The sequence below is a fragment of the Rhizobium sp. NZLR11 genome (assembly GCF_019685115.1).
In the GTDB taxonomy this organism is placed as follows: domain Bacteria; phylum Pseudomonadota; class Alphaproteobacteria; order Rhizobiales; family Rhizobiaceae; genus Rhizobium.
Genome location: NZ_JABDWD010000001.1, coordinates 283,675 through 339,700, shown reverse-complemented (window position 1 = coordinate 339,700; position 56,026 = coordinate 283,675). Strand labels below are relative to the sequence as shown.

Sequence of the window (56,026 nt, the reverse complement as noted above, 5' to 3'; positions counted from 1 at the left end):
TTCGACGGTCGCGAAGATGCGGTTGAGGAAATAACTGCCATCGGCAAGCACCTGCAATTGCCGGCCGCGATAACCGCCGGCATTGAGAAACTTCTCCGGATCCTGAAAATTATTGTGGAAGTTCGGATCCTTTGGGTTGTTGGCAACAGTCGGCGCAATGATCTCGCCATCCGGCAGCGCCGGACCGTCATGGATGGTGACGATGCCGATCAGGTCCTCGGCGTCGTGAATGACGACGGGCTCGAAGCCATTCCGCTCGCTAATCAGCGTCGACATGTCGGCAAACAGTCTTTGTTCCGACGCGTTCAGGTTGACGGCGTAGTTCGATTGTGCGGTCAGCACGATGAACTGCACGAGATTAATGGCATAGGTGCCTTCGCGCAGGATCTTGCGTTGTGGCCCCTTCTGGCCGCCCTTTGTGAGAAAGCCGCGCACATCCTGAAAATCACCGGCTTCGATATTCGAAGCAAGCGTCTGGGTCGGCGGCAACGGCTCGCCGTCACGGGCGAAGACATAGCCGATCTGGCCCTGCGGAATGGTTACGAGATTGGCGCGATGCATCGAATATTGGAACGGCATGAAGAAATGCAGGCCGCCGCGCACGACTTCCGGCTGGAAGCCGGCCTCACCGTAGAGCGCAATGAAGCCATTCTCAACGGAGCCGCGAAAACTCCATAGCTTTTCGAGAATGCCGAGCCTGTCGTTGGGGATATAGCGGATCACGCCGCTCCACCGGAACAGGATTGCCACCACGATGATCGGGACGGCGATTTCGATCGCCTTCCACCCCATCGGACCAAGATATTGCAGGTTTTCCATCTTTTCTCTCGTATGGGCGCACGGGTTCGTCCACCCGATGGCCGCCCGGTTGGTGTTGGTTGATAAGACGGGGAGATGGCGCGCCTATTTGCTCGAGGCACTACAGCGCCGCGCGTCTTTTCCGACGCGCAAAGGACGTTGTAGCACTTTGAATTGCTGCATAATTTTGTCCTTGGATCGATTCCGATCTAAGGAATTATGCAGTAAAGGTGCATCGAACGCTTGGGCTGCTCATTGTCTGGGAAAAATGACCTCGCGTCCCAAGTCCCCAATGAGGGGCGGCGTGGTCGTGAATGCTCTCACATCGGTGTCGCCTTGATAGACATGACGATGGACGACGTAATGATTGCGCCTATAGGTTTAAAGACGTCCAATGCGGAAATCGGATAAGTACTTCCGACGATTTTGGTATTTCGAGCATTCAATTCTTCTAAATTATACCTGGCTCTCGAAATCCACATAAATAAAGGGGCTTTTGGTTTCTTCGATAACTCAAGAAATCGAAATTCGGTTCCGGCTTCTCGATCCCCCGATCAGCGGCATGCGTCGCGCTTGGTCGCGCTCCAGACAGAGACCGTGCTGCCCTTGCTTGATGCGCTATGACCGATCCGCATTTGTAAAGGCGTCGAAGATCGCGCGATGTCCGGCATCGTTCCGATGGACCATATCGGCGGAGGTCAGGTCGCCATCGCCGTGCGCCTTCATGTTTTCGTAGACAGGTGCATAGAAGAGCGAGAAGCGTCGCGCCAGCTTGCGCACGACTTCGACATACCCTTCGAAACCCATGCGCGTCTGGCTCGTGAAGCCGGTGCTGCCGACTAAGAACCCGGCATCCGGGAGGTAGGGTGGGCTGCCGATCGCCAGCCGTTCCGCGTGCCCCGCCGCGATCAACTTTTCCAGCATCGTCGCGTAGTCGCGGCTGAAGTTTCGGACGTTCATTGTGTCGGGAGCGGCGGTATAACGGGCGTCGTTATAGCCGTACAAGATGAGGATCGCATCACGGTGCGGCGCATCCAGAAGCACTTTCTCGAAACGGCCGATGCCATTGTCCGGTCGCGGGTTTCCGTCCGCCAGCTGAGATCCTTGCAGCACGGTGCCGGGGATGGCGTGGTTGCGGATCGGGAGACAGTCGACTGCCTCGGCAAACAAAGCCGGCCAGGCAAGGTGCGGCTGGCTGGCGTTGAAGCCAGCGGTGATGCTGTCGCCAAACACGCGCATGCCGGAAATTCCAAGCGATCTCAAATGCTCTCCAAAACCCACCGATCTCCCCAAATTTTCGCGCTTGACAGCCGCCGTCCTCATCCTGTTAATACGTATTAGCTGCTAATACGTATTAACAGTCAAGAGTGGATCGGGAGAACACTGCGTGGCAAGTCCTAAGCGCTTGACTCAGCATGATATTGCCAAGCTTGCGGGCGTCAGTCAGGCAACCGTTTCGCTTGTGCTGAATGGCGCGCCGACCGCGCTTGCGCGTATCCCGCAGGAAACCCGCGAGCGCGTCCAACAGGTCATTCGCACGACTGGTTACGTTGCGGACCCGATCGCCCGACGGATGGCCAAAGGCCTCAACCGTATCCTCGGCGTCTTCACCTATGAACCGGCTTTCCCGAGCGAACAGGCAGACTTCTTCACGCCTTTCCTGCTCGGCATTGAGGAAGAGGCGCAGGCGCAGAACTACGACCTGTTGCTTCTGACCGGCGCCGGAGTCGGCAACGACCGCAAGATTTTTGCCGACGGCAACCGGTTGAGAATTGCCGACGGCTGCCTCGTGCTCGGCCGCGAATTCGACCGCGCGGAACTCAAGCGCCTGGTTTCCGGCGACTATCCCTTCGTGGCGATCGGCCGACGCGAGGACGCTGGCGGACCCGTTCCTTATGTTGGCGGCGACTACGCGACCGGCACCCGTGCGCTGGTCGAAAAGGCGAGGGCGCTCGGACATGAGAAGCTGGCCTATGTCGGCCCTAACGGATCGGCCGAATCCGTTGTCGACCGCTGGCACGGCTTTGCCGCGGCGGTTGCCGAGGGCGCCGAGTTGGTCTTGCATGTCGATGATGTCGGCAGGTCGGCCGGCGAAATTCTCGATACCATCCTTACCTGTGGCGCAACCGCCGTCTTCTTCGTCGAACTGGCGGACGCGGTGCGGGTCGAGGCGGTGGCCCGCGAGCGAGGGTTGTCGGTACCGGATGATTTTTCCGCTGTCGTGCTCGGCCGCCACGTGCGGGCCGGACGCAGCCATGTGCAGTTCACCTCCTTCAATATTCCTCGCGAAGAGATGGGGCGGCAGGCGACCGCCATGCTGGTGCGTCGCATCGAGGGGGCGATCCCGATTGAGCAAGTTCTTCTGACGTGTGAACCGGTCGAGGGCGAAACCCTCGGACCCGCAAAGAAACGGAATTGAGAACGTGAAAGAAATGCAAGCGGATATCCTGATTGTCGGCGGTGGTCTCGGTGGCGTGGCGGCTGCGCTTGGCGCCTGCCGGGCTGGCCGCAGTGTCATCATGACCGAGGAATTCGACTGGATCGGTGGTCAGTCGACCAGCCAGGGCGTGCCGTCGGACGAGCATAGCTGGGTCGAGCAGTTTGGCATCACTCGCTCGTATCGCAAGCTGCGCAACGGCATCCGCCAATATTACCGCGACAACTATCCGCTTACCGAAGGCGCGCGCGCCTGGGGCGACCTCAATCCCGGCGCCGGCTGGGTCAGCCGCATCTGCGCTGAACCGCGGGTCAGCCTGGCGGTGATGGAAGCCATGTTGATGCCCTATCGGGGTGCCGGCCGCCTGAAGTTGCTGCAGCCCTACCGTCCGGTCGGGGCCGATGTCGATGGTGATATGGTTCGTTCCGTCACCGTCCGTCACCGCGACACGGATCTGGAGATCACCATTTCCGCAGCTTATATCCTCGACGCCACCGAACTCGGCGACCTCTTGCCGATGACCGAGACGGAGTATGTGAAGGGTTTCGAGGCGCAATCCGACACCCGCGAACCGAGCGCGCCGCCTGAAGCCCAGCCGGATAACGTTCAAGCCGTGTCGGTCTGTTTCGCGGTCGATTGCGTGGATGGCGACCAGACGATCGACAAGCCGGAAAACTACGACTATTGGCGCGAATACCAGCCGCATTTCTGGGGCGGGCCGCTGCTCGGCTTCACCGCGCCGCATCCGCGCACGCTGGAATTCACGACACGCTCCTTCACGCCTAATGTTGACGATGATCCGCTGGCCGTCGATGCCGACCAGCGCAAGGGCGGTGGCGACGAAAACCTCTGGCTCTTTCGTCGCATCGCAGCCCGGCGCAACTTCCAGCCCGGTTTCTACCAGTCGGACATCTGCTTTGTGAACTGGCCGATGATCGACTACATGGACGGCACGATTATCGACGTATCGGAAGAGGAAAAAGCACAGCACCTGAAGTCGGCAGCCGACCTTTCCTATTCGGTCTTCTACTGGCTGCAGACGGAAGCGCCTCGTTTCGACGGCGGCCAGGGCTACCGCGGTCTCCGACTTCGCGGCGACATTGCCGGCACGGAACATGGTCTTGCCATGGCGCCCTATATCCGCGAAAGCCGCCGCATCAAGCCGGTCACTCGCATTGTAGAGCAGGACCTGTCTTATTCGGTGCGCGGCACAAAGGGCGCGGTCAACTACCGCGATAGCGTCGGCATCGGCATGTACCGCATCGACCTTCACCCCTCGACCGGCGGCGACAACTATATCGACGTGCCGTCCTGCCCGTTCGAGATCCCGCTTGGTTCACTCCTGCCGCAGCGAATGAAGAATCTCATTGCCGCCGGCAAGAACATCGGCACCACCCACATCACCAATGGCTGCTACCGCTTGCACCCTGTCGAATGGAACATCGGCGAAGCTGCCGGCATGCTGGCAGCCCATTGCCTGGAGAAGGGGCTTACGCCGCACCAGGTTCAGGAAAACGATGAGCAACTCCACGATTTCCAGCGGGAGCTTAGGCGCGAAGGCATCGAAATGCGCTGGCCGGACGTCTCGGCATACTGATTAACCCATCTTTGGAGGAGGAACGGGAATGAACTATCACAGGACCCTGAGATCGGCCGTCGCGGCATTGGCGCTCGCCGCGCCATTCGCATGGCATGGCATCGCCAATGCCGAAGATGCGATCAACCTGCGCATGACGATCTGGAGCGCCAACGAGGCGCATCTGAAGCTCTTCAACGAGATCGCCGCGGGCTTTTCCAAGGATCATCCGAATGTGAAGGTGACTTATGAGTCGCTGCCGTTCGACACCTACACGACCGCGCTGACCACCCAGATCGCCGGCGGCAATGCGCCTGATATGGCCTGGATTTTCGAGACCGCAGCCTACGACTTCGTCAACTCCGGCGCGCTTTACCCGCTTACCGATGTGTTGAAGGCGACCAAGGGCTACAATGCCGAAGAACTGATCCCCACGGCGGCCGAACGCTGGACCAAGGATGGCAAGCTTTACGCCTATCCATTTTCAACCTCGCCGTTTGCGATGTTCGTCAACAACGACGTCATCAAGGCGGCTGGCGCCAAGACGCCGGCCGAGATGATTGCCGCCGGGCAATGGACCTGGGATAACGTGATCGCCACGGCCTCGGCCGTCGGCCAAGGGGATAAGGTGCCGGGCAAGGGCGGCTTGATCGTGCGCGACTTCAATTACCAGATCTGGCAGAATCTCGCTTCGGTCTGGAACGGCTGGGGCGCTTCGCCCTGGAGCGCGGATGGCAAGACCTGCACGATCACCGAAAAACCCATGGTCGATGCGCTGACTTTCATCCACGACGCGATCTTCAAGAAGAAGGCGATCCCGGGTCCCGGCGAAAACGTCGATTTCTTTGCCGGCAATGCGGCGATGACCATCACTCAGATCAGCCGCGCCTCGCTCCTCCCGAAGGACAAGCCGTTCTCTTGGGATCTGGTGCCGCTGCCGAAGGGGCCGGCCGGCGAATATTCGCTGATCGGTCAGGCCGGCGTCGGCGTCATGCAGGCCGGCAAGAATGCCAACACCGCCGCCGAATTCGTCGCCTATATGACCAATCCGGAAAACTCGGCCAAACTCAGCCAGTTCTTCCCCTCGGCCCGCAAGTCGCTGCTGAACGCAGATGTGCTCAAGAAGACCAACCCGCTGCTCAGCCAGGAGCAGATCGGCAAGGTTGTCATCTCCGGCATCGCCACCGGCAAGGTCATTCCCGGTCATACCGGCTTTGCACAAATCCAGCAGGCGGTGCGCTCCGGGCTTGATGCCGTCTGGCGTCCGGATGCCGATATTCCCGGCACGCTCCAGAAGATCTGCGGCCAGATCGGCCCACTGCTGAAGCGCTAAGAGGTAAGGTGATGGCTGTCGCACGGGATCATATACGCTCGGAAGGCCGTGCCTCATCGCCCTTCTGGACGATCGGACGGCGCGACAGCCTCGCCGGTTTCCTTTTCATCGCCCCGCAGCTGATCGGCATCATTGGGTTCGTGCTGATCCCGCTCGGGCTTGTCTTCTGGTATTCGCTCCACGAGTGGAACGTGCTCGCCAATACCTTCACCTATACCGGCACGCAGAACTATCAGATGCTGATCGAGGACACGAACCTCCTCGAAGTGCTGGGCGCGACCGCGATCTTTTCTGCCGGGCTGGTGATCCTCAACATGGCGCTGGCGTTGCTGCTCGCGGTGCTTCTCAACCAGAAGCTCGCCGGCATCACCATCTTCCGCACGCTGTTCTTCTCGCCGGTCGTGGTGTCGCTGGTCGCGTGGACGATCGTCTGGGGTTTCCTTTTGCAGAAGAACGGCGGCATCAACGGCATGTTGCAGCTCGTCGGTATCGAAGGGCCGAACTGGCTGCGTGAGGAAACGACCGCGATGATCTCAGTGATCGTCGTGCAGGTTTTCAAGAATGTCGGCCTCAACATGATCCTGTTCCTGGCGGCCCTGCAGGGCGTGCCGAACGAACTCTACGAGGCCGCCCGCATCGACGGTGCGCCGCGCTTCAAGCAGTTCCGTCGCATCACCCTGCCGTTGATCAGCCCGACCATCCTCTTGACCTCGATCATCACCATCGTCGGGTCGCTGCAGGTTTTCGCGCAGATTGCCGTTCTGACCCAGGGTGGACCGGGAATATCGACGACGGTGCTGGTCTATTACCTCTATCAGCAGGCCTTCCAGTTCCATCTCTTCGGCTACGGCTCGACGCTGTCGATCTTGCTCTTCGTCATCGTCGCCGCCCTGACCTTTGCCCAATGGCAGATGCGCAAGAGGATTGTCTTCTATGAAAGCTGATCTCTCTCCGCGACTGAAAACGTTTGTCTACGGGCTGATGTGCGTGCTGCTAATCCCCTTCGTCTTCCCGACCTGGTGGATGGTGACATCCTCGGTGAAGCCGATCAGCGATATCTTCGCTTTTCCGCCGCGTCTCATCCCGGAGAGCTACGACTGGACGACCTACAGCAAGGTGTTCGAATTGCAGCCCTTCGTGACGCAATATTGGAACTCGGCCTATATCGCCGGGGTTGTGACGGTTGGCACCATGGTCGTCTCCTCGATGGCGGGCTACGCTTTCGCGCGCATCAGATTTCCCTTCGCCAACGCGATCTTCATGATCGTATTGCTCGGCCTTCTCATTCCGTCGGAAGTGACGATTGTGCCGCTCTTCCAGATGTTCCTGAAGGCGGGCATGGTAAACACCCACTGGCCGTTGATCCTCGTGCCGATCTTCGGAGCGCCGAGCGTTTTCGCCACCTTCGTGATGCGGCAGTTTTTCGTGACACTGCCGGCGGAGCTGGAGGAAGCGGCGCGCGTCGATGGCCTCGGCCGCTTCAAGATTTTTCGGAAGATCGCACTGCCGCTGGCAAGACCGGCGCTTGCATCGGTCGCGATATTCACCTTCCTGCATTCCTGGAACCTATTCCTCGAACCGATCGTGTTCCTCTCAAGTGCCGACAAGTTCACCCTGCCGCAGGCGCTTACCCAATACACCGACGCCTATGGCGGTCCCATGTGGAACATCCAGCTCGCCGCCGCGACGCTGACGGCGCTTCCCGTGCTCATCGTCTTCATCATCGCGCAGAAGCAATTCGTCGAAGGGCTCGCGCATACCGGCCTCAAGGGCTGAAGAACCCGGAAATCGAATGATGGCTGAAGTTACCCTTTCCCGCGTCCGAAAGAATTATGGTGCCTTGGGCATCATCCACGACGTCACCCTCGAAATCGAAGACGGCGAGTTCGTCGTGCTTGTCGGACCCTCCGGTTGCGGCAAGTCCACTTTGCTCCGGATGATCGCCGGGTTGGAGACGATCACCGCTGGCGACGTCCGCATCGGCCGGCGCGTGGTGAACGAGCTCGATCCAAAGGATCGCGACATCGCCATGGTCTTCCAGAATTATGCGCTCTATCCGCATATGACGGTCGCGACGAATATGGGGTTTTCGCTAGAGCATCGCGGCATCAAAAAGGCCGCGATCGAGGAGCGGGTGAATTGGGCGGCCGATATCCTTGGGCTGTCGCATCTGCTCGACCGTTATCCGCGCCAGCTTTCGGGCGGGCAACGGCAGCGCGTCGCCATGGGCCGAGCGATCGTCCGCGATCCGCAGGTGTTTCTGTTCGACGAGCCGCTGTCGAACCTCGATGCCAAGCTGCGCGTCGTGATGCGCGGCGAAATCAGGAGCCTGCACCAGAAACTCAAAACCACGACCATCTACGTCACCCACGACCAGGTGGAGGCGATGACCATGGCCGACAAGATCGTCGTGCTCAACGGCGGCCGGGTTGAGCAGATCGGCGCGCCGCTCGATCTCTACGACCGGCCGGCCAACCAGTTCGTCGCGGGTTTCATCGGGTCGCCGGCCATGAATTTCCTGACCGGCACAATCACCTCGGGCGGTTTCGCGGCACCGGGTATCCTGCTGCCGCTGCCGGAGGCGGCCGAGGAATTCAGGGGCCGCAACGCGGTTTACGGCATTCGTCCCGAACATTTCGCCCTCGACGAGCAGGGCGTGCCCGCGGAAATCATCCTGGTCGAGCCGATGGGTTCGGAAACGCATGTGACGGTGAAACTCGGCGATACGACGGTCACCTGCGTTTTCCGCGAGCGCGTGTCACTCTCGCCCGGCGCGATGATCCGCGTGCGGCCAGAACTTGCCACCGTCCATCTCTTTGCGGCCGATGATGGCCAGCGGCTGAATTGAGATCCAACATGGATGCCTATCCTGAAACCAAACTCACCAAGGCGCTGCGAGGTGGCGACTTTCCGGTCATCGTCTCACTTGCGCGTCATGACCTCGATCTCGCCAGGGCGGCGTTGAGGGCAGGGGCCTTTGCGCTGAAAGTGCATCTCAATGCCTACCACCGCGCGACCGGCACCACCTTCGGCAGCTTCGCGCAAGAGCGGCCCTTCTTCGAGAAGCTCGCCACGTTGGGCGTGCCGCTCCTTGTCATGGCCGGGCAGACGAATGTGCCGAGCGCGCAGGAGATGGATGCGCTCGCCGATCTCGGCTTCGAGGGCTTCAACATCTATATCAGCGACATGCAGCCCCATCTCTGGCAATCGAAGCTTCGGCCGATGCCGGCGCTCGGCGAAAGGAGCACCGAGGAGGAATTTCGCAAAATCCTCAAGATTCCGGGCGCGATGATGGAAGCCTCTATTGCTGCCTTCGCGGACTACGGCAAGCCGCTCGATGAGACCGATCTTGCCCGCTACAGAGCGATTGTCGCCAAGGCCGGCATCCCGGTCATTGCGCCGAGCCAGAAGAAATTCACGGCCGAGGATATGCCAAAGTTGAAGGCGGCCGGCATCGCTGCGGCGCTGCTCGGCGTCATCGTCACCGGCACGACGCCGGAAAGCATGGAAGCCGCTGTTCGGCCGATCGTGGAGAGCGCAAGGCGCTTGGCCGGCAGTTAATCCTTGCCGACAAGCAACCCATGCGGATCAGATGGAAATTCAGGGGCCCGCAGCCCAATCGCCGGCCCTGCTCGAGGCTTGACCCTCAGAGCACGCCCTTCCTCAGGATGAAGTTCCCATAGGGGCGCGATTCAGCGGTCTGGATGATCGCAAACGATCGCATCGCAATGGGATAGTAAGCAAACCTCTCGATAGGTTGGCTCGCGATCGAGCGCCCTTCTGCCTCACCGCATACGGTGATGACGTCCCGGTGCACTTCCAGCAACTCACCCGGCGCGTCGACGGCCTCCATGTGCATCAGCGGCGTGTCGCCGAATCTGTCCAGGGGCATCATCTTGAGGATCCCGTCAACTGCAGTCGGTGCATCGACCCCCTCCAAGATGAGAAGCTTTCCGCTGGTGGTCTGGGTCGACACCCGAAAGCCCGAGAAGTTTCGATCGACGATGGCCAATTCGTCGCCATGACCCATAGAGGCCATAACCCACAACAAGTCGGCCGTAACGAACGGCGGAACGCCTTTGAGCACGTCATTTCCCTCCCAAGAGATGATCACGAATTGGACAATATCGAGAAAAAAACGATTGCGCAAACGTTTCGATGGCGCTAGCCTGATCTTATTCGCGGATCCTTGGAGAGCCTTTTTAAGGTTGGAATTCCGCCTGGGAGGAAAATTTGAGACGCTTTCTTGTTGTGCTGCCGGCGAACGCCGGAGCGCGCTCATGACGACGATTTCCGAAGTTGCAAAGGCGGCGGGGGTTTCGGTCTCCACGGTTTCCCATGTTCTCAACAAGACGCGCTACGTGTCGCCCGAGAAGGCGAAGCTCGTCATGGAGGCCGTGGACGAGATCGGATACATCCCGAACGCTGTTGCACGCTCTCTCAAATTATCGTCGACGGGCACGGTCGGACTGGCGATTTCGGCGATTTCGAACCCTTACTTCAGCGACATCATCTGCGCGATCGAAGCCGAGTGTTCCAAGCGAGGCTTGATCGTATTTCTGTGCGATACACAGGATGATCCGGATCGAGAACTGGAACTCGTCCGGCATCTGCACCACCGCCGTGTCGACGGGATTATCCTTGCCGCTTCGGGCGATCCTAAGAAATCGCTGGACTACCTCCTTGAATGCGATGTTCCCTGTGTGCTCGTCGACAGGCTCTCCGATGATCGTTTCGATCAGGTCGGGACCGACAACACGGCGGCAATTCGCATGCTGGTCGATCACCTCGTCACGCTCCATCACCACCGGGTTGGGATCATCCTCGGCCAGCCTGGATTTGCGACGACCGTGGAGCGCACCAGGGCTTTCCGGGAAGCTATGACGGAGAGGGGGATAGAGGTCCCACATGCCTTCATCAGCAACGGCAACCGCAGCACGGCTGACGCCGCCGCTTCGACGCACCGCTTGCTGGAACTGAAGGAGCCACCGACAGCAATCCTTGCCTCAAACAATCTAGCGATGATCGGCGCTATGAGAGCCATTCGGGAACGGGGACTGCGCGTTCCCGAAGACATTTCGGTGCTCGGGATCGATGATTTCGAATGGGCAGACTACTTCGAGCCGCGCCTGACGCTGATGGCCCAGCCTTGCGATGAGATTGGCAGGAAGGCGGCCGACTTGCTGATTGCGCGGATCGGCAACAAGCACCGCCCCCGCGAGACCGTTCGACTGTCGCCGGTTTTGCGGGTGCGTGAATCGTGTGGAGAAGCAGCATGAGCCAGGTTGTTCTTTCGGCGAAAGGGGTCACCAAGCATTTTGGCGGGGTTCAAGCGCTGCGTGGCGTGGACTTCGATCTTAAAGTGGGTGAAATCCATGCCCTGCTTGGAGAGAATGGCGCGGGCAAATCGACGTTGATGAACCTGATGTCCGGTGTACACACGCCGGACCAGGGAGAGATCTTTATCGATGGCAAACCCGCCCGATTTCACAGCCCCCGGGATGCACAGGCGGCGGGAATTGCAACGATTTTCCAGGAATTGGATCTCGTTCCGAGTCTGAGCGTCGCGGCCAATCTCTTTCTTGGCCGCGAGCTTGTCCATCCCCATGGCATGCTCGACGGAAAGGCGATGCTGCGCGAAGCGCACAAAAGGCTGGAAGCAATCGACCGATCGATCGATCCCGCTCAGCTTGTCGGCGAGCTATCTATCGGCCAACGCCAGGTCGTCGCCATTGTCAAGGCGCTGTCCTATGCATCGCGCGCTCTGATTATGGATGAGCCGACAGCGGCGTTGACTGTCGGCGAAGTCGATCGATTGTTCGATATCATGCGCGGGCTCGCATCATCAGGCGTCGGTATCGTCTATATTTCGCATCGCCTTGAGGAAGTGCCGCAGATTGCCCATCGCGTGACGGTCATGCGCGACGGCAAGGTCGCCGGCATTACCGAACCGAACGCTCCGCAAGCCCAACTGGTGCAGCTTCTCGTCGGCCGTCCGTTGAACGAGCTTTACCCGCCTCGATCGGATCGTGTCGGCGACGTGTTACTGAGGATGCGGCAGGCCTCTTTCCGCCCGCACCGGGCGTCACCCGGCTGGCAAGCTCCATCGAAGATCGACCTGGATGTTCACCGCGGTGAAATTGTCGGTTTGGCTGGCGTGATGGGTGCAGGGCGAACGGAGCTTCTTAGCGCTCTTTACGGGACAGGTGTGCCGGGCCGATGGCAGGGTGAGGTTACCATTGGCGGCAAACCGGCAAGGCTTAGATCCATCGCAGCCGCGCGCCGGGCTGGCCTCGCCTTCGTAACCGACGATCGGCGCGGCGCCGGGCTGATGCTGCGTATGTCTGTCGGCCTCAATCTGGTCATGTCGATCATTCGCCGAATATCCCCAAACGGCTTGTTGTCTGCACGTCGACAGGACGATGCGATCAAGAGCTCGTTCGGGAATTTCGACATCCGTCCCAAGAATCCCGGGATCGCGGTGGGTGCTCTTTCTGGCGGCAACCAGCAGAAGGTCGTCCTTGCCAAGGAAGTGCTGGGCAATCCCAGCTTGTTGCTTCTCGACGAGCCGACCCGCGGTGTTGACGTCGGAGCAAAGGGAGAGATTTACGCCCGCTTGCGCGAATTTGCCTCGGACGGATTGGGCATCCTTGTCGCTTCAAGCGAAATGCCTGAGCTGATTGGCCTATGCGATCGAATAGTGGTTCTACGCAATGGCTGCAGCGTTGCCGAATTTTCTGGCGGGGTGGGCGAACACGACGTTCTGGCCGCCGCCAACGGGAGGGAGGGATGATGTCCGAACAGCAAATTACGTCGAGTTCTCCGATTCAACCGGCAAAGCGCATCGATCCGCTTGCGGTGATCGTCCGCTTCCAAAGCCTGATCGGCCTTGTGCTGGTGTTTGCCGGTGGCATCATATTCTCGCCGCGTAGGCATGGGGTCATCCTGTTCATTCAACCCGACAACATCGCCAACATCGTTCGCGCAGTGTCGGAAACCGGCATCATCGCCATCGGAATGACGTTTGTGATCATAACCGCCGGGATCGATCTTTCGGTTGGGGCCGCCCTTGGTCTTGCGAGCGTCGTCACAGCAACATTGATGGTCTCCGGCGGTTTTGGACTGATTACAACGGTGCTGGCAGTGCTGCTGATGGGCACTTGTTTCGGCTTGGTCCAGGGAGCGATCTCAAGCAAGTTTCGGCTTGAAGCCTTTATCGTCACTCTTGCCGGTTTACAGGCAGCTCGCGGGCTGGCACTCGTCGTGTCGGGCAATCAGTACATCAATATATCCTATGGTGATGGCCCTGGGCTGGCTCCACCCATCTTTGCGGTTCTCGGCGGGCGATTGTTCGGCAATGTCGTTCCGGTGGCCACGATCGTCTTTTTGATTTTTGCTTGCATCGCCACGCTGGTGCTGAACACGACTAGATTCGGCCGTTACGTCTATGCCGTCGGCGGAAACGAGCGCGCCGCTCGCATTTCAGGTGTTCCGGTCTCGGCAATCAAGATCGCCGTTTACGCCATTACCGGCTTTGCATCCGCGCTGGCCGGCATCGTCCATGCCGGGCAATTCAATTTCGGGAGCGCCAATGATGGCACCGGATATGAACTGACGGCCATCGCGGCTGTCGTCATTGGTGGGACAAGCCTGTTTGGCGGGTCGGGTTCCATGGTCGGAACGATCGCCGGTACGATCATGCTTGGCGCCTTGGCCAATATTCTTCAGCTCAACAACATCACGCCGGCCATGCAGCTGCTTTCTACAGCGGCAATTATCGTTCTGGCGGCAGTCCTTCAATCCCTCGTTCGTCGCCGCGAAGGATTGGGCAGGTAGTGTGGCGGCATCTTCCGGAGGGTGGATCCGGGACCAATGTGGAGGAGAAAGTAATGACACAGAATGCACTTCGATTTTCGAGTGCCCGGCGCATGGCACTTATGGCGGGCTCATGTCTTTGTATTGCGGGCGTGGCCCAAGCTGCCGATCCGCTTGTGAAGGCTTGCGCCAAGGATGGCGAATTCGTCATCGGCTTCTCGCAGGCAAACAATGCGGAGCCCTACCGCCAGCACGTCAACGATGAACTGGAAGCAGCCGCCAAGGCAGTCCCGCAGTTCACACTGCAGATTGCCGACGGGGCAGGCAACGTCAACACGCAGACGTCGCAAGTCGACAATTTCATCACCCAAAAGGTCGACCTTCTGTTGATCTCGCCTTTCGAGGCGGCCCCGCTGACACCCGCCGTCAAACGGGTTATGGACGCGGGTATCCCGGTCATCGAACTTGATCGCAAGACGAACGGTGAAGCTGGCAAGGACTACACAGCTTTCATCGGAGGCGATAACTACAAGATTGCGCTGGCGGCCGGCGAATATACCAGCAAGACGCTTCTTCCGGATGGCGGCGAGGCCGCCGTGCTGCAGGGGCTGCCCAGTTCGACACCGGCCGTCGAACGGCTCAATGGCTTCAAAGATGGCGTGAAAGCCAATTCCAAGATCCAGATCGTGGCAGAACAGGCGGCGGACTGGCTGCCGGATAAAGCGCAAACGGCGTTCGCCGCCATGCTGCAGGCCCATCCCGATATCAAGATGGTCTATGCCAGCAACGATATGATGGCGGCGGGTGCGCTGCTTGCTGCGAAAGGTGCCGGTAAGAGCGTGAAGATCATCGGCACTGACGGCTTGCCTGGGCCTGCCGGGGGAATTGAGGCGGTCGCAAAGGGCGATTGGTCCGCGACCTTTACCTATCCTACGGGAGGGAAGGAGGCGATCGACATGGCAAAGTCGATACTGCTGGACTGCGCGTCGTCTGTTGAGCCGACGGTAACGGTCGATACCACAGCCATCACGCCCGAAAACGCGAAGCAAATGATGGGCAAGTAAAGGCGCAGGCTCAACCCGGCTGGGCGTATCTGCCTAGCCGGGTCGAGCCAATCAATTGGCTGGAGCGCGTCGAGCCCTTGCTGATCTCGATGCCATCCCCTGGTGAGCCGGTTGTGGAACGCGCAAGCCTGGAGTGCTTGGGGAAGCAGGGCATGGCTATCAGCCTGCCGCTGTGAGTCCCTCGTCTTTCGCACGGCAAAATTCGATCAACTGCTCCGAGGTCATTGGTCGCGCCAGCGCGTAACCCTGCAGCAAATGGCAACCAAGATCTTTCAGGATCTTCGCATGCTCCATTGTCTCCACGCCCTCTGCGACGATGTCGATGTTCTGTGACCGGCCAATTTCTATGATCGAGGAGACCAGACGGCGTTGAGATGGAGAGGCGATAATCGGCTTGATAATTTCCCGATCGATCTTCAATCTTCGCGGCTCAAATCTCAGTAGACTGACGATACTGGCATGTTCGGTGCCGAAATCGTCGATCTCGATTTCAATGCCGAGCTCTTTGACAGCTGGAATGATGTCATTGAGAACAGGCTGAAGATGGTCGAAGGAGATTGTCTCCAGCAACTCGAAACACAGGCGGCCCCTCGCGACGGGAAGCTCGGACAGTTCCGCAAGCAGATTTGGCTGTGCCAGTCGACGCGCTGAAATGTTTACCGAGACACGCGGGATCTGCATTCCCAAGCTGTCCCATCTTGTAAGCTCGAAGAGAGCCTTTTGCAGGATCAGCCGGTCCATGTCCCCGCTACGCCCCAGCCTTTCGGCGACATCAAGAAATTTGTCTGGGCCGAGCAGACCTTTTTTCGGGTGAACCCACCGGGCAAGTGCCTCAACGCCGGCGATAGTCAATGTGGTCGCATCGAACTGCGGTTGGAAGAATGCAACGAGTTCATCGCAATCGAGGGCGTGATGAAATTCGTCCGCCAGTTCTTTCGAAAGGATCGCCGCGCTGCGAAGCTCTTCGGTGAAAACGGCGGCACGGCCGCGGCCCGTCTTCTTTGCCTCGTATAGAGCCAGGTCGGCATTCAAAAGCAATTGGCTGAGGTCTCGCCAGCCCGCCCGTGGGGTCTCCCAGGCGACACCGACGCTGGCGCCGACGACACACTCCACGCCATCAATAAAGATTGTCTGCTCGAGAGAATCGACAATCAGACTGGCTAATGCCTTTGCTTTAGGCTCGGGATTGGCATTCCAGCTGGCGAAGATGAACTCATCTCCGCCGATCCGAGCAGCGACCTCGTTTGGGCCGGCCAACCCCGCAAGGCGCGAAGCTGTTGCTTGCAAGACTGTGTCACCGCCAGCATGCCCTTTCGTGTCGTTAATCTCTTTAAATCGATCCAGGTCGATATGGATGAGTATCAGACAATCTTCTGGATCAGGTCGCGGCGGCTGCGAGATGATCTGGTCGACAAATCGTCGATTGGGAAGTCCCGTGAGGGCGTCATGCAACGACAGGTACTCCAGCCTTTGCCGTGCTCGAACGAGCTTTTTCTTGTGAAGGCGAAGCTTTTCAATCGTTCTTTGGCGTGATTTGGTCAGAAAACCGACCCAGATAATCGGCGCAACGACACATAACGACAACAAGCTCGCATAGAGCTCAAAAATGCCGATCCCGCTATTTTGGCCCCATCCGCCCTTAGGCGCCGCGACCAGGGTCCATCGTCCATAAGCCATATCGACGGACGCCTTAACCGGTTTCTTCGAAAAAGTTTGCAGGCTGCCGAGGAACACTTTTTTAGGTAAATCCGGCTCCGGCACGGTACTGATGGCAATCTCAAGGTCGGTCGATTCAAGGCCGCTTTCTCGGTAGAGCTTTGGTATATCTATCAGCCCAGACAGCAGACCCCAAAAGACCTGGCTCGTTCCGTCAGTGACATAAATTGGCCATCTGACAACGAAAGCGGTTCCACCTTGGACAAGGTCCACAGGGCCGGTCAGAACGATATTGTGGGTGTTGCGCGCCAGCATTGCGCTATCGCGTTGCTTCTCATTCGTTCGGTAATCGAGCCCGATGGCCTTTTCGTTGCCTTTTTCTGGATAGACCCATTTGACCACCATGCCGGGGGCCGCGGCGAAGCTGCGCAGTTGTGAATCGGGCTGCAGGATCTGCGCGGCAAGCTTGGAAAATTGGTTCTGGTCCATCGCCGGGTCGACCGCAATTCCAGCTGCCAGCCCTTGCAACAGCTTCACATTGCTATTGAGGTTCGTTTGAAGTCGAGATGATATGGTGGCGAGCTCACCGGCAACAATCGAGCGTTCATCGGCGAGCGATCGCTCGAGCCGCCAGTTCGTTGCAACAGAGACGACGATGATTGCAATAATTGCAGCAAATATTGCGGGAGCAAATGCGCCAGTTCGGTTTACAGCGCCCGCGAGGCTGCGCACCATGTTTGGATTTCTTCGAAACTTCATCAGGTTGCCGGTGTAGATGACAGGCCTCTACCCTTGCACAGTTTGTTTAAAGCAACGCTAAACCGCGCACACCTCGGAGCTATTGGTTTTCTTTGGCCATGATAATCTCCTGCTTCGACGCGATATCTCGGCAAGCCGAGCTCGATCCACACACAAAATCTATGGCCAACAAACCTTCGTCAGCGCCGGAGAGACTCTGGCGTGATGGGTCCACTTGATGCGGAATTCAAGCCAACGATCGGAAAAGCTCTGACAGCGACATGAAAGATGCGACCCACGTCACTTCGTGCGCAACACAACTACCCACGGTGTGAAGAGCAGCGGGTGCGTCGCATCTGCGACCCCGTTGCGTTAACGGTCAAACTGCTGCAAATGTCACCTCACTCAACGTAGGGTGGATTCATGCCGTTTCAGATTAAGCGTCTTATTCCAGAACATCTCAGCAGCGCCGCCGCCGTACTGGTAAGTGCCTATGCTCGACCTCCGTGGAACGAGGATTGGTCGCTTGAAGCGGCGGTTGAGAATGTGAAGACTGTGCTTGAAACGCCCAAATCGATTGCCCTTGCGGCCATCGAGGGAGGCAAGGTGCTAGGGGTAGCGTTGGGCATACGACAGCGGCGCCACTCCGGTCCGGTCATTTACCTGGACGAGCTTTCGGTACTGCCTGAAGCGCAGGGCGCGGGGATAGGGACAGCGCTGCTTTCGGCAATTTACGAAACAGCAATGGCCGAAGGTTGTAATAGCGTCTGGCTGGTCTCACAGCGAGAGGGTGCGTTGTCGAAATTTTATCAGCGCTGCGGGTTCGCCATTGGCGGCGATCTTGGGCTCTACTCGAAATCGGGAACTTAGCGTAGGGGGCGGTAAGGGTCTGCCACAGATGGCGCCATGCTGGCGCGGCCGAGGTCGCTGGCTTCGGGCGATCGCCCCGGTGTGCCTGTGGGAGGGAGGTTTCGGCGCAGGTCGTGATGGGACATGGATGGTCGTGGTCGCCCGCCACGGCAGGCAGATGGCCCGGACATGCCGCCGGCTATCCGGATTCCGGTGCCGCCAGCGCCTCGATACGTACGTTTTCGTACGCGAGGTTGAAAACGGAAATCCGTAGATTAGGATCGGCTGATGTAATTGGGGAGGAATACGGATGACCCAGCATTCGGGAATTACGAAGCCGGCGCTGCAGCCCGATGACGTGGCCATGCTGAAAGCTGTGCTCAGGCAATGGTGTCAGGAAAAATCATATGACATTGGCAGTCCGGCAGCGCAGCATGTTGCAAGGGAGCTTGTCTCCTGGTTCGAATGCGGCATTCGCGACCAGCAAAAGCTCAGCGGCCTGATGCGGCACATGTATCTGGAGTTGAAATTTTTTTCGATTTTCACGCATGCGCCTTGTGTAGGTTCGCGGCCAGCCATGCAATCCGGCCAGTTGGTGGCTGGATAAGAGCGGCGCAGTGCTTCGATTGGACTGGATTCCTTCGGCCTAAGCTTTCCAGATCGGCAGATCGCCCTCAGAGAGATCATCGATGACCTTCAGCCTCTGCGACAGCGCCCTAGGTGTTTGATCGTCCGCTTCCCAGGATCCGCGCTTCGATTGAATCCATCGCGAATGCCGATGACGATTGCTGGAAAACTATCACCAGCGGCGTTCGCATGAATAGAGTCCGTCTGACCGCCGGAACCAATCGGCACCGCGCGTGTTTAATTCTCGGTCGCGCGGCAATCATTCCCGCAAAGATTTGATGACCTGGCAGTCCGGTGGCGATCGCCGTTTCGTCCAACATTCAGGGGAATTCATATGGAAAACGCAGGTATCGGCTGGATTGCAGCAATCATCATTGGCGGTTTGGCAGGATGGCTCGCCGAAATGTTCATGAAGAGCAACATGGGCGTCCTCATGAACGTCTTGCTTGGCATCGTCGGCGCGATCGTCGCCAACTTCATTCTCTCGCTCTTCGGCGTCGTCCTCGGCGGATGGCTGGGATATCTCATCGCGGGCTTCGTTGGAGCCTGCATCCTCATCGCGATCGCGCGCATGGTTAGACGGACGGCCTGATCGGAGAGGCTCTCCGTCGATCTTGAGCGACGGGCGGTCCGGCCCATATCCATGGTCTATCGCCGGAAAAACGATTGCCATGCAGCGAGTGATCGCTCGCTTGGCTGCTTGGACGCCAGAGAGCGCTCCCCTAATGGGTCGAGCGCTCTCTGGCGCTTCTGTTCACGTGTCTTCTTACTTATCGATGCGCAGCATCCGGATCTTTCGACAGAACTTCGATCCGCTGCAGATCGCGCTCGCTCATCGCAATCAGTCCCATCCGCAATCTCCCAAGCGTCAATCAGACCCGGGGAGTGTGACATTCCAACTTTGCAGAAACAGGACACTTCAACTTTGCGGCTACAAAACAATGTGGCGTAATGCAGGTTATGGAACAAAAATAATTATTTTATTACAATTACATAGGCTCAAATATTCGTATTTTGCGGCCGCACGTTTGTGATGGAAGTTTCGTTTTCTGCGAGTTGGAATTCTACACTGCCTGCGTTGGATTCTGCGCCCGACGATCGACAATTTGATCGGGTGGTAGCCCGAATATGCGCTGGCGCTCGTTTTGTATCGACACGTCCGGAGACGTCTTGACGCGCGACCTTGGCGCCTGCGCCGTGTCCGAGTTCACAACATATCTCAACAATAAAGTGCAAACCGCAACTCCGAACCGCAGCATAATGCATCGGCCCCAGCCGACTTGCCGGTTTGCTGAGCTTTCTCCAATAATCGAATGACGAGGCACTTTAATGTATAAAAAGATAATCGCGTTGGCCGCCGTGACTTTATCGGCAGTGCCGGCTTTTGCCGCCGATCTCGTGGTTCAAGATCCCGCATATGTTCAACAGGAACAGACCCAGTCGGCCTTCGACTGGTCGGGGTTCTATCTTGGACTGCAAGGCGGATATACCGCGACACATGCAAGCTACCTCAGCGGTTCCGAGCAGGATCTCGTTGGCGGGTCCACGGGTATTTATGGCGGATATAATTTCCAGCACGGCCCTTTCATCTTCGGTATCGAAAATGACTTCAACTACAACTGGAAGGATGGGAGTGACGTTTCCCTTAAATGGGACGGCTCGGCGCGTGGCCGCGTGGGATATGCTTTGGACCGTATGTTGATCTACGGAACCGGGGGTTTGGCCGCAGCCGGTGGAGAAGTCGACGTGCCGGGCGTTGGCAAGAAGGACGACATTCTGATTGGCTGGACCGCCGGCGCAGGTGTGGAGCGCGCCCTGACAGACAATATATTGATGCGCGCTGAATATCGTTATGACGATTTCGGGAGCAAGGATTTCGGTTCGGCGCTCGGCGATTTCGAGGTTAATCAGCAAAAGGTAACGTTCGGCACCAGCTTCAAATTCTGAGCGTAAAGTGATCGCGCCTCGACGTCGGTCGAGGCGTGATCATCTGCTTTCAGGATTCCAGGGAGTCCTCCCCGATGTCTAAAGACGCGTTGATATGACAGCCTGCCGATCGGCGGCCGGAATGCGGCCGAACCGTATTTCGGGTGATGCTGTGGATTGGCATTGCAGGCAATCTCTGATCTAGTCTCCAACTCTCTCCGCCGAGCAGTTCAACTGCAGGCTCACAACATTCCAAACGAGCGAGAGCGTATTGTGATGACCACTCACCGCTTCATTCCGACGATCTTCCATAATGTCATCGGTTCATTTCCCCCGGCGCTCCATGTCGCCAGTGGCGACACAGTGATCACTGAGACGCTTGATGCCGCCGGACATGACAAGGACGGTGTCAAGCAGGCACCCGGCGGCAATCCGATGAACGGCCCGATCTTCGTGGAAGGTGCCGAGCCCGGAGATGCGCTTAAGGTCGAGATCATCAGCATGATCCCGACCAGGGACACGGGGTTTACCCGAAGCGTCGTCGCCGCCAACGTGGTCGATCCCGAGACGGTGCGTGACCTGCCGCCGCGCGATATCGCCATCTGGGCCATCGACCGCGATGCCTCGACCGTCCGGATGTCCGAGCCGGTCGCAGGCCTCGAATATTTCGTTCTGCCGCTCGCCCCGATGATCGGCTGTTTCGGCGTGGCGCCCAGCCTCGGCCAAGCGATCTCGACCGCGACCAGCGGCGAATATGGCGGCAACATGGACTATCGACTGTTCGGTCCCGGCACCACGGTTCGCTTTCCGGTATCGGCTCCGGGCGCCTTGTTCTTTCTCGGCGATTGCCATGCCGTGCAAGGGGATGGCGAGATTGTCGGAACCGGCATCGAGACCACCTTCGAAGTCACGGTGAGGCTGACGGTGGAAAAAAAGGCCGGGCTGGTCTGGCCGCGCGGCGAAACCGCCGAGGACATCTTCACCATCGGCAACGCCCGACCCCTCGATCAGGCGCTCCAACATGCAACCAGCGAAATGTTGACCTGGCTGGCGTCGGATTATGGCTTGGACAGGACGGCGGCCAGCCATCTGCTCGGCCAGGTGGTGCGCTACGACGTCGGCAACGTCTTTGATCCGGCCTATACGATGGCTTGCCGCGTCGCCAAGAAATGGCTGGTTCGTCGATAGGTGATCGCCAGCTTATCGCGGGCGATCCAATGGGCCGGCAGCGCGTTCCTCAATCGTGCCGTGACAGGAAACCGGAAACGGTCGCCAGGCAAAGCTGTTTTTCCTCGACATGCGGCATGTGGCTGGAGTTTTCGAAGAGCACCCATTCGCAGCCCGGGACACGTTCGAGGTAGGGCCTGACCACCAGTGGCGTCGCCTCGTCGTATTTTCCCGAGATCAGCAGCGTCGGGGCTTCGATACGGTCAAGCCTGTTCTCGATCGTCCAGTCTTTCATTGTGCCGATGACGTGAAATTCGGTCGGGCCATTCATGTTGCGGTAGACGGTGTTGTCCTCGTCCATGATCGCGAAGGTCCGCGCCACTTCGGGCGGCCACGGCGACACGCGGCAGACATGGCGGTCATAAAAGACGCGCGAGGCGGCGATATAGTCCGGATCGGTGAGGCTTCCCGCCAGTTCATGCTTCAGCAGCGTGTCCTGCACCTCCTTCGGCAGTTCCTGCCTCAGCCGGTTCGCCTCCGAAACCCAGGTGTGCATGTTTGCAGGCGAGTTGGCGATGACCAGCGCCTTCAAGCCTTGCGGCCGGCGCACCGCATGTTCGGCGCCGAGCATGCCGCCCCAGGACTGGCCGAGGAAGGCATAACGATGCTGAATGCCGAGATGGGACAGCAGCGCGTCCAGCTCTTCGAGGAACAGGCCAACCGTCCAGAAATCCGGGCCTTTTTCTGGAAGTCGGGTGGAATTGCCATTGCCGAGCTGGTCGTAATGGATGACCGGGCGGCCGTCGAGGGCGGCGATATCCTTGAAGGAATCGACGTAATCATGCGTGCAGCCAGGCCCGCCATGGGCGACGACGAGGGGCAGTTTGCTGCTCTCCAGCGAGCCGGTGACGCGATACCAGGTGCGATAGTCGCGAAAGGGCAAATAGGCTTCGGTGGTCGTGACTTCGCCCATAGGCGTCTCCATCATTCAGCGGTGATGAAAAAGCATAACGCGGCGGCAACGGCGAAGGCAGCTATCACAAGTTATAGGGTGGCCAGGGTTGGGTCGGCCGGTCTTCGAGCAGGCGGTAATGGGTAGCGCGCACCACGGCCTGGGTGCGGTTGCGGGCGCCGAGTTTCTTGGTTGCGGCGTTCAGATGCATGACGACAGTCGGGACGGAACGGTCGATGATGCGGGAAATTTCCTTGGCTGAATAACCTTCCGCCGAATGGCGCAGGCATTCACGTTCGCGTTCGGTCAGGCGGATCGTGCCGACGCTCTTCGCCCGCGTGTCGAACAGCGAATAGGCGGTCTCATGGAAGACATGGGCCAGCAGATTGAAGTCGGCGATATAGCGCAGCGCGTGTCGTTCGAAATCGCTGTTACGGCCGAACCGGATACCGGTGACCGTCGCATAGTCGCCGCGTGGCATGTGAACCGGGACGGTGACGCCGGTCGACATGTCGCGTTCACGCAAATAGCGCGTCACCGGCGCGGTGGCCTCGCTCATGAAACGCCTGATCAACGTATCGGCGTCGGGGTCATAGTTCCAGAAGAAGGGTGCGGAGGTGCGCAGCGCCACCTGCTGCACCGGATCGATACGGAAATAGCCGCGATCGAACCAGTAGTCGTGCATGTCGTCTGAGATATTCCTGAGCTTCAGCAGCGAGGGTATCATGATGGCGCCGTCGAGATCGTAGGGCACCGGCGTATAGTCATAGATCAGCGCTTCGAAGCCGATCTGCTGCATCGCCTCGAAGGCCTGATCGATCCGGCCGTCCAGCGTTTCATGCGCTGTAAACTGCCGTCTGATCGTTCCGATATCGTCAAGCATGATTTGCTCCCGGGTACGGCGTACTGCCCACCCTATCACTTCTTATAGCTGGCACAGAATGCGGTTTAAGGTAAAAATTTAGCCGTGCCCAATTATTGAGCAAGCGAAATCTTCTGGCGGAGCGATCAATGTGGCGTGAAATACGGCCGGACGAGCGATTCGAGATCGATGTCGATGGCTATCGCGTCGTTGCTTATAGTTTCGGGACCGGCAGCGAGACGGTTTTCTGCCTGAACGGCGGGCCGGGCCTGCCCTGCGACTACCTGCGCGAGGCGCATTCCTGTCTCATCGACAAGGGCTATCGCGTCGTTGCCTTCGACCAGCTCGGTACCGGCGCCTCCGACCGGCCGGACGATCTTTCGCTCTGGACGATCGGCCGTTATGTCGAGGAGACGGAGACGGTGCGCAAGGCGCTGGGCCTCGGCAAGGTCCACATGCTCGGCCATTCCTGGGGCGGGTGGCTGGCGATCGAATATGCTCTGACCTATCCCGAAAACCTCAAGACGCTGATCCTCGAAGATACCGTCGCCGACATGCCGCATCTGATCTCGGAACTGGAACGGCTACGCGCCGCGCTTGGTCCAGAAACCGTGTCGATGATGCAGAAGCACGAGGCGCAAGGCACCTACAATCACCCCGAATATCTCGCTGCCGTCACCATTCTGAATTATCGGCATGTCTGCCGTCTGCCGGAATGGCCGGCGCCGGTGCGCCGCTCGCTCGACGATTGGAACATGGCGCCCTACGAGACGATGCAGGGGCCGAACGAGTTTCTCTACATCGGAAACCTCAAGGATTGGAACCGCATCCCAGATCTGCCGCGGCTGATGCTGCCGGTGCTCATCACGACGGGAGAGCATGATGAGCTGACCCCGGCCTGTGCGCTCAGGATGAAGCTTGCGCTGCCGAATGCCGAACTCAAGGTATTTGCCAACGCCAGCCACATGCCGTTTTATGAGAATCCGCAGGATTATTATCCGGCGCTTCTCGATTTTCTCGCCCGGCACAAGGCAGCCTGATGCAAAGTAAAGCGGCTCAAACCCGACGAAGAAAGAGGGGCGATCGCCTTCATGCATCGCTATAGATTCGTTCTGACCCGACCGCTGCAGTTCCTGCCGGTCATTTTTGGCATCAGCGTCATCACTTTTATTCTGGTCCGGTTGATCCCAGGCGATCCGGCGCGCAACATCCTCGGCACGCGCGCGACACCGGCAGCTCTTGCCAGCATCCGCGCCCAGTACGGCCTCGATCAGCCGATGTGGCTGCAATATGTTTATTTCCTCAAGAACCTTGCCAATGGCGAGATGGGCAAGTCGATCCTTTACAAGATCGACGTGCTGAAGCTGATCGTCACCCGCATCGAGCCGACGCTTGCGCTGGTCGTTTCCAGCGTCGTGCTTTCGGTCCTGATTGCGGTGCCGATGTCGGCGATCGCCGCCCGCAATGCCGGCCGGGCGCCCGATCATGCGGTGCGCATCGTCTCGACATTCGGCATCGGCTTTCCGCCCTTCTGGCTGGGGCTGATGCTGATTATCCTGTTTAGCGTCGAACTCGGCGTGCTGCCGGTTTCCGGTTATGGCGCGACGATCGGTGAGAAGCTGTCGCATCTCGTGCTGCCGAGCCTGACGGTCGCCCTGTCGCTCTCGACCGTGCTGACGCGCAGCCTGCGGGCGGCGATGATCGAGCAGCTGAAATCGGATGTGGCGACGGCAGCGCGCGCCCGTGGCATGCCGGAGGGGATCGTCTTCTGGCGGCATGTGCTGCCGAACTCGCTGGTGCCGACGATCAACCTGCTTGCCGTCAACATCGGCTGGCTGATCGGCGGCACGGTGGTGGTCGAGACCGTCTTTGCGCTGCCCGGCATGGGGCAGCTGCTCGTCAGGGCGATCTTTTCACGCGATTACATGGTGGTCCAGGGCGTCGCCATGGTCTTTGCCTGCGCCACCGTGCTCATCAACTTCATCGCCGACATCGTTACCGTCACCGTCGATCCGAGGGTGAGGCTATGAGCATCGAAGCAATCGCCCCAGCATCCCTCGGTTGGCACCGGTTCTTCAGACGGCGGCTGATGCTTGCCGTCGGTGCGGGCATATTGCTGTTCTTCGTCCTGCTGGCGATCGGCGCGCCTGTTATCGCGCCCTACGACCCGATCATGCAGAACGCCGAGGTGCGCCTGCAGGCGCCTTCCCTGTTACATCCGTTCGGCACCGACAATTTCGGCCGCGATATCCTCTCGCGCGTCCTCTGGGGCGCCCGCCTCGATCTGCAGATGGCGCTGATCGGCGTCATCTTCCCCTTCCTGATCGGCACGACGGTCGGCACGATCGCCGGCTTCTTCGGCGGCATCGTCGATGCGCTGTTCATGCGCCTCGTCGATATCATTCTCGCCTTCCCTTTCCTCGTGCTGATGCTGTCGATCATCGCAATCCTCGGCCCTGGCCTCGGCAGCTTCTATATCGCCATGGCACTGGTCGGCTGGGTTTCCTACGCGAGGCTGATCCGGGCGCAGATGCTGGTGCTGAAAAGCAGCGACTACGCCGTTGCCGCCGTCAGCCTCGGCTTCAGCCGCTCGCGCATCATGTTCCGCCACCTGCTGCCGAACGCGATCGCCGGTTCGATCGTCTTTTCGATGTCCGATGCTACGCTCGTACTGCTCAGCGGCGCTGCCGTCAGTTATCTCGGCCTCGGCGTCCAGCCGCCGGTGGCCGAATGGGGTGTCATGGTCGCGGAAGGACAGAGCTTCATCACCACCGCCTGGTGGATCACGCTGTTTCCCGGCCTCTCCATCGTCTGCCTTGCTTTCGGCTTCAGCATGCTGGGCGACGCTCTCGGCGAACTGCTCGGAGTGCACGAATGAGCGGCTCCGTGCTGTCCGTCCGCGATCTCACAGTACGCGTCCATCTCGATTCCGGCCCGCGCACGCTGCTCGATGCGGTCTCGCTCGATCTCGGCAAAGGTGAGATCCTCGGACTCGTCGGCGAGAGCGGCTCGGGCAAGAGCCTGTTCTGCCGTTCGCTGGTGCGGCTGCTGCCCTCCTCGCTGTTGAAGATCGAAAGCGGCTCGGTGCTGCTTGAAGGGCGCGACCTCATGCGGGTCGACGACGGCGAGATGCTGAAGGTGCGCGGCGGCGAGATCGGCATGATCTTCCAGAACCCGACCAGTCATCTCGACCCGGTGATGCGGATCGGCGACCAGATCGCCGAGGGCATCCGCTATCATCAACGCCTCGGCGTCCGCGAAGCCCGCGCTGCTGCGACGGAAATCCTCGCGCAGGTCGGCTTCCCCGATCCGGTGCGCCAGTATGACAGCTATCCGCACGAATTTTCCGGCGGCATGCGGCAGCGGGCGATGATCGGCGTTGCTCTGTCCTGCAACCCGAAGATCCTGATCGCTGACGAGCCGACGACGGCGCTCGACGTGACCATCCAGGCGCAGATCCTGCGACTGTTGATGGAGATACGCGACCGGCGCGGGCTGTCGATCATTCTGATTACACACGATCTCGGCATCGTTGCCCAAAGCTGCGACCGCATCGCCGTGCTGCGCGACGGCAAGCTCCTCGAAGAGGGGCCGAAGCGGACGATCCTGGCGCGGCCGCAGCATCCCTATACGATCAACCTGATCAACAGCCACCCTTCCCTGCCCGGCGCGACGCCCGCGCCGCTGTTGGGCATTGCCGCGGCCAGCCCACCGGCGCGGCCACTGCTCGAAATCGACGATCTGCATGTGCGGTTCAGAGCCGGCGGCAGCCTGTTCAAGGGCGGTGGCAAGACGGTCAGCGCCGTTGCCGGCGTCAGCCTGCAGATCATGCCGGGCGAGACGGTCGGCATCGTCGGCGAATCCGGCAGCGGCAAGAGCACGCTTGCCCGCGCCGTGCTCGGCCTCACACCGCTTTCCTCAGGCCACGTCACCTTCGACGGCGTCGATCTGGCCCTGCAGAAAAGCGCCGGCCTGGCAAAACTCCGGCGCGAGACGGCGATGGTCTTCCAGGATCCCTACAATGCGCTCAATCCGCGGCTGACGATCGGGCAGATGCTGTCCGAGGTGCTGAAGGTGCAGGGCAAGGTCGCCAGGGCCGATATCCCGGCGCGGATCGACGCGCTGCTCGATCTGGTTGGCCTCGAACGCGAATTCGCCGGCCGCAAACCGCGCAGCATGAGCGGCGGCCAATGCCAGCGCGCCGGTATCGCCCGGGCGCTCGCCGTCAACCCGAAGCTGATCATCGCCGATGAATGCGTCGCCGCGCTCGACGTCACCATCCAGGCGCAGATCATCGAGCTGTTCCGCGAACTCACCGCGAGGATGAACCTCACGCTGATCTTCATCGCCCATGATCTGGCGATCGTCCGCAATCTCTGCGAACGCGTCGTCGTGATGTATCGCGGCGAGATCGTCGAGCAAGGCCGGTCCGAAGAGGTCTTCGCGCGGCCGAGCCATGCCTATACGGCGGCGCTGATCGCGGCCATTCCCGACATCGATCCTGATACGCCGCTGCTGCAAGGCGCCGGCGGCCGGGACGATCAGCAAGCGGTGCCGATCCAACCCATCAAACGAATGCCATAACAACGAAGGGAACGAATTCATGACAAACAGATGGAAATCAATCGGGCTTGCAGCCCTGCTCGCCGGCCTGACACTCAGCACAAGCTATGCCGAGGCCGCCGGTGTGCTGACCATCGGCCGCCGCGAGGACTCGACGACATTCGATCCGATCAAAACAGCCCAGAACATCGACAACTGGGTGTTCTCAAACGTCTACGACGTGCTGATCCGCGTCGACAAGACAGGCACCAAGCTGGAACCGGGCCTTGCCGAAAGCTGGACTGCCTCGGACGACGGACTGACCTATACGTTCAAGATCCGCGACGCGAAATTCTCCGACGGTTCGCCGCTGACGGCGGAAGACGCCGCCTTCAGCCTGTTGCGCATCCGCGACGATGCTGCCTCGCTCTGGAGCGATTCCTACAAGGTGATCGACACGGCGGTCGCGACCGATGCGCATACGCTGACGATCAAGCTGAAAAACCCGTCCGCGCCGTTCCTTTCGACGCTGGCGCTGCCAAATGCTTCGGTCATTTCCAAGAAGGGCATGGAATCGCTTGGTGCCGACGCCTATGCCGAAAAGCCGATCGCATCCGGCGCGTTCACCGTCGAGGAATGGCGCCGCGGCGACCGTATCATCTTGAAGAAGAACCCGAACTTCTGGCAGGCCGACCGCGTCAAGCTCGACGGCGTCGAATGGATCTCCGTGCCCGACGACAATACCCGCATGCTGAACGTCCAGGCCGGTGAGCTGGATGCGGCGATCTTCGTTCCCTTCTCCCGTGTCGAGGAGCTGAAGAAGGATCCAAACCTCAACGTCGATATCGACGCCTCGACCCGTGAGGATCATCTGCTGATCAACCATGCGCATGGAGCGCTCGGCAAGAAGGAAGTCCGCCAGGCGCTGGATCTGGCGATCGACAAGAAGGCGATCGTCGATACCGTCACCTTCGGCCAGGGCACGGTCGCCAATTCCTACATTCCGAAGGGGGCTCTCTATTATTTCGCCGACAATCTGCAGCGGCCTTATGATCCGGCAAAGGCTAAGGAGATGCTGGCGGCCGCCGGCGCCTCCGACCTGACGCTGAATTACTTGGTCCGCGCCGGCGACGAAGTCGATGAACAGACGGCCGTGCTGGTCCAGCAGCAGCTGCAGAAGGCCGGCATCACCGCCAATCTGCAGAAGGTCGATCCGAGCCAGGAATGGGATATGACCGTTGCCGGCGACTACGACGTCTCGGTCAACTACTGGACCAACGACATTCTCGATCCGGACCAGAAGACCACCTTCGTGCTCGGCCACGATTCCAACAACAATTATTCGACCAACTACAAGAACGAGGCGGTGAAGGAACTGGTCGCCAAGGCGCGTCTCGAGCTTGACCCGAAGAAGCGCCAGGAGATGTATGTCGATCTGCAGAAGATGGCCAAGGACGACGTCAACTGGATCGACCTCTATTACAGCCCCTATATCAACGTCACGCGCAAGAATATCGAGAACTTCTACCAGAACCCGCTCGGCCGATTCTTCCTGGAGGATACCGTCAAGAACTGAGTTTTGGCCCACGCTCCGTCGCCTCTGGGCGGCGGAGCATCATCCATTTCAGAGGAAGCGAAAGTCGCGGCGGTTGCTTAACTGGCGACCGCGAGTTTGTCCTGCGTCCTCGTCTCGAAATCGCTGGCGTCGTGACGCTCATGCAACTGGCTCGACGGCTCGCCGGAGGTCCGGTTGACCATTCGCCCGCGTTTTACGGCCGGGCGGTCGCCGATTGCGTCGGCCCAGCGCTGGACGTTCTTATAGTCCTCGACCTGCAGGAATTCGGCGGCTCCATAGGTCAAGCCCTTCACTAGGCCGCCATACCAAGGCCAGACGGCAATATCGGCGATCGTATATTGGCTGCCGGCCAGATACTCGCTTTCAGCGAGGCGACGATCGAGCACGTCGAGCTGGCGCTTCACTTCCATGGCGAAACGGTCGATGGCATATTCGATCTTCGTCGGCGCATAGGCGTAGAAATGGCCGAAACCGCCGCCGAGATAGGGTGCGCTTCCCATCTGCCAAAACAGCCATGACAGGCATTCGGCGCGCTCGCCCGGTGCGGTCGGCAGGAAAGCCCCGAACTTTTCGGCGAGATAGGTCAGGATGGCGCCGGATTCGAAGACGCGGATCGGCGTTTCGCCGCTGCGATCCATCAGCGCCGGGATCTTCGAGTTGGGATTGACGGCGACGAAGCCGTTGCCGAACTGGTCGCCATCGCCGATCCGGATCAGCCAGGCGTCGTACTCCGCACCGCTATGGCCAAGCGCCAGCAACTCCTCGAGCATGATCGTGACCTTCTGGCCGTTCGGCGTACCGAGCGAATAAAGCTGCAGCGGATGGCGACCGATCGGAAGCTCCTTGTCATGCGTCGGGCCTGCTATCGGGCGGTTGATGCTGGCGAACTGGCCGCCATTCGCCTTATTCCAGGTCCAGACCTTCGGGGGGGTATACTCGGAAGAACCGCTCATCTTTCAAACTCCTGGCATTGGTCGGATAGGTTGCGACGTCCGTTTGGCCGACGCATTTTTCCTGACATAGCAGAGGCAATGAGGTTTGTCAGAGGTGTCGGAACGGCTTCACATAATCGTCAGAGCGTTGGCTAAGAGATGCTGGCGCCCCCGATATTCGGCGCAGCGACGATTGCTTGACCGCCGTGCTCAGCCGCCGGTTTCCGCGGTCGCGAGGATCTCATCCAACTGTCCGACGAGGAGACGGCTACCCTCAACATCGCCAGCCATCCTGGCAAAGACGTCCGCCATGCCCCGAAAAATCCCCGCCGCCGGATCATCCTCTCCAAGGAAATCGGCGATCTCCTGCATTTCGGCAACCCATCGATAGGCTTTCGGATACATATCCGGAATGGATTTCGACAGCTTGCGGTCGACGTCCGGAAGGCTTTCGGCGAGTTCGGCCTTCAGGCTTTCGGCAGCACCCGAGCGCGATGCGGCAAGCAGCATCGCCGCGCCGAGGCCGACAAAGCCCTTGTTGATGCCGGCATAACACATCTTCAGCGCCGAGGCCGCGCCGAGCGGTCCATCGAGCCTGCGGATTTTGAGGCCGCATTCTTCGAGCAGCCTGGTTCGCGCCGCTGTATCGCCGCTGATATAGAGGGTCGGACCTGATTTGCCGGGAACCGGCGGCCCGCCGATGATCGCGCCATCCAACACTTCCACGCCGCTGCCGCCGAACCGTGCCGCCACTGCCTGCATTGTTTTCGGCGCAATTGCATTGAGGTCGATGAAAGGCGGCGGCGCCTGCACCCCCGGCAATATCTCCGCGACGAGCCCGGCAACCCCGATCGCTTCCGCCGGCGGAACGATCGACAGGATGATCTCTGCCTTCGCCAGCTCCTGGCGGCCGACCGGCACCATGCCGGCCGCCTTAGCCCGCGCGATCGTCTGCTCGCTGCGGCCTTCGAGACAGGTCAGCACGGTGGCGCCGTGATCGACCAGCCGTTTGGCGACCGCGCTTCCCATTGCGCCCGCTCCGATGATTGCAAAAGTCTGCATGTGAACCTCGATCAGTAACGACGTCACGATAGAGCTATTGCCGATGGCCATGCCGTCAATCGTGACGACCCCCAAAATTCTATTTTGAAGCGAACGGCCGCTTCCTGGACGCGATCATTGCGCTATTTCGGCGTTTCTGTTTGATATCGGTCAAAACAGAAACGGTCGATGCCGGTATAATCGGTGCGACCATTTGCGTGCGAGGATTTAATGTATCGAACGATCATCTGCGGCATCGGCATGGGCTCCCGGCAAACGGCAATCCGTCTCCTGCGCCGGGCGGCAGAGCTCCTGGACGAAGGCGGAAACGTCGTCGTCATGCATGCCATCGAGAACATCCCCCACCGTCACCTGTCGGGTATTCCCGAGGAATTCGAGACGACCGCTATCGTCGATGCCGAGAGGAAACTTGTGTCGCTCTGCAAGGAGCTCGCCATTCCGGCGACAGTCGAGATCCGCATCGGCGTTGCCGCCTCCGTGCTCGTGTCGGCCGCCAGGGAGAGATCAGCCGATCTCATCCTGCTTTCATCCCATGTGGCGGATATCACCGACTACGTCTTCTCCTCGATCGTCGAGAAGGTCGTGCGCCACGCCGGATGCTCGGTTCTCATCGATCGGCGTCCCGATCAAGCGCATGACGGCTCGGCCCCTCAGGAAGAAGACGCGCTGGCGCTCTAACCTTCTGTGGCTTCCCCTCCCCGGCGGCGGTCTGAGAACCTATATTTCCCCCAAGCCAATCGGCAGTATTAACTGCCCTGACGGAGATATGCATGAGCCAGGATCCATACGAGCTTCTGGGTGTGAAGCGGGATGCGTCGCAAAAGGACATTCAAAGCGCCTTTCGCAAGCTTGCCAAGAAACTTCACCCCGACCTTAATCCCGGCGACAGACACGCCGAGGAGCGGTTCAAGGAAATTTCGACCGCCTACGAGATATTGGGCGACGAGGGAAAACGCGGGCGCTTCGATCGCGGCGAGATCGACATGACGGGCGCCGAGCGGGCGCAACGCAGTTATTACCGCGACTATGCCTCGGCGAGCGGTCCCGAAAATCCCTACCACAACAGTGCCGGCTTTGCCGATTTCGGCGATGCCGACAATTCCTTTGCCAATTTCTTTTCGCGCCGCGCCGGCGGCGGCAGGATGCGCAGTCATGGCCAGGATCGGCGGTTCTCCATGCAGGTCAACTTTCTTGAGGCCATCAACGGCACCAGGACCGAGGTCAAGCTGCCGGACGGGCCACCGCTCGATGTGCAGATCCCGCCCGGAACCCGCGACGGCCAGACCTTGCGGCTGCGCGGCAAGGGCGAGCCGGGTATTGGAGGCGGGCCGCCGGGTGATGCCCTCATCGAGATCCGCGTGAGCCCTCACCGCTTCTTCACGCGGGATGGCGACGACATCCGCCTGGAACTGCCGATCTCACTTGGCGAGGCGGTGCTCGGCGGCAAGGTCCGTGTGCCGACACCGTCGGGACCCGTCAACCTGACGCTGCCCCCGCACTCGAATACGGGCAAGGTCCTGCGTCTCAAGGGCAAAGGCGTTGCCAATCGCGGCGGCGGGCACGGCGACGTCTATGTCTCCCTGAAGATCGTGCTGCCCGCCAATCCCGACGAACGGCTGACGTCCCTGATCAAGGAATGGGAGACGTCACATCCATACGATCCGAGGAAGAACATGGAGGCTTGATCATGGATGATCTCGAATTCCGTCTTTACTTGAAAATCGATGTCGTCCAGCTCGATTTCTGGATCGAACAGGGCTGGTTGATTCCCGAGACGTCCGGCGAAAGGCGATGGTTTCGCGACGCCGACGTTGCCCGCGCCAGGCTCATTCAGGATCTGATGGGCGACATGGGGATCAACGAAGCCGGCGTCGATGTCGTCATTGACCTGATCGACCAGTTGTATGATCTGCGGGGAACGATGGACAAGCTGATGACGGCTATCGGCAGGCAGGAGCGCGAGGTCCAGCTCCGGCTGTTCGAGAGCCTCGAAGACATCGACCGGGTTGAATGATCGGCCGCATGCTTTCGGATATCCGCCTCAGCTGGTGAACCAATAGCGGACGATGTGGAAGAACAGCGGTGCGGCGAAAGTTATGGAGTCCAGGCGGTCGAGCACGCCGCCATGGCCTTCAATCACATAGCCCCAGTCCTTGGCGTTGAGGTCGCGCTTGATCGCCGAGAGCACGAAGCCGCCGAAGAAGCCGGCGACGACGATGACCGTGCTGACGGCCGCCGCCTGCAGCGGCGAAAACGGTGTCAGGCGATAGAGCAGTGTTCCCAGAAGGATGGCCGAGGCGCCGCCTCCAATCAGGCCTTCGAGTGTCTTCGATGGGCTGATGTTCGGCGAGAAGCGATGCTTTCCCAAGAGCTTGCCCCAGACATACTGGAAGACGTCGCTGAGCTGCACGACGATGACCAGATAGACCAGCAGAAGCGCCGACGGCGTGCCGGTCTGCAGCATGAGTAGTGCGGGGGCATGGCTGATCGAATAGACCGTCAACATCAATCCCCATTGCACCCTGGCGCTGCGCGCCAGGAATTCGTTGACGTCACCGGTCAAGGTCGCCACTGCCGGTAGGATCAGGAAGGCATAGACCGGGATGAAGATGGCAAAGAGACCGTACCACTCGGTCCCGAGCAGCACGTAATGCACCGGCAGAACCACGAAAAAGGACAGGAACAGCGCCAGGTGATCGCCGCGCCGCGACGGTGTCAGCGTCCAGAATTCGCGGAGCGCCATGAAGGACAGAAATGCGAACAGGATGACCGTGGCCGTCTCGCCAAGCAGGATCGCACCGCCGAACACTGCGACCATGATCCACCAGGAGCGGATGCGGGCGTTGAGGTTCTGGACGGTGGCGACGGAACCGGGCTCGGTTGCGCGTCGCTGCAGAATGAAGCCGATCGCGGAAGCGACGGCAAGCAGGCCGAGGATCGCGGCAAGCACGATCGAGAAAAGGCTGGTCATGCGATGTGTCCCCCGTCCGCGAGCTCGATGACCGCGGCACGGGCGCGGGCCAGGAAGGCGTCTTTTCCCTCGCCCGGTTCGACGCGCAACGGCTTGCCGAAACGCGCCGTGCAGGTGATCGGGACGATCAGCATGCTTCCTTTGGGCAGGATGCGCTGGAGATTGTCGAGATGGACCGGGACCAGATCGACATCGGGGAAACGGCAGGCGAGGCGATAGATGCCGCTGCGGAATGGGGCGATTTCTTCGGTGGCGCTTCTCGTCCCCTCCGGAAAGATCAGCACCGAGCGCCCCTCCTCGAGCAGGCGCTCGATCGGCGCCAGCGGATTGCTGTCCGGCAGCGGCTTGCGGTCTATCAGGACGGCGCGCAGGCCTTTTTCAGCGATGAAGCGCCGAAAGGCGCTCTTTCCCCAATAGTCGCGCGCCGCAACCGGATGGGTCAGCCGCCGCACCTGATACGGCAGGGCTGCCATGACGGCGACCGTATCGACATGGCTGTTGTGATTGGCGAAATAGATACGGCGGCGAGTGTCGGGCGCACAGCCCCGCCATTCGCTTCGGGCGCCGACCAGGATTCGGACGAACAGCACGAGAAGGCGACGAATGAGAGCGATCATAATCTCTCCAGCGAGCGGGCAAGCGTTTTCGTGCGCGTGATGCAGGTGACCAGGCTGCCGGCTGCGATGATGGCCGAGGCCAGGATCAGCGACCAATGGCTGGCGGATATCAGCGTCTCGATGCTTTGGGCAACGAGCCCCGCCGTCAGCACCGCCATGCGGCGCTGCTTGGCCATGATGCCGCTGAAGTCTTGAGGAAGGCCGACCGCTCCGCCGAAGACCCGGATATAGGCGGTGAATGCTGCGAGCAGCGCACCAAGCCAGCCAAGCCAGGCAAAGGCGCAGGCATAGCCGGCGGCAACAAGAAGCAGGCTGTCGGCGATCCGGTCGGGGAATTCGTTGTAGATCGGTCCACTCTTGGTTTTCTTGCCACCTTCGATCGCGACCATCCCATCGAGCAGATTGCAGACGAGCCGCAGTTGCACCGAGATCGCAGCACAGATCATGGCGATCGGATGTGCCGTAAGCAGGATCAGCGCCGCGCCGATGCCGGCAAACAGGATCGACAGCAACGAAATGCGGTTCGGCGTGACGCCGGTGCGCGCCAGCCGTGCGCTCATGCCGATCGCCCAAGACGACGACCGGCTCGCGATCGGCCGCCGCGAGGCGTCCTCTTCTTGCCCCATTTTCATTTCCCCAACCCGATCCCCTTGCATATCCTGCCGATGTCGTCGCGCCAAGCCGTCACGCCCGGTATATTCGGCCCAGTGTCACTCTCGCTGACGCTGAAAGAGCGCGCTTTTCACCATCGAGCCTTGACCGCTTAAGAAGCCGGCGGCTGAGCACGCCATGCCGCGTCCTTTCGGCCAAACCGCGACACCACACGAGTTCGGAAAAATCGGCTGAAGAACACGGGCAATGGATCGAACAGCCTGATTTTTAAGCCCATTCGACGCTTGACACATTTTTGGGCGCTACCTATGATTTTTGAACCAAACGGTAAAAAAGGGGAGCAGTCAATGACCAAAGACATCCTGATTTCACGCCGGGCAGTGATCGCGTCGGGCATTGCGCTCGGCGTCAGCGGCTTTGCCCCGCTGGCGAGAGCTGCCGCGCCGCTGAAGGTTGCCGGCATTCATGCGTCGCCGGTCGAAAATGCCTGGAACTCCTGCCTGCATAAGGCCCTGCAGGACGCAGCCAAGGAAGGTGCCATCGAATACGTCTTCTCCGAAGGTGTCTCCGGCACCGATTATCCGCGCGCCATGCGAGAATATGCCGAGCAGGGCAACAAGCTAATCATCGGCGAAGCCTACGCGGTGGAGAAAGAGGCCAGGCAGGTCGCAGCCGATTATCCCGACACCGCTTTCGTGCTGGGTTCGAGCGGCGAGCAGGCAGGCGACAATTTCGGCGTCTTCGGCACCTGGAACCATGACGGCGCCTATCTTGCCGGCATGCTGGCCGGCAAAATGACTAAGTCGAATGTTGTTGGTTCGGTCGGCGCCATTCCGATCCCCGAAGTCAACATGCTGATCAATGCGTTCGCGGCGGGCGTCAAGGCCGTCAATCCCGACGCCAAGCACCTCGTCTCGTTCATCGGCACCTTCTTCGACCCGCCGAAGGCGCGGGAAGCCGGTCTTGCCCAGATCGATGCCGGCGCCGACATCCTATTCGGCGAGCGTATCGGCACGGCCGATGCTGCCAAGGAGCGCGGCATCAAGTCTGTCGGTTCGCTGATCGACTATACGCCGCGCTACCCGGATACGGTGTTCGCCAACGCCATGTGGTACTTCCGCCCGATCCTGAACGCTGCGATCGCCGATGTCGCTGCCGGAAAGCCGGTCGGCAGGAACTACACGTCTTACGGCCTGATGAAGGAAGGCGGCAGTGATATCGTCTTCGTCAAGGGTGTGGCGCCCGCTGAAGCCGAGGCTGCGATGGAAGCCAAGCGGGCGGAGATCAAGGCCGGCACCTTCGAAGTTCCGAAGATGATGGATGAGCCGAAGTAATCCGGCTCATGCAGGGCGATGCAACCGACCTGGCGGCAGCGATCAGGCATGGCAGCCTGAGCGCTGCCGAGGCGATGCTGGCTTCTCTTGAGGCAGCCGGACGGCAGGAGCCGCTCGGCGCGATCGCCTATGTCGATGCCGCTATGGGCCGAGCCTCGGCAGACGCCCGCGACGGGGAACGGCGGAGTGAGCCCGAACACTTTTCCATCAGGCCCTTTGCCGGCGTACCGACCTTGGCGAAGGATCTTGGCGGGCCTTTCGCCGGCCTGCCGGTAGCGGCCGGGTCCCGCCTCTTCGAAAGAAAAGGCGGCGAAGCAGATTCCGATCTCGCGTCCCGTTTCCGCGACGCCGGCTTCTGCCTGTTCGGCCTGACGACGAGCCCGGAATTCGGCCTGTCGCTTGCCAGCGAACCGGCGATCGGACCGCTCTGCCGCAATCCGCTCGATCCGGCACGAACCGCAGGCGGCTCTTCCGGTGGTGCGGCGGCGGCGGTTGCCGCCGGTATCGTCGCCATTGCGCATGCCACCGATGCCGGCGGCTCGATCCGCGTGCCCGCAGCCTGCTGCGGCCTTGTCGGAATGAAGCCGACACGCGGCGCCATGCCGGGCGGACCATCCTTCGGCAATCACCTCGGCGGCATCGCCAGCGAACTCGCGGTTTGCCGCTCGGTGCGGGATACCGCGCGAATATTCGATAGGCTGAGCGGCAGTTCACGAGGGCCATTTCCGGATCCTTCTCCTGTCGATATCGGCAACGGCCGTTTGCGGATCGGCCTGCTGGCCGATACCGGATCGGTCTATCCGACCGAGGGCAATCGGCTCGCAGCCGTTGAGGATGCGGCTCGTGCTCTTGAGAGCGACGGACACGAGCTCGTTCCGCTGAGCTGGGCTGAGTTCGAACGGAGCGTCACTTCAAGCGGCCGCGCCTTCGCCGATATCGTCTCCGTCAACCTTGCGGCGCTGATCAAGGCGGCGGCTCTTGATGAAAGCAGGGCCGAGCCTCTGACGCAGGCTTTCGCGGCGCGCGGACGGTCGCTTCCCGCCACCATGCTCTGGAGCGCGCTGAACGACGCCGTCTTGGTCAGCCATAACCTCTGGGCGCTGTTCGACAGGGTCGATTGCATCTTGATGCCGATGCTCTCGTCTGCACCTCTTGCGATCGGCTCCTTTCCGTCCGATCATGGCGACACGGATCTGCATCTCGAGCGGATGACGGCATTCGCGCCGCTTGCCTGCCTCGCCAATATTTCGGGTTTTCCTGCTTTGACGCTGCCTTTCGGACAGGATGAGCATGCGATACCGCTGCCGGTGCAGATCATGGCGCCGATGGGTCACGAGCCACGCCTGCTGTCGCTTGCCGCACGCCTGGAGGCCCAGGCGCGATGGCAGCACCGTTTTCCGGTCGCGGGATTGCCGTCATGACCGGACCTGTGCTGGAAATTATCGGCGTCAGCAGGCGCTTCGGCGGCAATCTTGCCAATGACGATATCTCCATGACGCTTGCCAAGGGTGAGGTCGTCGCTCTGCTCGGCGAAAACGGCGCCGGCAAGACCACGCTGATGAGCATCCTTTTCGGCCATTACATGCCCGATGCCGGCCGGATTCTGATCGAGGGTCTGGAGGTGCCGCAGGGCAAGCCGCGGGCGGCGATCCGCGCCGGCGTCGGCATGGTGCATCAGCACTTCTCGCTCGCACCCAATCTGACCGTTCTCGAAAATGTCATGACCGGCACCGAAAGCCTGTGGGTCTGGCGCTCGGGAACATCAGCGGCGCGAAAGAAGCTCCTGGCGATTTCCGAGCGCTTCGGCCTCAAGGTCGATCCGGATGCCCGTATTGGCGACTTGTCGGTCGGCGAGCAGCAACGCGTCGAGATCCTCAAGGCGCTCTATAACGATGCCCGCATCCTGATCCTCGACGAGCCGACGGCGGTACTGACCAATATCGAGGCCGAACGGCTGTTTACGACCTTGAAGGAGATGGCCCGCCAGGGCCTGTCGCTGATCTTCATCTCCCACAAGCTCGACGAGGTGATGGCGGCAGCCGACCGCATCGTCGTGCTGCGCGGCGGCAAGATGGTCGCCGAACGCAAGGCGTCGGAAACCAGCAAGGCCGAACTTGCCGAACTGATGGTCGGCCGCCGCGTGACGCGGCCGGTGCGCGAGCCGCCGACGCCCGGCGCGGTTGCGCTTGAAGCCGCCGATGTCACGGTGCGCATCGACGGCATCGATCGGTTGAAATCGATCAGCTTTCGGCTGCACCAGGGCGAGATCCTCGGCATCATCGGCGTTTCGGGCAATGGCCAGGCGGCGTTGGCGCACCTTCTTTCCGGCACGCTGGCGCGTAGCGGCGGCGACCTTCTTCTGTTCGGGGAGGCCGTCGGTGATCTCGGCGTCGCCGATGTCGTCGATGCCGGTATCGGCCGCATTCCTGAAGACCGCAATGAGGAGGGCGTGATCGGCGAGATGGCGATCTGGGAAAATGCCGTGCTGGAGCGCCTCGCCTCACCGGCCTTCTCGCGCCTCGGTTTTGTCAACCGCAAGGCCGGCATGGCCTTCGCCAGGGAGATCATCGACGGGTTCGATGTCCGTGGCGGCGGGCCAGCCGTCCGTACCCGGGTGCTCTCCGGCGGCAATATGCAGAAGCTCATTCTCGGCCGCAACCTGCATCGGCGGCCGCGTATCCTGATCGCCGCGCAGCCCGCACGTGGACTCGACGAAGGGGCCGTGGCCGCCGTGCACGCGCGCCTGCTCGAAGCCCGCCGGCAGGGCGCCGCCGTCCTGCTGATCTCCGAAGACCTCGACGAGGTGATCGCGCTCGCCGACCGTATACAGGCGATCGTCGGTGGCCGCCTATCATCGCCCGTCGAGGCCGAAGACGCCGATGCCCGCAGGCTGGGGCTGATGATGACCGGCGAATGGCAAGAGACCCACGAGACCAGCCATGCGATTTGAGCGCCGCGAACACCGTCCGCTGTACCTGCTGATCGTCACGCCCGTCATCGCGGTGATCGCAGCGCTTGCGCTGGCGGGCATCTTGATCGCCATTGCCGGCGCGCCGGTGCTCGATGCCTATTGGCGTATCTTGATCGGTGCTTTCGGCTCGCGGCTGTCGGCGACCGAAACACTGACGCGAGCAACGCCGCTGATGCTGACGGGGCTTGCCGCCGCCGTCGCTTTTCGGGCGCGGCTCTGGAATATCGGCGCCGAGGGCCAATTTTATCTCGGCGCCATCGCCGTTGCCGCGGCGAGTTCGAAACTGTTGGGCGATCTTCCGGCACCCATTCTCATTCCGCTCCTGCTGCTGATCGGCGCCATTGCCGGCATGGTGCTCATTCTCATTCCCCTCTGGCTCAGGCTGCGCTTCTCGGTCGATGAGGTCGTCACCAGCCTGCTGCTGAACTTCATCGCCGTGCTCTTCGTCTCGATGCTGATCGACGGCGTTCTCAAGGACCCGCTCGCCTTCGGCTGGCCGCAGTCGCAATCCGTCAGCGATCATGCCATGCTGCCGAAATTGATCGCCCGCTCACGCCTGCATATCGGCTTTGCGATCGCGATCGGGCTGGCTGTCGTCGTTCATTTTGTTCAGTCCCGAACCGTGTTCGGCATGCAGTCGCGCGCCGCCGGCCTCAATCCCACCGGTGCGATCTTCGCCGGCGTGCCGCTCGGCAGAACGTTGGTGAAAGTCGCCTGCCTGTCCGGCGGGCTTGCGGGGCTCGCGGGAGCGATCGAGGTGATGGGGGTCAAGGGCTACGTGACGACCGATCTATCGCCGGGTTTCGGCTATTCCGGCATTGTTGTCGCGATGCTCGCCAACCTCAATCCGCTCGGTGTCGTCTTCGCCGCCATTTTCACGGCAACCATGTTTGTGGGCGCGGACGGCATGAGCCGAGGCCTTGGCATCCCCACCTATATCGCCGATGTCACGGTGGCGTTGTCGCTGCTGACGATGCTGATCGCATTGTTCTTCACCCAATACAGGATCCGGCGATGATGCAACTGTTCGACATCATCGCTTCATCAGGGCTCTGGGCGGCAATCCTGCGCATCGCCACGCCGCTGATTTTCGGCACGCTTGGCGCCTTGCTCTGCGAACGGGCCGGCGTGCTCAATCTCGGCATCGAAGGCATCATGACCTTCGGCGCGATGATCGGCTGGCTTTCCGTTTATCACGGCGCCGATCTCTGGACCGGCCTTCTGATAGCTGGCATAGCCGGCGGCGTCTTCGGCCTGCTGCACGCGTCGCTAACGGTGACGCTCGGCCTCTCCCAGCATGTCTCCGGTCTCGGCGTCACGCTGTTTGCCTCCAGCTTCAGCTATTATGTCTTCCGGCTGATCGTGCCGCTTGCCAATACGCCACCCACCATCGTGCCGTTCCAACCGATCGCCATTCCTGGGCTTTCGACCCTGCCTTTCATCGGGCCGGCCTTCTTCACGCAGACGGCGCCGACCTATCTCGCGATCATTATCGCCTTGCTGATGGCCTACATCATCTTCCGCACACCGGTGGGGCTTGCGATCCGCATGACCGGCGAAAATCCGCATGCGGCGGAAGCCCAGGGCGTCAATCCAATGAAGGTGCGCTATGGCGCGGTGATTGCCGGAAGCGCGCTGATGGGAATGGGCGGGGCCTTCCTGACATTGTCGGCATTCAACAGTTTCTTCCCGACGATGGTGCAGGGACGCGGCTGGATCTGCATCGCCCTCGTCGTGTTCGCCTCCTGGCGCCCCGGTCGCGCGCTTTTCGGCGCCCTGCTCTTCGCCTTCTTCGACGCTTTTCAGCTTCGGCTGCAAACCGCGCTGAGTGGGCTCATGCCCTATCAGCTTTTCCTGATGACCCCCTATATCCTTTCCATTGCCGCTCTTGCCGTCATGGCCCGCCGCGCCCGCGTGCCGCAGGCGCTGATGCAGCCCTATCGACGCGGCGAACGCTGAAACCGCCCACATCCAATGAGGTTCCGATGTTCGATTTGATCGTCAGAAATGCAAATCTCCCCGATGGCTCAAAGAATATCGATATCGGCATCCAGGGCGGCAAGATCGTCGTTGTCGAGCGCAATCTCCAGGCGCAGGCGGGGGAAGAGATCGACGCGACAGGTCGGCTGGTCAGCCCGCCCTTCGTCGACCCGCATTTCCATATGGACGCCACCCTGTCGCTTGGCCTGCCGCGCATGAATGTATCCGGCACGCTGCTTGAAGGAATCGCGCTCTGGGGAGAGTTGCGCCCGATCGTGACAAAAGAAGAGCTGGTCGATCGTGCGTTGCGCTATTGCGACCTGGCGGTCACGCAGGGGCTGCTCTTCATTCGCAGCCACGTCGACACCAGCGATCCCAGACTGGTGACCGTCGAGGCGATGATAGAGGTTCGCGAAAAGGTCGCGCCCTATATCGATCTGCAATTGGTCGCTTTTCCTCAGGATGGCTATTACCGCTCACCCGGCGCGATCGACACTCTCAACCGCGCCCTCGACATGGGCGTCGACCTCGTCGGCGGCATTCCCCACTTCGAACGGACGATGGGCGAAGGTACGGCCTCGGTCGAGGCGCTCTGCCGCATCGCTGCCGACCGCGGCCTGCCAGTCGATATGCATTGCGACGAAACCGACGATCCGCTCTCGCGCCATATCGAGACGTTGGCTGCGGAAACCATCCGCTTCGGGCTCAAAGGGCGCGTCGCCGGCTCGCATCTGACCTCGATGCACTCGATGGACAATTATTATGTCTCCAAGCTCATCCCGCTGATGGCGGAGGCCGAGATCAACGTCATCCCCAATCCGCTGATCAACATCATGCTGCAGGGCCGCCACGACACCTATCCGAAACGCCGCGGCATGACCCGCGTTAGGGAATTGATGGATGCGGGGCTCAACGTCTCCTTCGGGCACGATTGCGTCATGGATCCCTGGTATTCGATGGGGTCGGGCGACATGCTGGAGGTCGGCCATATGGCGATCCATGTCGCGCAGATGGCCGGCATCGACGACAAGAAGAGGATTTTCGACGCATTGACGGTCAATTCGGCAAAGACGATGGGGCTTGCAGGTTACGGCCTGGAAAAGGGATGTAACGCCGACCTCGTCATCCTCCAGGCGAGCGACACGCTGGAAGCGCTGCGGCTGAAGCCGAACCGGCTGGCGGTGATCCGTCGCGGCAAGGTCATCGCCCGCTCGGCGCCGCGCATCGGCGAGCTTTTCCTGGACGGGCGCCCGGCACGGATCGACGGCGGTTTGGATTACGCGCCGCGTTATTGAAGTGCGGGGGCGGCTTACCGGAGCAGACTTCTGTCTGCGCCAAAACAAAAAAGGGGTCGCGAGGCAGCGACCCCTTTCCATTCGCACTGGCTTGGAGATTATTTCTTCGAAGCCTCGTAGAGCGCCTTGGTTTCGGCGTTCATCGGATAGAGGCCGGGCAGCGGCACGCCGTCATCGATCCTGGTCATGATCCAGGCTTCCATGCGCTCCTGTTCCAGGGCTTCCGCCAGCACAGCCTCGAGCAAATCGGCCGGGATCAGCACCGCGCCGTCCTGGTCGACGACGATGATGTCATCGGGAAAGACCGCGACGCCGCCGCAACCGATCGGTTGCTGCCAGGCGACGAAGGTGAGGCCGGCAACCGAGGGAGGTGCCGCGACGCCGCGGCACCAGACCGGCAGGTCGGTGTCGAGCACGCCGGCAAGATCGCGCACCACGCCGTCGGTGACAAGTGCGGCAACACCCCGCTTCTGCATGCGGGCGCAGAGGATATCGCCGAAGATGCCGGCATCGGTCACGCCCATCGCGTCGACGACGGCGACGCAGCCTTCCGGCATCGCCTCGATCGCGGCGCGCGTCGAGATCGGCGAGGCCCAGGATGCCGGCGTCGCCAGATCCTCGCGGGCCGGAACGAAGCGGAGCGTGAAGGCCGGGCCGACGATGCGCGGCTGGCCGGGCTTTAACGGAACGGCGCCGCGGATCCAGACATTGCGCAAGCCTTTCTTTAGAAGAACGGTCGTCAATGTCGCCGTCGAGACGGCCTTGAGTGTTGCAATCGCTTCAGTGCTAAGGGCCATCGGTTCTCGTGTCCAATCCGGTTTCTGTCAGATGCTCTGGATCATGCCGCCATCGACGAGGATCACCGATCCGGTCAGATAGGAGGCAGGCTCGCTCGCCAGGAAGGCGACGAAATTGCCATATTCTTCCGGCCGGCCATAACGGCCGAGCGGAATGCTGCCAGTGCTTTCGGCGACGACGTCATCGATGGAGCGGTTTTCGCGCTTGGCCTGCTGCTCGTCGAGGAAGGTGATGCGGCGGGTGGCGCTCCGGCCCAACTGCGCGATGATAGATGGAAGACGTCGCCTCATACATGCCGGCTCTGATGCCGGCATGTATGTAAAAGCGTCAGGCGATCTTCTGGCGGACCGGCAGCTTCCAGCCTGGCCGGACGAAATGGCAGGTGTAGCCGTTTGGTATCCGCTCCAGATAATCCTGATGCTCGGGCTCGGCCTCCCAGAAATCGCTCACCGGCACGACCTCGGTGACGACCTTGCCGGGCCAGAGGCCGGATGCGTCGACATCGGCGATCGTATCCTTGGCAACACGCTCCTGCTCGGGGCTGGCGTAGAAGATCGCCGAGCGGTAGCTCGCGCCGACGTCATTACCCTGGCGGTTGCGCGTGCTCGGGTCATGGATCTGGAAGAAAAATTCGAGGATTTCGCGATAGCTGATCCTTGCGGGATCGAAGATGATCTCGATCGCCTCGGCGTGGTTTCCGTGGTTGCGATAGGTGGCATTCGGCACGTCGCCGCCGGAATAGCCGACCCGGGTCGAAATCACGCCCTTGTACCGGCGGATGAGGTCCTGCATGCCCCAGAAGCAGCCACCGGCGAGCACTGCACGTTCTTCGGTCATTGGATGTCTCCTTGTTTGCCAAGAGATAGTATCTCCGGCCCGCGATTTCCACACAGCGGAAATAAGCACAGCTGTGCAATTTCCTTTCGAACAGCCTGCCTGTCATGTCGATGTTACGCGCCGGCGCTAGCAAGGCCTCCGACAATCCGCCGAGGCGGAGCCTCGACACCTGATGGAGACGGTTATGAATAGGCGTGAATTTCTGATCACATCGTCGGCTGCGGCGGGTCTTCTGGCTCTCCCGCGCTTCGCATCGGCGGCAGTCGGCACGATCGACCTCTATAGCGGTTCGGATGCCAATATCGTCGACCTCTGGAACAACATCATCCGCCCTGCCTTCGAAAAGGCGCATCCCGAACTCCCGCTGAAGGTGACCGATGCCGGCGATAATAACGGCCTGCGCGCCATCGCCGACCGCGCGCTCGCAGCGCTGAAGACGAAGACCGATCCGCAGGCTGACCTTTTCGAGCAGTTCGATCCGCGTTTGCCGGCGGGTGGTATCGATGCCGGCCTCTGGGTGAAATTGTCAGCCGAAAACATCGAAGGCTACGACCACATCAATCCACTGGCCTTCGATACCCCCTACTCGCTTCCCTATCGCGGCTCGCAGGTGCTGCTCGCCTACGACACGGCCAAGCTCGACCCGAAGGATGCCCCAAAAAGCTGGGATCAGCTCACGACCTGGATCAAGGCCCACCCGGGCCAGTTCATCTACAACAGACCCGACAAGGGCGGTTCGGGCAGCAACTTCGTTCGCCGCGCAATTCATGAGGTGAACGGCCGCGATCCGAAGAAATTCAAGGTCGACAATTTCACCGTGGACTACGGCACCAAGGCGCTGACGCCGGCCTGGAAGCTGCTCAACGATCTCGCCCCTTCGCTCTACGACAAGGGCGCCTATACATCAGGCAATACCCAGTCGATCCAGCTGCTTGCCCAGGGTGTCGTCACCATGGTGCCGGTCTGGTCGGACCAGGTGCTGCAGGCGATCTCGCAGGGCGTACTGCCCGAGACGACCGGCCTGGTGCAGCTTGGCGATCTCGCCCTTTGCGGCGGCTTCTCCAGCATCACGGTGTTCTCGAACGGCGCCAACAAGGATGCGGCGCTGAAGCTTGCCGCGTTCATGCTGACAAAGGAAATGCAGGAAGCGATCATCACCCAGATCGGCGGCTTCCCTGCCATCTCCTGGGACCATATCTCCGACGATCTGCGCAAGAAATATGCTGACGTCATTCCGTCGACCATCCCCACCTTCCCGAGCGGCGATTGGGAAAAGGCGATCAACGACGGCTGGTATCGCAACGTCGCGCCGGGCATCAGCCGCACCTGATGTCCGCCGATACCGCGCTGGCGGCACCGCGCCGTCACCAATCTATCGACAGGAGGAGCTTCCTCGGGCTCCTCCTCGTTGCGCTGCCGGTCTTCCTGGTTGGATGGCTGATCATCTTCCCGATCTTTTCGGCGGTCGTCGGCACGATTTTGGTTCGAGGCCCTGAGGGCGCGACGGAGTTCTCGCTCGCCTCCTACCGCTTCTTCTTTTCCGATGGCTACAGCCTCGGCAATCTATGGCTGACGCTGTGGACCACCGCCGTCTGTGGCATTCTGCTTCTGGCGATCGGCCTTCCGATCGCGCTTTACCTTCGCTTCTCGCAAGGTCGCCTTGCTGCCTACGTGCAGGCTCTTGCGATCTTCCCGATGTTCGTGCCGTCAATCATTCTTGCTTATGCGCTGATCAGGACCATCGGGCCGAACGGCACCGTCGACCTGTTGCTGAACGCCGTCGGCCTGCCCAAGCTGCGCACGCCCTATCTGACGCCGTGGGGACCGGTGATCGGCCTCGTTTGGGACAATCTTCCGTTGACGGTGCTGATGCTGACGGCCGGCCTCTCCTCGGTTTCGAACAGCGCCATCGAGGCCGCCCGCGACGTCGGCGCAGGGCCGCTTCGGGTCTTCGTCTCGATCATTCTGCCGCGCATGGGCAATTCCCTGCTGGTCACTGCTTCCTTTGCGGTGCTCGGCATCTTTTCCGCCTTCACCCTTCCCTATGTGCTCGGCCCGGCATCGCCGGAGATGATGGGGCCGTTCATGCAGCGCACCTTCGCCGACATGAACGACCCGCTGAACGCCATGACCCAGGCCGTCATCACATTCACCTTCTGCCTGGTCTTCGGCATCTTCTATATCCGGTCGATTGCCCGCAACCGGGAGGTCCGGCCATGAGAACAACTAGACCGGGCATCGGCCTTCGCTTCGACTGGATCGGCATGCTCTTCGCATGCCTGCTGACGCTGTTCATCGCGCTGCCGCTGATCGTCGTCGGCACATGGGCCTTCACCCAGGTCTGGCGTTACCCGTCGGTGATCCCGCAGCAATTCGGCCTGCGCTTCTGGGGCCAGACGCTGGCGCGCTCGGATGTCTGGGATGCTCTCTTGCTCAGTCTGCGGCTGACCGCGACGGTGACCGCCCTTTCCGCCGTCATCTGCCTTCCCGCCGCCTATGCTTTCGCGCGCATGCGCTTTCCCGGCAGAAATATCCTGTTCCTGTCGTTTCTCGCATCGCATGCCTTCCCGAAATTCGGCCTGCTCGTCGCCATTGCCGGCATCTTCCTGCAGCTCGGCCTGATCAGCACCTTCTGGGGCGTTGTGCTGATCCAGCTTGTCGGCACGCTGATGCTGATGATCTGGATTCCGGTCGCAGCCTTCCAGAATGTCGACCGACGCATGGAAGAGGCAGCACGCGATGCCGGCGCCACGCCGCTGCGCGTCTTCTGGTCGATCACGCTGCCGCAGGCCGCACCGACGATCACCGCCGCCCTGCTTCTGACCTTCGTCGGCACCTTCTACGAAACCGAAGGCGCCTGGCTGATTGGCGCGCCTGGGATCCGCACCATGCCGGTGCTGATGATCGGCTTCATCAACAATCAGATCGTCGTGCAATATGGCGCCGTGCTCTCCGTCATGCTGTGGCTGCCGTCCTTCATCGCGCTGATGTTTGCGCGCCGCGTCATCGGCACTGGCGCGTTCGCGAGAGGTTTTGGTGCGTGAGAGGCGCCAATTGAGGAAAGGTTTGAGAATGGCACATCTAATGATCGAGGGCGTTTCGAAGCTGTTCGGAAGCACCTTTGCCGTTCGCGAGTTTTCGCTCGAAGTCGGCGACGGCGAACTCGTCTGCCTGCTTGGCCCCTCAGGCTCCGGCAAGTCGACGCTTCTCAGAATGATCGGTGGCTTCGAGCGTCCGAGCGGCGGAACGATCCGCATCGACGGCAGGGATGTGACGAGCCTGCCGCCCGAGCGGCGCCCGACCGGCATGGTGTTCCAGAGCCACGCGCTCTGGACGCATATGGATGTCTTCAACAACATCGCCTTCGGTCTGAAGGTTCGCCGGCTGCCGAAATCCGAAATTCGTCAGCGTGTCGAGGATGCGCTCGATCTGGTCGGCCTTGGCGATTACGGGCGGCGGATGACGACGCAACTGTCGGGCGGACAACAGCAGCGCGTCGCCCTTGCCCGCTCGCTGGTGCTTGAGCCGAAGATCCTGCTGCTCGACGAACCCTTCGCCAGCCTTGACCAGCACCTGCGCGAAAGGCTGCGGGAAGAAGTGCGCGATATCCAGCAGCGCCTCGGCATCACCACGCTCTTCGTTACCCACGGCCAGGACGAAGCCTTGGCGCTCGCCGACCGCATCGTGGTCATGCGCGACGGACGCACAGAGCAGATCGCGCCGCCGAGCACTATCTACCGGCAGCCGCAGACAGCCTTCGTCGCCGGCTTCATCGGCTCGATGAATTTCGTCGAGAGCCACACCAGAAACGGCGCCTGCGAGCATCCGCTCTTCCCGCTTGCGATCCCCATCGAGGACGGACCCGTGACGCTGGCCACCCGTCCTGAAGCGCTGATGATCCGGTCCTCGGACCGGCCGGATGCCGCGACGGTCCATCGCGTCGTCGATTTCGGCACGCATAAGATGGTCGATGTCGATCTGGCCGACGGCAGTCGCTTGAAGGCAATGGTGGCGCCGGACGATCGGATTCGGACCGGAATGAAGGTCGAGCCGAGCTGCACCAGTTTTTTCGTCTACCGCAACAATGAACTCGTCCATCAATCGATGACGGCAAGGGGCGATGCGGAGCTTGGGCGGCTGTTGCCGGTCTAAATTACGCCTTCGTCGCGAAGCCTTCCTTGAGCCAGGGATACAATGCCTTGCTGGCGGCGAGGATATCGCCCGGCCCGTCGACGGCGGCACCGGAGAAACGCGTAACAATGCCGCCTGCCTCCTCGACCATCAGCGCCGAGGCGCCGAAATCATGGATCGAGAGCCCGTCCTCGAAGAATCCGTCCAGCCGGCCGCAGGCGACATAGGCGATCGACAGCGCCGCCGAGCCAAGGCGGCGTACGCCTGCCGTGTTGGCCATCAGCCGTTTGATGGCGTCGAAATAGGCCGCTTCGGCGACCGCCTTGACCTGGCCCGGGATTGGCAGGCCTGCACCGACAAGCACGTTTTCGATGTCGCCGACCTCGGCGCAGCGGATGCGCTCGCCGTCGAGATAGGCACCGCCGCCGAGCTCGGCGCTGAACAGCTCGTCCTGCATCGCGTCATAAACGACGCCGGCGACGAGCCTTCCGCCTTCGGCGATTGCGATCGTCATGCCGAAATGCGGAAGGCCCCAGGCATAATTGGTGGTGCCGTCGATCGGATCGATATAGATGATGGGTGTTTCCGGCCCGGCCGTGCGGTTGCCGACGGCTTCCTCGCCTTGAATGGCATAATCCGGAAAAGCCTTCGTCATCTCGTCGACGATGATCCGCTCGACGGCGACATCGATCTCGGTCTGATAGTCGCGCGGCGCCTTGGCCAGCATTTCGGCCGATGTTCGTCGCCGCAGCGAGCCGCGGGCGGTTTCGCCCGCCTTTATGACCGTTTCGGCAAGCACGGCGAGGCGGGACGATGCGGTCGGGGAAAGACGCGCGGAAATCGGAGAGGATGCCATGAGAAGAGTCCGGATTGCTGCTGATATGACGGGGTGAGCTACGAGGCGCCCATCCCTTCGCAGAGGCTGATGATGGTTTGATGAAGCTGTCCGCTGCCATTGCCGTCAAACGCCATCCAACAGTCGACGAGAACGCAGAGTTTGTTTGTCAGCGTCAACATAATGGCGTCAAGCCGGTTATTTCAAGATCGTTTCAAGCTCGGAAACCGTAGGAAACGCCTTTCTGGTCCCGTGCCGAGAGACGGTGATAGCGGCGGCGGCGGCGGCATGCTCGATGGCCTGCCTGTCCAGCCGTCCCCCTCGCAGCCCACAGGATGCCAGCGCCACGGCCATAAACGTATCGCCCGCACCCGTCGTATCGACCACATCGCAGGCTCGGGCGGGCACTTCAATGCTATCGCGCCGATTGACAAGCGTCGCGCCGTCGCTGCCGAGGGTCAGAACGATTTCGCGCAGGCCCCGGCTCAAAAGATATTCGGCAGCATCGCGGCCTGTCGTTCCTGTCAGGGCCTGGGCCTCACCCTTGTTGAGGAACGCTATATCGATCAACCCCCAAAGATCGGAGAAATAGGAACGCACCGGCGAGGGATTGAAGGCGGTGATCATGCCGATCGCTCTTGCCTGCTCCAGGATGTCGCGGGTCGCCTGATCGGACAGATTTCCCTGCAGCATCATCAGATCGCCTTGACCGGCGGTCGACAGGCTTCGTGCGACATGGGACAGGGACAGGCTCTGCGCTGATTCCGTCGTCGTGACGATGGCATTTTCACCGCCCGGCAGCCGGAAGATGATCGAGACGTCGCTCGATGTACCTTGCATTTCGATCAGGTCGCTCTGAAGCGGTTCCTCCGCGAGGTAGTGGCGGATCGTCTCGGCCCTCGCATCCCAACCGACAGGCGCCACCAACGTTGTCGGAACGCCGCAGCGAGCCATGACGACCGCCTGGTTGGTGCCCTTGCCGCCGAGATCGCTGCCACCGGCAGTGCCGAGGATGGAGGCACCAATGACCGGAAGTTCGGAAACGGCGATGGTTTCGTCGATGGCGACATTGCCGACTATGTAGGCGCGCATGCATCCGCTTTCGCAAGGCTGAAGCTAAAGATAAGGCGCATTGTGAAAATCGATCTCGAGCTGCATCGCCTGGCCGAAGATCGCGCTCAATCGCGCCATTTCATCCTCTTCCAGGGTTTCTCCTGTCATGTCGAGTTCATTTTTCAGCCATTGCGCCTGGGCGGCGAAATTAGGATCGACATGCAGGTCGACCCATTCCTTCAGCAGCGGATCGCTGATCGAGCGGGTAGCCGCTTCCTTCGACCATGTCCAATACATCCACTCGGCCGCAAACATCGCCGCGACCGTATCGAGGAAGCCGCCCTGGCGAGCGATCTCCAACATGCCGGCACGAAAGGCCTCGACCTCGGCGATGCCGGTGTCGAAGGAAGAAGGATCAATGCCGCGGCTGGCGAAGGTGCGTTCGAAATAGCTGATCTGCTCGGTTGCCAGCGCTTCGAGAACCGCGATCAGCCAGCGCTTCTGCGTCATCGTCTTGGCGGTCGCCGCCGCATAAGCAAAGATCGAGATGGCGCTGTCGACGAAGGCGCCTTCGTAGACGAGATAACGCTCGAAAGCCTCCTTGCTCAAGGTGTCGTTCTTCACGTCCTCGACGAAGCGGTGGCCAAGCATCGTCCGGAAGACGGCGTCGTTCTCACGTAGAATGCGGTCTGAAAGGCTCTCCTCGGCCATGCTCAGCCCTCCAGTCCCGGTTCGGCAACCGCCCGGAAGGCGCGCACCCGCTCGATATCGACAGGATTCCACCAGACACCGCCATGTTTTAGCGATGAGGCGACGATGACGCCGTTGGTGCGGCTCAGAATATCGACGATATTGTCCTTGTTGACGCCGGAGCCGACGAGCAGTGGCAGATGCGTCGCTGCGCCGATCTCCTCGATTTCCTCCATCGTCGCCGAATTGCCGGTTCGCTGGCCGGTGGCGATGACGCCGTCGGCATCGAAGAAGGCGAGGTCACGCGTCAGTTCCTGGATCGAGCGGTCGGCGACGATGGCGTGGCTGCCGTGTTTGACGTGGCTGTCGGCAAAAACCTTGATGTGCTCGGCCCTGAGCAGCGAGCGGTAGCGCATGGCTTCGGCGGCCCTGCCCTCGATGAAACCTTCATTGGCAACATAGGCATTGGCCCATTGATTGACGCGGATGAATTTGGCGCCGCCGGCCATGGCGATGGCGAAGGCTGGAATCGGCGCATTGGCAAGGACGTTGACGCCGAGCGGAATGCCGGCCGCGCGCGCGATCCGGTCGGTGACGACGGACATGAAACCCGTCGTCTCGGGGCCGATATCCTCGGGCTTCGAGAATGGCACGTCGCCGTGATTTTCGATGATCAACCCATGCAGGCCGCCTTCCATGCAGGCTTCGGCGTCGCGCATGCACGCGTCGTAGATCGCGTCCATCGCAGCAGCCCTGTAGCGGGGTGCACCCGGAAAGGCCGGGCAGTGGATCATGCCGATCAGAACCTTGTCCCTGCCGAAGATGTCCCTGACGGCGTTGGATGATCTGTCCGAAATTTCCTGCATGTCATTCCCTTTCCAATTTCTGCCGCGTGCTGAAATCACGCCTGGTTCTCGGTGAGCCAGCCGAGGATGTTTTTCCACAGCCGGCCGTAGCCATCCCATTCGCAGAAGGCAGGCGAGAGCCAGTGCGGGCCGATATCCGACGTCCAGGCCGCCGTTCGTCCAGTGCCGTGCGTGCCAACGACGAACAGCGGATGGCCACCCTGATCCTGCGGCAAGCGCGCGATGACTTCGACATCCGCACGGTTGCGCACTTCGACCTCGTTGACGCCGAGAAGCACCGGCCAGGCGCCTTCGAGGCCCTGCATCGTCGGGTGCTCAGGCTTCACCACCTCGGCAACGGTTCCCTCGGGAATCTCGACGCGGTCGTCATAGGGCAGGCAGGTGACGGGTAAGGTGTCTTCGACAGGGGTGCGCCGCCAGCGCGCCTTGCCGTCGATGCCCTGGAAGGAGAAATAGCCGCCGACCATCAGCAGGCCGCCGCCCTTTTCCACCCATGCCTTCAGCAGCTTCAGCCGGTTCGGCACCGTGCGCGAATGCAGCCACACATCCGGCGGCAGCAGCAGCGAATTGGCGCCGATATCGGAGAGGATGATGGCATCGTAAGAGTCGAGCCCGGATATATCGAAGGGGAACTTCTCCACCGCCTCATGCGCCGGCATATAGGTGAGTTCGAAGGCGCTGCCGGCGAGCGTCTTGACCAGCGGTTCGGCGCCGAGATGGAAGGTGACGCTGCCGAACTGGTCGAAGCCTTTGTAATGCGTGGCGGAGCTAACCCAGCTCTCGCCGACAAGGAGGATTTTCTTTGTCATGGTCTTCCGGTTACCTGTGATCGATTGCATTGATGGAGCTAGGCTCCGGCGTGAAAGACGCGGCGCGGATTGCCGCGCATCATCTCGTTAAGGACCGTCCCGTCGAGGCCGTGCCGCTGAAGACGCGGAAGGAAGTGGCGAAGGATGTAGGCGTAGCCGTTGCCGCCGTAGTGCGTCAGCATCATCTTCAGAAAGACGTCGTGCGACAGAAGAATCCGGTCGAGATAACCGGCCTCGACGAGACGCACGACCGCGCGCGCAGCCTCTTCGTCGCTCGGGCACTGCACCTGCTGGTCGGCATAGAAGAAATCCATGCCGATCATGTCGTATTCGATGAAGGCGCCGCGCTCCGCCAGTTCGCTCTGATAGGCAATATCGTCATGCGACGGGTTCATGTGGCAAAGGACGGTGTGGCTGAGATCCGCACCCTCTTCGGCCACCACGTCGAGCACGCGATGGCCGAGACGGAGCCAGCCCGGCAGATGCACCATCAGGGGAAGTCCGGTCAGCACCTGCGCCCGGGCAGCGCCGCGCAGCGATTTCTCTTCCTCGGCGGTGAAATCCGAGGAGACGCCGATCTCGCCGATCAGGCCGATCCTGACGCCGGTATCATCGACGCCTTCCCTTGCCTCGCGGACGATTTCGCGCGCGATGTCCTCGACGTTCATCGCCGCGACGCCTTTCGGATGCGAGGAGCCGAGGTAATATCCCGCTCCCATCACGATGTTGAGACCGGATGCCTTTGAGATGCGCTGGAGTGCCAGTGGATCGCGGCCGATGCCCTTGCAGGTCGGTTCCACCACCGTGCGGCCGCCGGCGCCGGCGAAATCCTTGAGTTCGGCCACCGCCAGATGTTCGTCGTCGAGGGTGATATTGTGCTTGTTGACGAAGGGATCCTGCCGGAGTTCGCCGAGGATCTCCATGCAGACGAAGCGTTCGGCCAGATATTGCCGCTCCGGCGCCTTCGGCGCGTGCCACCAGCAGCGGCAGTCGTTGAGGATGTGTTCGTGCATCAGCGTCACGCCGAGCGCATCCGCCGAAATCGGACCGGTGACGGTCATCACCTTGCCGGAGCGGACATGCGCTTCGGACAAGCTATCTGCTGCCTGTTCATTCATCGCCTCATCCTTTCCTGCCGATTCCGAAACGGAAATTGGCGGTGAAGATGCGGGTGTTCAGCCAGATGGCGACGAGAATGATGGCGCCGGTGACGATCTGGGTGAAGAACGGCGATATGTGCATCAGGATCAGGCCGTTACCGATGACGGCGATGGTCAGCGTGCCGAGCACCGTGCCGAGGATGGTGCCGCGTCCGCCCATCAGCGACGTTCCGCCGAGAACGACGGCCGCAATCACCTGCAACTCGAAACCGACGGCGGCATTGGACGAGCCGGAGCCGAGCCGGGCGGCAATCAGCAGGCCGGCGACCGCGCAGGCGATGCCGGAGATGATATAGACCGAGGCGATGATCCATTTGGCGGGCATGCCGACACGCCGTGCCGCTTCCATGTTGGAGCCGACCGCCACGACCTGCCGGCCGTATTTCGTCGCTGTGATGATCACATAGCCGAGAATGGCGATGATGAGGGCGATGACTGCGGGGATCGGGAAGCTCAGGATTTCGCCCCGGCCGAGCGCGAAGAAGCCCGGCGCATCCTTGATCGGGATGGAATATCCCTGGGTCAGATAGAGCGCCAGGCCGCGCAGGATCGAGAGGCCGGCGAGCGTGACGATGAAGGCCGGAATGCCCTGATAGGCGACAAACCAGCCCTGAACCAGACCCATAAACGCGCCGAGCACCAGCATGCCGATGAGCACGGACGGCCAGGGAATTCCCATCGCCATGACGATTGCCGCAACCGCATTGACAAGGGCGACCTGCGAGCCGACCGACAGATCAATACCGCCAGTAATGATGACGAAGGTCATGGCGATGGCGACGATCAGGATGGGGGCGGCCTGCCGGACGATGTTCAGGATGTTGCCGAGCGTGAAGAAGGTCTCGCTGCCGATCGAGAAGAAGATCATGCAAGCCAGGAAGAAGATGGCGATCGACAGCACTTGCGCATGTTCGCCGAAGAAATCGGCGGCCCGAGATCCGTGGCCGCGTTCCGTGTAAGCCGTCATTGCCTGGCTCCTTCACCGACGATCAAATGGACGAGATCCTCGAGGTTGGTGCGGCCGATCTGCCGCTCGGCCACCTTCGTGCCCTCATACATCACCGCAATGCGGTCGCAGACCCGGAAGAGATCCTGCAGCCGGTGGGTGATAAGGATCACCGAGACCCCGTTCGCCTTGACGCGGTTGATCAATGC

Annotated in this window: 55 protein-coding genes and 1 pseudogene (2 of these 56 running past the window's edge); 34 read left to right on the top strand and 22 right to left on the bottom strand. The window is 60.8% G+C overall.

The genetic code is table 11. The annotated features are described in order from the left end of the window. Nucleotides 1–819: the beginning of an SPFH domain-containing protein gene (locus HJB83_RS01600; RefSeq protein WP_207585740.1), read on the bottom strand. Its footprint begins 1,224 nt before the window's first position; 819 of the gene's 2,043 nt are visible here — the first part of the coding sequence; it begins with the start codon at nt 817–819; its stop codon lies beyond the left edge, outside the window. Nucleotides 820–1,416: 597 nt separating this feature from the next. Beyond that, complete coding sequence (locus tag HJB83_RS01595) at nt 1,417–2,061, bottom strand: SGNH/GDSL hydrolase family protein (protein ID WP_259671243.1); 645 nt, start codon at nt 2,059–2,061, stop codon at nt 1,417–1,419. 124 nt (nt 2,062–2,185) lie between these two features. Between HJB83_RS01595 and HJB83_RS01590 the strand changes: the two genes are divergently transcribed. Genes HJB83_RS01590 through HJB83_RS01560 form a run of 7 tightly spaced genes read left to right on the top strand, consistent with a single transcriptional unit; the run spans nt 2,186 to nt 9,705 of the window. Beyond that, entirely contained in the window at nt 2,186–3,217 is a 1,032-nt protein-coding gene (locus HJB83_RS01590; RefSeq protein WP_221131210.1) for a LacI family DNA-binding transcriptional regulator, read from the top strand. Nucleotides 3,218–3,230: 13 nt separating this feature from the next. Beyond that, nucleotides 3,231–4,832: an FAD-dependent oxidoreductase gene (locus HJB83_RS01585; RefSeq protein ID WP_221131285.1), complete on the top strand. Its 1,602-nt coding sequence runs from the start codon at nt 3,231–3,233 to the stop codon at nt 4,830–4,832. Between the two features lie 28 nt (nt 4,833–4,860). Next, a complete protein-coding gene (locus HJB83_RS01580; RefSeq protein ID WP_207585737.1) occupies nt 4,861–6,144 on the top strand; it encodes a sugar ABC transporter substrate-binding protein in 1,284 nt (427 codons plus the stop codon). An 11-nt stretch (nt 6,145–6,155) separates the two neighbouring features. After that, nucleotides 6,156–7,088: a carbohydrate ABC transporter permease gene (locus tag HJB83_RS01575; protein WP_207585736.1), complete on the top strand. Its 933-nt coding sequence runs from the start codon at nt 6,156–6,158 to the stop codon at nt 7,086–7,088. Then, nucleotides 7,078–7,920, top strand: coding sequence for a carbohydrate ABC transporter permease (locus HJB83_RS01570; protein WP_207585735.1), 843 nt, complete (start codon nt 7,078–7,080; stop codon nt 7,918–7,920). The genes HJB83_RS01575 and HJB83_RS01570 overlap by 11 nt, the downstream gene beginning before the upstream one ends. Nucleotides 7,921–7,939: 19 nt before the next feature. Continuing rightward, complete coding sequence (locus tag HJB83_RS01565) at nt 7,940–8,992, top strand: ABC transporter ATP-binding protein (RefSeq protein ID WP_207585734.1); 1,053 nt, start codon at nt 7,940–7,942, stop codon at nt 8,990–8,992. An 8-nt stretch (nt 8,993–9,000) separates the two neighbouring features. Then, on the top strand, nt 9,001–9,705 hold the full coding sequence (locus HJB83_RS01560) for a hypothetical protein (RefSeq protein ID WP_207585733.1): 705 nt from the start codon (nt 9,001–9,003) through the stop codon (nt 9,703–9,705). A gap of 85 nt (nt 9,706–9,790) precedes the next feature. Here the strand turns inward: HJB83_RS01560 and HJB83_RS01555 are convergent, their stop codons facing one another. After that, on the bottom strand, nt 9,791–10,231 hold the full coding sequence (locus HJB83_RS01555) for an RbsD/FucU family protein (RefSeq protein ID WP_207585927.1): 441 nt from the start codon (nt 10,229–10,231) through the stop codon (nt 9,791–9,793). 193 nt (nt 10,232–10,424) lie between these two features. Between HJB83_RS01555 and HJB83_RS01550 the strand changes: the two genes are divergently transcribed. The 4 genes from HJB83_RS01550 to HJB83_RS01535 are packed head-to-tail and all read left to right on the top strand — an operon-like array spanning nt 10,425 to nt 15,023. Further along, nucleotides 10,425–11,423: a LacI family DNA-binding transcriptional regulator gene (locus tag HJB83_RS01550; protein WP_207585732.1), complete on the top strand. Its 999-nt coding sequence runs from the start codon at nt 10,425–10,427 to the stop codon at nt 11,421–11,423. Next, nucleotides 11,420–12,937, top strand: coding sequence for a sugar ABC transporter ATP-binding protein (locus tag HJB83_RS01545; RefSeq protein ID WP_221131209.1), 1,518 nt, complete (start codon nt 11,420–11,422; stop codon nt 12,935–12,937). Before HJB83_RS01550 ends, HJB83_RS01545 begins: the two co-directional genes overlap by 4 nt. Beyond that, a complete protein-coding gene (locus tag HJB83_RS01540) occupies nt 12,937–13,980 on the top strand; it encodes an ABC transporter permease (protein WP_207585730.1) in 1,044 nt (347 codons plus the stop codon). The genes HJB83_RS01545 and HJB83_RS01540 overlap by 1 nt, the downstream gene beginning before the upstream one ends. A 53-nt stretch (nt 13,981–14,033) precedes the next feature. After that, a complete protein-coding gene (locus HJB83_RS01535) occupies nt 14,034–15,023 on the top strand; it encodes a substrate-binding domain-containing protein (protein WP_207585926.1) in 990 nt (329 codons plus the stop codon). 159 nt (nt 15,024–15,182) lie between these two features. Here HJB83_RS01535 and HJB83_RS01530 read toward each other — a convergent pair whose 3' ends face one another. Further along, a complete protein-coding gene (locus HJB83_RS01530; RefSeq protein WP_221131208.1) occupies nt 15,183–17,438 on the bottom strand; it encodes an EAL domain-containing protein in 2,256 nt (751 codons plus the stop codon). 402 nt (nt 17,439–17,840) lie between these two features. On the opposite strand from HJB83_RS01530, the gene HJB83_RS01525 reads away from it, so the two are divergent. The 5 genes from HJB83_RS01525 (at nt 17,841) to HJB83_RS01505 (ending at nt 22,007) form a co-directional block, all read left to right on the top strand. Further along, nucleotides 17,841–18,287, top strand: coding sequence for a GNAT family N-acetyltransferase (locus HJB83_RS01525; RefSeq protein WP_207585728.1), 447 nt, complete (start codon nt 17,841–17,843; stop codon nt 18,285–18,287). A 289-nt stretch (nt 18,288–18,576) separates the two neighbouring features. Next, nucleotides 18,577–18,873, top strand: coding sequence for a hypothetical protein (locus HJB83_RS01520; RefSeq protein ID WP_207585727.1), 297 nt, complete (start codon nt 18,577–18,579; stop codon nt 18,871–18,873). A gap of 354 nt (nt 18,874–19,227) precedes the next feature. Further along, on the top strand, nt 19,228–19,485 hold the full coding sequence (locus HJB83_RS01515) for a GlsB/YeaQ/YmgE family stress response membrane protein (protein WP_007637043.1): 258 nt from the start codon (nt 19,228–19,230) through the stop codon (nt 19,483–19,485). A gap of 737 nt (nt 19,486–20,222) precedes the next feature. Continuing rightward, nucleotides 20,223–20,840 carry an outer membrane protein gene (locus HJB83_RS01510; protein ID WP_221159351.1) on the top strand — a complete coding sequence of 206 codons (618 nt, stop codon included), beginning with the start codon at nt 20,223–20,225 and terminating at the stop codon, nt 20,838–20,840. Nucleotides 20,841–21,095: 255 nt separating this feature from the next. Then, entirely contained in the window at nt 21,096–22,007 is a 912-nt protein-coding gene (locus tag HJB83_RS01505) for an acetamidase/formamidase family protein (protein ID WP_221131207.1), read from the top strand. A 49-nt stretch (nt 22,008–22,056) separates the two neighbouring features. Here HJB83_RS01505 and HJB83_RS01500 read toward each other — a convergent pair whose 3' ends face one another. After that, nucleotides 22,057–22,959: a proline iminopeptidase-family hydrolase gene (locus HJB83_RS01500; RefSeq protein ID WP_207585724.1), complete on the bottom strand. Its 903-nt coding sequence runs from the start codon at nt 22,957–22,959 to the stop codon at nt 22,057–22,059. Between the two features lie 64 nt (nt 22,960–23,023). Continuing rightward, entirely contained in the window at nt 23,024–23,821 is a 798-nt protein-coding gene (locus HJB83_RS01495) for a LuxR family transcriptional regulator (RefSeq protein WP_221131206.1), read from the bottom strand. Between the two features lie 128 nt (nt 23,822–23,949). Between HJB83_RS01495 and HJB83_RS01490 the strand changes: the two genes are divergently transcribed. The 5 genes from HJB83_RS01490 to HJB83_RS01470 are packed head-to-tail and all read left to right on the top strand — an operon-like array spanning nt 23,950 to nt 29,918. After that, complete coding sequence (locus HJB83_RS01490) at nt 23,950–24,840, top strand: proline iminopeptidase-family hydrolase (RefSeq protein WP_221159350.1); 891 nt, start codon at nt 23,950–23,952, stop codon at nt 24,838–24,840. A gap of 51 nt (nt 24,841–24,891) precedes the next feature. Next, on the top strand, nt 24,892–25,830 hold the full coding sequence (locus HJB83_RS01485) for an ABC transporter permease (protein WP_207585721.1): 939 nt from the start codon (nt 24,892–24,894) through the stop codon (nt 25,828–25,830). Further along, nucleotides 25,827–26,678 (top strand): ABC transporter permease, encoded by an 852-nt coding sequence (locus HJB83_RS01480; RefSeq protein ID WP_207585720.1) that lies wholly within the window; start codon nt 25,827–25,829, stop codon nt 26,676–26,678. Before HJB83_RS01485 ends, HJB83_RS01480 begins: the two co-directional genes overlap by 4 nt. Continuing rightward, nucleotides 26,675–28,384 (top strand): ABC transporter ATP-binding protein, encoded by a 1,710-nt coding sequence (locus tag HJB83_RS01475; protein ID WP_207585719.1) that lies wholly within the window; start codon nt 26,675–26,677, stop codon nt 28,382–28,384. The genes HJB83_RS01480 and HJB83_RS01475 overlap by 4 nt, the downstream gene beginning before the upstream one ends. Before the next feature lie 19 nt (nt 28,385–28,403). Further along, entirely contained in the window at nt 28,404–29,918 is a 1,515-nt protein-coding gene (locus HJB83_RS01470) for an ABC transporter substrate-binding protein (protein WP_207585718.1), read from the top strand. A gap of 77 nt (nt 29,919–29,995) precedes the next feature. Here HJB83_RS01470 and yghU read toward each other — a convergent pair whose 3' ends face one another. Both yghU and HJB83_RS01460 read right to left on the bottom strand, forming a co-directional pair. Then, the gene (yghU, locus tag HJB83_RS01465) at nt 29,996–30,871 is read right to left on the bottom strand and encodes a glutathione-dependent disulfide-bond oxidoreductase (RefSeq protein ID WP_221131204.1); all 876 of its coding nucleotides are present in this window, start codon (nt 30,869–30,871) and stop codon (nt 29,996–29,998) included. A gap of 189 nt (nt 30,872–31,060) precedes the next feature. Next, complete coding sequence (locus HJB83_RS01460; protein ID WP_207585717.1) at nt 31,061–31,963, bottom strand: NAD(P)-dependent oxidoreductase; 903 nt, start codon at nt 31,961–31,963, stop codon at nt 31,061–31,063. 159 nt (nt 31,964–32,122) lie between these two features. On the opposite strand from HJB83_RS01460, the gene HJB83_RS01455 reads away from it, so the two are divergent. The 3 genes from HJB83_RS01455 (at nt 32,123) to HJB83_RS01445 (ending at nt 33,926) form a co-directional block, all read left to right on the top strand. Further along, nucleotides 32,123–32,590 (top strand): universal stress protein, encoded by a 468-nt coding sequence (locus HJB83_RS01455; RefSeq protein WP_221116166.1) that lies wholly within the window; start codon nt 32,123–32,125, stop codon nt 32,588–32,590. A 92-nt stretch (nt 32,591–32,682) separates the two neighbouring features. Next, entirely contained in the window at nt 32,683–33,597 is a 915-nt protein-coding gene (locus HJB83_RS01450; RefSeq protein ID WP_207585715.1) for a DnaJ C-terminal domain-containing protein, read from the top strand. 2 nt (nt 33,598–33,599) lie between these two features. Further along, entirely contained in the window at nt 33,600–33,926 is a 327-nt protein-coding gene (locus HJB83_RS01445; protein WP_207585714.1) for a chaperone modulator CbpM, read from the top strand. Nucleotides 33,927–33,953: 27 nt separating this feature from the next. Here the strand turns inward: HJB83_RS01445 and HJB83_RS01440 are convergent, their stop codons facing one another. The 3 genes from HJB83_RS01440 to HJB83_RS01430 are packed head-to-tail and all read right to left on the bottom strand — an operon-like array spanning nt 33,954 to nt 36,126. Next, complete coding sequence (locus HJB83_RS01440) at nt 33,954–34,883, bottom strand: phosphatidate cytidylyltransferase (protein WP_221116167.1); 930 nt, start codon at nt 34,881–34,883, stop codon at nt 33,954–33,956. Continuing rightward, nucleotides 34,880–35,500, bottom strand: coding sequence for a 1-acyl-sn-glycerol-3-phosphate acyltransferase (locus tag HJB83_RS01435; protein ID WP_221116168.1), 621 nt, complete (start codon nt 35,498–35,500; stop codon nt 34,880–34,882). Before HJB83_RS01435 ends, HJB83_RS01440 begins: the two co-directional genes overlap by 4 nt. Beyond that, nucleotides 35,497–36,126: a CDP-alcohol phosphatidyltransferase family protein gene (locus tag HJB83_RS01430; protein WP_221116169.1), complete on the bottom strand. Its 630-nt coding sequence runs from the start codon at nt 36,124–36,126 to the stop codon at nt 35,497–35,499. The genes HJB83_RS01435 and HJB83_RS01430 overlap by 4 nt, the downstream gene beginning before the upstream one ends. 333 nt (nt 36,127–36,459) lie before the next feature. Between HJB83_RS01430 and HJB83_RS01425 the strand changes: the two genes are divergently transcribed. Genes HJB83_RS01425 through HJB83_RS01400 form a run of 6 tightly spaced genes read left to right on the top strand, consistent with a single transcriptional unit; the run spans nt 36,460 to nt 43,692 of the window. After that, entirely contained in the window at nt 36,460–37,446 is a 987-nt protein-coding gene (locus HJB83_RS01425; RefSeq protein WP_164010930.1) for a BMP family protein, read from the top strand. 8 nt (nt 37,447–37,454) lie between these two features. Next, nucleotides 37,455–38,867 (top strand): amidase, encoded by a 1,413-nt coding sequence (locus HJB83_RS01420; RefSeq protein WP_221116170.1) that lies wholly within the window; start codon nt 37,455–37,457, stop codon nt 38,865–38,867. Next, nucleotides 38,864–40,396, top strand: a complete 1,533-nt coding sequence (locus HJB83_RS01415) for an ABC transporter ATP-binding protein (protein ID WP_221116260.1) — start codon at nt 38,864–38,866, stop codon at nt 40,394–40,396. The genes HJB83_RS01420 and HJB83_RS01415 overlap by 4 nt, the downstream gene beginning before the upstream one ends. Continuing rightward, nucleotides 40,386–41,435, top strand: a complete 1,050-nt coding sequence (locus tag HJB83_RS01410; RefSeq protein WP_207585709.1) for an ABC transporter permease — start codon at nt 40,386–40,388, stop codon at nt 41,433–41,435. Before HJB83_RS01415 ends, HJB83_RS01410 begins: the two co-directional genes overlap by 11 nt. Further along, nucleotides 41,432–42,376: an ABC transporter permease gene (locus HJB83_RS01405; protein WP_207585708.1), complete on the top strand. Its 945-nt coding sequence runs from the start codon at nt 41,432–41,434 to the stop codon at nt 42,374–42,376. Before HJB83_RS01410 ends, HJB83_RS01405 begins: the two co-directional genes overlap by 4 nt. Before the next feature lie 26 nt (nt 42,377–42,402). After that, entirely contained in the window at nt 42,403–43,692 is a 1,290-nt protein-coding gene (locus HJB83_RS01400; protein ID WP_207585707.1) for an amidohydrolase family protein, read from the top strand. Between the two features lie 98 nt (nt 43,693–43,790). Here the strand turns inward: HJB83_RS01400 and HJB83_RS01395 are convergent, their stop codons facing one another. The 3 genes and pseudogenes from HJB83_RS01395 to msrA all read right to left on the bottom strand — a co-directional run bounded on the left by HJB83_RS01395 (nt 43,791) and on the right by msrA (nt 45,327). Further along, the gene (locus HJB83_RS01395) at nt 43,791–44,489 is read right to left on the bottom strand and encodes a ribonuclease activity regulator RraA (RefSeq protein ID WP_207585706.1); all 699 of its coding nucleotides are present in this window, start codon (nt 44,487–44,489) and stop codon (nt 43,791–43,793) included. A gap of 27 nt (nt 44,490–44,516) precedes the next feature. After that, nucleotides 44,517–44,744: pseudogene (locus HJB83_RS01390) on the bottom strand (SDR family oxidoreductase); the annotation flags it as partial. A gap of 73 nt (nt 44,745–44,817) precedes the next feature. After that, a complete protein-coding gene (gene msrA / locus HJB83_RS01385; protein WP_221116173.1) occupies nt 44,818–45,327 on the bottom strand; it encodes a peptide-methionine (S)-S-oxide reductase MsrA in 510 nt (169 codons plus the stop codon). Between the two features lie 184 nt (nt 45,328–45,511). On the opposite strand from msrA, the gene HJB83_RS01380 reads away from it, so the two are divergent. The 4 genes from HJB83_RS01380 to HJB83_RS01365 are packed head-to-tail and all read left to right on the top strand — an operon-like array spanning nt 45,512 to nt 49,479. Next, nucleotides 45,512–46,657: an extracellular solute-binding protein gene (locus HJB83_RS01380; RefSeq protein ID WP_221116174.1), complete on the top strand. Its 1,146-nt coding sequence runs from the start codon at nt 45,512–45,514 to the stop codon at nt 46,655–46,657. After that, nucleotides 46,657–47,547: an ABC transporter permease gene (locus HJB83_RS01375; RefSeq protein ID WP_221131203.1), complete on the top strand. Its 891-nt coding sequence runs from the start codon at nt 46,657–46,659 to the stop codon at nt 47,545–47,547. Before HJB83_RS01380 ends, HJB83_RS01375 begins: the two co-directional genes overlap by 1 nt. Next, a complete protein-coding gene (locus tag HJB83_RS01370) occupies nt 47,544–48,371 on the top strand; it encodes an ABC transporter permease (RefSeq protein ID WP_221116176.1) in 828 nt (275 codons plus the stop codon). The genes HJB83_RS01375 and HJB83_RS01370 overlap by 4 nt, the downstream gene beginning before the upstream one ends. Nucleotides 48,372–48,399: 28 nt before the next feature. After that, entirely contained in the window at nt 48,400–49,479 is a 1,080-nt protein-coding gene (locus HJB83_RS01365; RefSeq protein ID WP_221116177.1) for an ABC transporter ATP-binding protein, read from the top strand. 1 nt (nt 49,480) lies between these two features. Here the strand turns inward: HJB83_RS01365 and HJB83_RS01360 are convergent, their stop codons facing one another. The 8 genes from HJB83_RS01360 to HJB83_RS01325 form a co-directional block, all read right to left on the bottom strand. After that, on the bottom strand, nt 49,481–50,314 hold the full coding sequence (locus HJB83_RS01360) for an inositol monophosphatase family protein (protein ID WP_221116178.1): 834 nt from the start codon (nt 50,312–50,314) through the stop codon (nt 49,481–49,483). Between the two features lie 177 nt (nt 50,315–50,491). Beyond that, nucleotides 50,492–51,385 carry a ribokinase gene (locus HJB83_RS01355; RefSeq protein ID WP_221116179.1) on the bottom strand — a complete coding sequence of 298 codons (894 nt, stop codon included), beginning with the start codon at nt 51,383–51,385 and terminating at the stop codon, nt 50,492–50,494. A gap of 24 nt (nt 51,386–51,409) precedes the next feature. Beyond that, nucleotides 51,410–52,057 (bottom strand): TenA family protein, encoded by a 648-nt coding sequence (locus tag HJB83_RS01350; RefSeq protein ID WP_221131202.1) that lies wholly within the window; start codon nt 52,055–52,057, stop codon nt 51,410–51,412. Nucleotides 52,058–52,059: 2 nt separating this feature from the next. Continuing rightward, nucleotides 52,060–52,902 (bottom strand): BtpA/SgcQ family protein, encoded by an 843-nt coding sequence (locus HJB83_RS01345; RefSeq protein ID WP_221116181.1) that lies wholly within the window; start codon nt 52,900–52,902, stop codon nt 52,060–52,062. A 35-nt stretch (nt 52,903–52,937) separates the two neighbouring features. After that, the gene (locus HJB83_RS01340) at nt 52,938–53,711 is read right to left on the bottom strand and encodes a glutamine amidotransferase (protein ID WP_221131201.1); all 774 of its coding nucleotides are present in this window, start codon (nt 53,709–53,711) and stop codon (nt 52,938–52,940) included. A 38-nt stretch (nt 53,712–53,749) separates the two neighbouring features. Beyond that, entirely contained in the window at nt 53,750–54,829 is a 1,080-nt protein-coding gene (locus HJB83_RS01335; protein WP_221131200.1) for a phosphotriesterase, read from the bottom strand. A 4-nt stretch (nt 54,830–54,833) separates the two neighbouring features. Next, nucleotides 54,834–55,838 (bottom strand): ABC transporter permease, encoded by a 1,005-nt coding sequence (locus tag HJB83_RS01330; RefSeq protein WP_221131199.1) that lies wholly within the window; start codon nt 55,836–55,838, stop codon nt 54,834–54,836. Continuing rightward, nucleotides 55,835–56,026, bottom strand: partial view of an ATP-binding cassette domain-containing protein gene (locus tag HJB83_RS01325; protein ID WP_221116185.1) — the 3' end only. The gene runs 630 nt beyond the window's last position; 192 of the gene's 822 nt are visible here — the last part of the coding sequence; the start codon falls outside the window, past its right edge; the stop codon is at nt 55,835–55,837. Before HJB83_RS01325 ends, HJB83_RS01330 begins: the two co-directional genes overlap by 4 nt.

What these genes read in the sequence shown, in the direction of transcription:
- HJB83_RS01585 (WP_221131285.1), top strand. Translation starts at nt 3,231, where the DNA reads ATGCAAGCGGATATCCTGATTGTCGGCGGTGGTCTCGGTGGCGTGGCG.
- HJB83_RS01580 (WP_207585737.1), top strand. Translation starts at nt 4,861, where the DNA reads ATGAACTATCACAGGACCCTGAGATCGGCCGTCGCGGCATTGGCGCTC.
- HJB83_RS01575 (WP_207585736.1), top strand. Translation starts at nt 6,156, where the DNA reads ATGGCTGTCGCACGGGATCATATACGCTCGGAAGGCCGTGCCTCATCG.
- HJB83_RS01570 (WP_207585735.1), top strand. Translation starts at nt 7,078, where the DNA reads ATGAAAGCTGATCTCTCTCCGCGACTGAAAACGTTTGTCTACGGGCTG.
- HJB83_RS01565 (WP_207585734.1), top strand. Translation starts at nt 7,940, where the DNA reads ATGGCTGAAGTTACCCTTTCCCGCGTCCGAAAGAATTATGGTGCCTTG.
- HJB83_RS01560 (WP_207585733.1), top strand. Translation starts at nt 9,001, where the DNA reads ATGGATGCCTATCCTGAAACCAAACTCACCAAGGCGCTGCGAGGTGGC.
- HJB83_RS01550 (WP_207585732.1), top strand. Translation starts at nt 10,425, where the DNA reads ATGACGACGATTTCCGAAGTTGCAAAGGCGGCGGGGGTTTCGGTCTCC.
- HJB83_RS01545 (WP_221131209.1), top strand. Translation starts at nt 11,420, where the DNA reads ATGAGCCAGGTTGTTCTTTCGGCGAAAGGGGTCACCAAGCATTTTGGC.
- HJB83_RS01540 (WP_207585730.1), top strand. Translation starts at nt 12,937, where the DNA reads ATGTCCGAACAGCAAATTACGTCGAGTTCTCCGATTCAACCGGCAAAG.
- HJB83_RS01535 (WP_207585926.1), top strand. Translation starts at nt 14,034, where the DNA reads ATGACACAGAATGCACTTCGATTTTCGAGTGCCCGGCGCATGGCACTT.
- HJB83_RS01530 (WP_221131208.1), bottom strand. Translation starts at nt 17,438, where the DNA reads ATGAAGTTTCGAAGAAATCCAAACATGGTGCGCAGCCTCGCGGGCGCT.
- HJB83_RS01525 (WP_207585728.1), top strand. Translation starts at nt 17,841, where the DNA reads ATGCCGTTTCAGATTAAGCGTCTTATTCCAGAACATCTCAGCAGCGCC.
- HJB83_RS01520 (WP_207585727.1), top strand. Translation starts at nt 18,577, where the DNA reads ATGACCCAGCATTCGGGAATTACGAAGCCGGCGCTGCAGCCCGATGAC.
- HJB83_RS01515 (WP_007637043.1), top strand. Translation starts at nt 19,228, where the DNA reads ATGGAAAACGCAGGTATCGGCTGGATTGCAGCAATCATCATTGGCGGT.
- HJB83_RS01510 (WP_221159351.1), top strand. Translation starts at nt 20,223, where the DNA reads ATGTATAAAAAGATAATCGCGTTGGCCGCCGTGACTTTATCGGCAGTG.
- HJB83_RS01505 (WP_221131207.1), top strand. Translation starts at nt 21,096, where the DNA reads ATGACCACTCACCGCTTCATTCCGACGATCTTCCATAATGTCATCGGT.
- HJB83_RS01500 (WP_207585724.1), bottom strand. Translation starts at nt 22,959, where the DNA reads ATGGGCGAAGTCACGACCACCGAAGCCTATTTGCCCTTTCGCGACTAT.
- HJB83_RS01495 (WP_221131206.1), bottom strand. Translation starts at nt 23,821, where the DNA reads ATGCTTGACGATATCGGAACGATCAGACGGCAGTTTACAGCGCATGAA.
- HJB83_RS01490 (WP_221159350.1), top strand. Translation starts at nt 23,950, where the DNA reads ATGTGGCGTGAAATACGGCCGGACGAGCGATTCGAGATCGATGTCGAT.
- HJB83_RS01485 (WP_207585721.1), top strand. Translation starts at nt 24,892, where the DNA reads ATGCATCGCTATAGATTCGTTCTGACCCGACCGCTGCAGTTCCTGCCG.
- HJB83_RS01480 (WP_207585720.1), top strand. Translation starts at nt 25,827, where the DNA reads ATGAGCATCGAAGCAATCGCCCCAGCATCCCTCGGTTGGCACCGGTTC.
- HJB83_RS01475 (WP_207585719.1), top strand. Translation starts at nt 26,675, where the DNA reads ATGAGCGGCTCCGTGCTGTCCGTCCGCGATCTCACAGTACGCGTCCAT.
- HJB83_RS01470 (WP_207585718.1), top strand. Translation starts at nt 28,404, where the DNA reads ATGACAAACAGATGGAAATCAATCGGGCTTGCAGCCCTGCTCGCCGGC.
- yghU (WP_221131204.1), bottom strand. Translation starts at nt 30,871, where the DNA reads ATGAGCGGTTCTTCCGAGTATACCCCCCCGAAGGTCTGGACCTGGAAT.
- HJB83_RS01460 (WP_207585717.1), bottom strand. Translation starts at nt 31,963, where the DNA reads ATGGCCATCGGCAATAGCTCTATCGTGACGTCGTTACTGATCGAGGTT.
- HJB83_RS01455 (WP_221116166.1), top strand. Translation starts at nt 32,123, where the DNA reads ATGTATCGAACGATCATCTGCGGCATCGGCATGGGCTCCCGGCAAACG.
- HJB83_RS01450 (WP_207585715.1), top strand. Translation starts at nt 32,683, where the DNA reads ATGAGCCAGGATCCATACGAGCTTCTGGGTGTGAAGCGGGATGCGTCG.
- HJB83_RS01445 (WP_207585714.1), top strand. Translation starts at nt 33,600, where the DNA reads ATGGATGATCTCGAATTCCGTCTTTACTTGAAAATCGATGTCGTCCAG.
- HJB83_RS01440 (WP_221116167.1), bottom strand. Translation starts at nt 34,883, where the DNA reads ATGACCAGCCTTTTCTCGATCGTGCTTGCCGCGATCCTCGGCCTGCTT.
- HJB83_RS01435 (WP_221116168.1), bottom strand. Translation starts at nt 35,500, where the DNA reads ATGATCGCTCTCATTCGTCGCCTTCTCGTGCTGTTCGTCCGAATCCTG.
- HJB83_RS01430 (WP_221116169.1), bottom strand. Translation starts at nt 36,126, where the DNA reads ATGGGGCAAGAAGAGGACGCCTCGCGGCGGCCGATCGCGAGCCGGTCG.
- HJB83_RS01425 (WP_164010930.1), top strand. Translation starts at nt 36,460, where the DNA reads ATGACCAAAGACATCCTGATTTCACGCCGGGCAGTGATCGCGTCGGGC.
- HJB83_RS01420 (WP_221116170.1), top strand. Translation starts at nt 37,455, where the DNA reads ATGCAGGGCGATGCAACCGACCTGGCGGCAGCGATCAGGCATGGCAGC.
- HJB83_RS01415 (WP_221116260.1), top strand. Translation starts at nt 38,864, where the DNA reads ATGACCGGACCTGTGCTGGAAATTATCGGCGTCAGCAGGCGCTTCGGC.
- HJB83_RS01410 (WP_207585709.1), top strand. Translation starts at nt 40,386, where the DNA reads ATGCGATTTGAGCGCCGCGAACACCGTCCGCTGTACCTGCTGATCGTC.
- HJB83_RS01405 (WP_207585708.1), top strand. Translation starts at nt 41,432, where the DNA reads ATGATGCAACTGTTCGACATCATCGCTTCATCAGGGCTCTGGGCGGCA.
- HJB83_RS01400 (WP_207585707.1), top strand. Translation starts at nt 42,403, where the DNA reads ATGTTCGATTTGATCGTCAGAAATGCAAATCTCCCCGATGGCTCAAAG.
- HJB83_RS01395 (WP_207585706.1), bottom strand. Translation starts at nt 44,489, where the DNA reads ATGGCCCTTAGCACTGAAGCGATTGCAACACTCAAGGCCGTCTCGACG.
- msrA (WP_221116173.1), bottom strand. Translation starts at nt 45,327, where the DNA reads ATGACCGAAGAACGTGCAGTGCTCGCCGGTGGCTGCTTCTGGGGCATG.
- HJB83_RS01380 (WP_221116174.1), top strand. Translation starts at nt 45,512, where the DNA reads ATGAATAGGCGTGAATTTCTGATCACATCGTCGGCTGCGGCGGGTCTT.
- HJB83_RS01375 (WP_221131203.1), top strand. Translation starts at nt 46,657, where the DNA reads ATGTCCGCCGATACCGCGCTGGCGGCACCGCGCCGTCACCAATCTATC.
- HJB83_RS01370 (WP_221116176.1), top strand. Translation starts at nt 47,544, where the DNA reads ATGAGAACAACTAGACCGGGCATCGGCCTTCGCTTCGACTGGATCGGC.
- HJB83_RS01365 (WP_221116177.1), top strand. Translation starts at nt 48,400, where the DNA reads ATGGCACATCTAATGATCGAGGGCGTTTCGAAGCTGTTCGGAAGCACC.
- HJB83_RS01360 (WP_221116178.1), bottom strand. Translation starts at nt 50,314, where the DNA reads ATGGCATCCTCTCCGATTTCCGCGCGTCTTTCCCCGACCGCATCGTCC.
- HJB83_RS01355 (WP_221116179.1), bottom strand. Translation starts at nt 51,385, where the DNA reads ATGCGCGCCTACATAGTCGGCAATGTCGCCATCGACGAAACCATCGCC.
- HJB83_RS01350 (WP_221131202.1), bottom strand. Translation starts at nt 52,057, where the DNA reads ATGGCCGAGGAGAGCCTTTCAGACCGCATTCTACGTGAGAACGACGCC.
- HJB83_RS01345 (WP_221116181.1), bottom strand. Translation starts at nt 52,902, where the DNA reads ATGCAGGAAATTTCGGACAGATCATCCAACGCCGTCAGGGACATCTTC.
- HJB83_RS01340 (WP_221131201.1), bottom strand. Translation starts at nt 53,711, where the DNA reads ATGACAAAGAAAATCCTCCTTGTCGGCGAGAGCTGGGTTAGCTCCGCC.
- HJB83_RS01335 (WP_221131200.1), bottom strand. Translation starts at nt 54,829, where the DNA reads ATGAATGAACAGGCAGCAGATAGCTTGTCCGAAGCGCATGTCCGCTCC.
- HJB83_RS01330 (WP_221131199.1), bottom strand. Translation starts at nt 55,838, where the DNA reads ATGACGGCTTACACGGAACGCGGCCACGGATCTCGGGCCGCCGATTTC.